This is a genomic window from Komagataeibacter xylinus (assembly GCF_004302915.1).
Classification (GTDB): domain Bacteria; phylum Pseudomonadota; class Alphaproteobacteria; order Acetobacterales; family Acetobacteraceae; genus Komagataeibacter; species Komagataeibacter xylinus_C.
The window spans coordinates 1-53,658 of record NZ_QQBI01000022.1; the positions used below are offsets into that span (position 1 = coordinate 1).

Consider the following 53,658-nt stretch of genomic DNA (forward strand, 5'->3'; position numbering starts at 1 on the left):
TCAATGGCTGATCACCATATCCGTGCTGGGGAATTTTCCGACAGCACATGTGGGGAATTTTGAAACAGCATTTACAATAGCCTTACCTTTCCTCTCTCACGCGGCGCAAACCGCTGGAACGTGCCGATACCCATCAGATGATGGGCCGGGCGTTAATCTTTTTTAAAGCCGCGCCGGATACAATACATACGCTATTTTCTGCACTGTCTGCGTTCAAATAAGGCAGGCGTGCATAAAACTTTCCCACTGCGACAGGCAGAGGAAAATTAGGAAAATATTCATGCATTTTGAATGCACGAATAAAAAATGGCCTTGTCCTAAAGCGGTATTCCAGAACCTTCTTTATGACCTGACCGCCGCCAGAACAACCCCGCAAGCCCCGTGACCCCAACCAGGAAAAGGGGCACCAGACGGCCATAATGGCCAAAAAACGTGCCGGGCAGCGCATCGGGCAGCGCATGGACCAGCACGCCCTGCCGGTCCCATCCCAGCCGGGCCAGTTCGTGGCCACGCCCGTCAAAAATGGCTGAAATGCCGGTATTGGCGGCACGCGCCACCGGCAGGCCCTCCTCCACCGCGCGGATGCGCACGGCGGCAAGGTGCTGGCGCGGGCCGGCGCTGTTGCCATACCAGGCATCATTCGTGCTGTTGAGCAGCCAGGCGGGGCGATCATGCGGGTCGACCACCTGGCCCGAGAAAATCACCTCGTAGCAGATCAGCGGCCCCACCGAGGCAACACCCGGCAGGTGCCAGGTCTGCACGCCGGGGCCGGGGGTCAGCCCATCCCCCGGCACGACATGAAAGGGCAGGAACGCGGGCTGGTATTCGCCAAACGGCACCAGATGCGCCTTGTCATAGGGCGGGGCGGGCTCTCCATCAGGCAGCAGGGCCACCATGCTGTTGCGCCAGTGCTTGTCCTCCAGCCAGCGCAGCGTGCCGATCACGCCCGCTGCCGCTCCCTGCCCCGCCCGCATGATCATGGGGCGTGCGATGTCATCTTCCAGCAGCAGGCCGGGAAAGGCCGATTCCGGCCACGCGAACACGACCGGCCGGCCATCCGCCTCGCGCAATCCTGCCTGCACGCCCGCATGCGTAAGATCCAGATAGCGACGGAACACCGCCACATCGGAGTCGCGTGATATTTTCTCGGTCTCGGGCACATTGCCCTGCACCAGCACCACCTCGGGGTTGTGGCCATAGGTGTCATGGATACTGGCCATCCGCAGCGCACCACACGCCACCCATATGGCCAGCACGCCTGCGCAGGCCAGGCGCCCCGTGCGGCCATAAAGCGGCGCGAGCGAGAGCAGGCAGGTCAGCAGTGTCAGCCCATCCACCCCGATCCACGCGGCGGGCTGGAGCATGACATCGCCCGCAAGCCCCGGAAACGCCCACACGCTGCCAGGCGGATTCCACGGAAAACCGCTGAACACGTAAACCCGCGCCATGTCGGTCAGCGTCCATAGCGCCGCCAGAACCACCAGCCGCCCGGTGCCGCGCGGCACAAGACGGCTCAGGGCAGCCGAAAGCGCGCTGAGGGGAGCCAGGATCACCGCGCAGCCCGGCGAGGCCAGCGGCACCAGCCACCAGAAATCATCCGCCCGGAGCAGGATGGCGTACATGAGCCAGTACAGGCCCACGGTGTACAGCCCCATGGCGAACATGAAGCCACGCCGTGCGGCTTCTTTCCAGCCAGCCGCCTGATCAATGGCCAGCGCCAGCAGGCAGAAGGCCACCGGCAGCACCACGACCGCATGCACGGGCGGAAAGCCCAGCGCGTACAAGCCGCCCGCCAGCACCATGACAAGGTCCGCGCGCCAGCCATGCTGGCGCGACAGCCTCATATACAGATCACGAAGGAATCTCATGCAGCGCCACGACCCGCGCCGTGGGGGAGGACGCGCCTAGTCCAGCGCGTCACGCAGGCGGCGCTCGTAGTGGCGGTAATACTTGTCAGCCAGCAGCTCGCTCTTGACGAGCACGGCGACATCAATGGTGTTGAACTGCTCATCAATCACCGCGCCATCGCCCACATAGCCCCCAAGCCGCAGGTAACCCTTGATCAGGGGCGGCAGGCGCGCGAGCGAGCGGCGGTGGTCGAGCGTCTGCGGGTCGGAGCGCAGCATTTCCACCCGGCGCTCCGGCACGGCGCTGATCCGCAGCGCGGGCGGGGCAAGGTGGTTGTGATACAGGTAGGTCAGTTCATCGGACAGCGCATCGGGGTTGGTGCCCGGCAGGCTCGCGCAGCCGAACAGCACGTCAATGCGGTGCAGGAAGATGTAGGAGGCAATGCCGCGCCACAGCAGCTGCATGGCCGCGCGACCGCGATAGTTCTGGTCCACGCAAGACCGGCCCACCTCAAGCAACCGGCCGGGAAACTCGGTCAGTCGCGAGATGTCATATTCACCCGAAGTATAGAATTTGCCCAGCTTCTTCGCCGCATCCCCCTGCATGAGCCGGTAGGTGCCCACAACGCCCTTCGCACCCGATGAGATGGCATGGTCGATCACCAGAAGGTGATCGGCATATTCATCGAATTCATCCACGTCGCGCTTGAGCCGCGCGGTGCGGGAATCGGGGCGGGCGCCCATTTCCTCATAGAAGACACGGTAGCGCAGCGCCTGGGCGGCATCGCGCTCTTCATCCGTCGCAGCGATCCTGACGCCAAGGTTCCCCCCCCGCAATTCGGGGAAACCGTTGCGCTCAAGATCCAGGGTGGAAAGGGACTGTATGGTTTTCTCGATACTCAAGGCCGTGACCCGCCCTTCTGCTCCGTTTGCACCGTGTGGTCCGTGTTTTCTTGTGCCACGTCGGGCAGCCTGCGCGCAAACAGTTCCAGCCGATGGGACACCAGCTCGAACCCCAGGGAAGCCGTGATCTGGCGCAGCAGTTCGGCATGGGCGGCATGGGTGAACTCAACGACCTGCCCGCTTTCCACGTCGATCAGGTGGTAGTGGTCGCCTTCCTCCGTGGCCTCGTAACGCGCGCGGCCGCCGCCAAAGTCACGGCGTTCGAGAATGCCGTTTTCTTCCAGCAGGCGAACGGTACGGTAGACCGTGGCAACCGATATGCGCCCGTCAAGTGCCGAGGCACGACGGTAGAGTTCCTCCACATCCGGATGGTCATGGGCCTCGGACAGCACGCGCGCAATGACACGGCGCTGGCCTGTCATCTTCAGGCCGCGCTCCATGCACATGCGCTCGATGCGCGTCTGTAGTCCATTACGATCTGTTGCCATGTCTATGGACGTAGCCGATCATGCCGATACCTGTCCATATGACCACCCGGCATGGGTCAGTCCTCGCGTTGTTTCGTGCCAAGCCCGATCTTGCGGGCCAGGGTTGAGCGGTGGCTGGCGTAGCTCGGCGCCACCATGGGGTAGTCATGCGGCAGGCCCCAGCGCTCGCGATATTCATCGGGTGTCATGTTATAGGCGGTCTTGAGGTGACGCTTGAGCATCTTGAGCTTCTTCCCGTCCTCAAGGCAGACGATGTAGTCAGGGAAGACGGACTTCTTGAGCGGCACCGCGGGCACCGGCTTCTCGGGCACGGGTTCGGCGCGCCCGAGGGAGGCAACAGCCTCATAGACCTGATGAATCAGATCGGGGAGGCTCTCCGCGTCGATTTCATTTCGCGAGACATATGCCGAAACGATTTCGGCAGCGAGTTCGCGCACTTCAACTTCTGCCGCTGCATCAGCCATTAATCTGATCCTGTCACTCTGGAATAATGATGCATCTTATATAAATAATTCCAGAAGGATCGCAACCGGCCATAGCAGAGGTTTTATGGTAATATGTCTGATATAGAGATGGTGAAACTGGATATCACCCATGAAGTGTGCCCCATGACTTTCGTGCACACGCGTCTGGCCCTTGACAGACTTCCAGCCGGGGAAAAACTGCTTGTCCGCCTGCGCGGCGCAGGCCCGCTGGACAATGTTTCGCGCAGCCTGAAGCTGCTTGGTCATGTCGTGGAAGAAATACAGACAGAAACAGATGGCATAACCCACCGGCTGACCGTGCTCAAATCTCCCGCTTCATGACACACGCATCAGTGCCATCGGGGTAGTACCGCCGCCGCACCCCCACCACCGCAAATCCCGCCGCGTGGTAAAGCCCCAGCGCGGCCACGTTATCATCCGCCACCTCAAGGAACAGGTGTACTGCCCCTTCCCGCGCGGCCTCATCCAGACAGCGCGCCAGCAGGGCGCGGCCAATGCCCTGCCCCTGCCAGGCGGGGTCCACGGCAAAGGTCAGGATCTCGGCTTCATCAAGCAGGGCGCGGGCCATGATGAAACCGGCAGCGGGGGGAATACCCTCACCCTGCGCAAACAGCACGAACACGCCGGGCATGGCCAGCAGGGCCGCCATGGCCTGCGCGTCCCACCGGTGCACGGGGGGGAAGGCCACCGCATGGATGCGGGCCAGCAGCGCGGCCTGCCCTGCGGGCACGGCATCGTCCGTCATGGCGTAACGGGGGCCGGGCGCAGGCCGGCGGCGGGCAGTTTGGCTTCCGGCGCATCGACATAAAGCGGCTGGGCCGCACGCGGGAGCAGGTCACCCCGCAGGCGCAGCAGGGCGGCGGCGGCAATGGCCTGCGGGTCGGGTGGCGCATCGGGCAGCAGGTGCAGACCGTCGCGCCCGCCCGCAGCCTCCATAACCGCCTGCGCGCCATTGCCGGCCAGCAGCAGGGGTCCCGGCGGCAGGTCAGGTGCCGTGAGCATGCAGGCGCGCACAGGCGCCAATGCCGATGGCGTACCCAGCGTTTCAATAAATACACGGCCCCGGCGGGCCATGGTGCAATGGAGTGCTACAGCCCCCAGCGGGGCAGCCGCCGCGCGCAGGGCCGGGGCCATGACCTCGCCCCCGGTCACGCCCACCACCGTGCAGCCCGAACCCGCGGCCAGCCCGTGCGCGAATGCCAGCGAGGCCCGCAGCCCGGTGAACGATCCCGGTCCCACCACCACGCCCGCAAGGTCAGGCATGGCATGGCCCCAGCCACACTGCGCGAACAGTTCGGTGGCCAGCAGCGGGAACTGCTCGGCAGCACCACGCCCGGTGGCGATACGGGTGGCGAGAATTGCGGGCCTGCCCGCTGCATCGGGTGCCAGGCAGGCAATCAGGGCCTGTGCCTGCGCCCCGGTCGCGGCACCATCCATGACCACAATGCGCATGGGGTCAGACAATCACGCAGGCATCATCAAAGCCCAGGCGCGGCGCGCGCGGCGTGGGCGGCGGCCCGTCGGTATAGCCCAGGCAGAGCAGGAAATTGGCCTGCCAGCCCTGATTGGCCAGAAAGGCGTCCTCCACCATCGCGGCATCGAAGCCCGAAAGCGGCAGCGCCGACAGGCCCAGCGCACGGGCGGCCATGATCATGTACCCACCTTCCAGCGTGCCGTTGCGCTGGGCGGTTTCCTCGGCCAGACCCACATCGGCGGCGAACCACTGGCGCACATGGGCCTGCGGGTTCAGCGTGTCCATGCGCTCGAAAAACAGCGGGTCATGCGCCACGATCACCGTAACCGGCGCGGTCATCATGCGCTGCACATTGCCTGCCGAAAGGGCGGGGCGCAGGCGCTCGCGCGCGCCCTCCGTGGTCAGGAACACGAAGCGGGCGGGGCAGCTGTTGCCCGATGTCGGCCCAAGGCGCACCAGATCATAAAGCTGGCGCAGCGTATCGGTGCCGACGGGCCGGTCATTCCACGCCACCGGCGTGCGTGCGTTACGGAACAGAAGGTCAAGCCCAGCGTCATCAAGCGCCATGAAACATTCCCAAGCTTATGCGCAAGACCTGCCGATCAGGCCTCTACCTGCTCCACCGATACCACTTCCGGCACGTAATGGCGCAGCATGTTCTCGACCCCGTGCTTGAGGGTGGCGCGTGACGACGGGCAGCCCGAGCACGCACCCTGCATGGTCAGGCGCACCACGCCATCGCGGTAGCCACGGAACACGATGTCACCGCCATCGCCCGCCACGGCGGGGCGCACGCGGGTGTCGAGCAGTTCCTTGATCTGCTGCACGATCTCCTCATCTCCCGGCGCGATCAGGTCTTCAACCACCACGGCTTCGCTTTCCACCACGGGCTGGTCGGTGGAGAGGTAATCGGCCAGCACCGCGAGCACCTGCGGGCGCAGGGCCTCCCACTCGGTGGCATCGGCGCGGGTCACGGCCACGAAATCATTGCCAAAGAAGACGCGGGCCACGCCATCAAGGTCAAACAGCAGTTCGGCCAGGCGCGAGCGGCCCGCCACGGAATCGGGGCTGATGAAGTCGGCCGTCGCCCCGCTGGCCATGATCTCGCGCCCCGGCAGGAACTTCAGGGTGGCGGGATTGGGTGTGTCTTCCGTTTCGATGAACATTGCTCGGTCTTCCAGACATGACGGGAAAGGGGGGACAGGCAAAAGTACTTCCCGGGTCCTGTTATATGATCGACCCGCCCGCAAATCCAACCCCACGCACACGCACGGCGTGCATTTACGCCCCGTGGCCTATCACGGCATGCGCGGCAGGACAATTTCCGCGCATAACCCGCCCCCCAGCCGGTTGAACAGCCTGAACCGCCCGCCGCCACGCGCCACCTCGCGGCTGACGATGGCCAGCCCCAGCCCCAGCCCGCCCGTGCTGCGCGAGCGCGAGCCCTCAACGCGGTAGAATGGCGTGGTGACCCGGTCGAGCTCGGCCTCGGGCAGGCCGGGGCCATTATCCTCCACGCGGATGCACAGGGCATCCTCCATCAGCGTCAGGCTGACATGGGCATTGCCGCCATAGTTCACGGCATTGTCAATCAGGTTGCCCACCACGCGCTTGAGCGCCAGCGGCCGGACCATGGCCTGCGCCTGGTCGGGGCCATCATAGGTCACGTCGCGGCCCTGATCGGCCTCGTCATCCACGCGCGTGGCCAGAATGGAGGCCACGTTGACCGAACGCGCGGGCTCGGGGTCCTTCTCGCCCGACAGGTAGGCCAGCACGCCGGTGATCATGGCCTCCATCTCGGTCACGTCGGCCTCGATCTCCTTCTGCGCGTTCGTATCCTCCAGAAAGCCCGCACGCAGGCGCAGGCGGGCCAGCGGCGTGCGCAGGTCGTGCGATACGGCGGCAAGGGCCTCGGTGCGGTCGGCGATCAGGCGGTTGATGCGCTCCTGCATGGCGTTGATGGCGCGGGCAAGGTAGCGCACCTCACGCGGGCCCTTGTCGGCCAGTGGCACCCACCGGCCCGAGCCCACCGTATCGGCCACATCGGCCAGCGCGCGCAGCGGCATGCTCAGCGCGCGCACCAGCATGCCGGCCGCCCCGATGACCGCGCCTGCAAGGATGGCCGCCGAGACAAGCCCGCGGCGCATATGGTGCGGCTCAAGGATATCGGGGGCAAGGAAGCCCATGTAGCTGCCATCGGGCAGGCGCAGCGTGCCCCGCACATCCGCCGTGCCCATGATGGTGCCCGACAGGTTGAGCGCATCGCCCTGCAGCACCGGCAATGTGCCCGCCAGACGGTCATGCAGCTTGCGCAGCGAGGGTGGCTCGACCTTGAGCGCGCCCTGCTGGCCCTGGTTGCGCCAGTCTACCGTCAGGTCGCTGGTGGAGAGCATGGCGGCAAGCACCATGCGCTGCGAGGTTGGCGTTGCCGCCAGCACGCGTGCATCGATCACCAGCCGCTCGCCCACCTGTTCAAGCTGGGCGTCGTCTATGGTGTATGTCTCGGCTTCCTCATAGAAAACGGAACTGCCCACGAACACGAGCGCCACCGCAACCAGCAGCACGAACATGACACGCCCGACCAGCCCGCGCGGCCACAGCGTGATGCGCCGTGCAACCGCCTGCGGCACCCGCGCGGCCTGTGCGTTCCCCTGCCCCGCCACGGCGCGCGCTCAGACCCGCTCCACTTCGGCGGTGAAGATGTAGCCCATGCCGCGCACGGTGCGGATCAGCCCATCCGAATCCGGCCCCAGCTTGCGCCGCAGGCGGCTGACCAGCACATCCACGCTGCGGTCGGACACATCGCCCAGCCGCGTGCGCGACAGTTCCAGCAGCCGGTCACGCCCGATCACGCGCTGCGGGTTGTCAAGGAAGCTGGTGAGCAGGTCATGCTCCGCCCCTGAAATCTCGACCGCCATGCCTGAGGGGTCGGTCAGTTCGCGCCGCCGCAGGTCGAGCATCCACCCGCCAAAGCGCACGGTTTCCTTGCGCTGCCGCCCGGCACTGGGCGTGGTCACGCCGCCGCCGCGCCTGCGTAGCACCGCGCGCACGCGGGCAAGCAGTTCCTTCTGGCCAAAGGGCTTGGGCACGTAGTCATCCGCGCCGAGTTCGAGGCCCTGCACGCGGTCGAGTTCCTCGCCACGGGCGGAGACGATGATGACCGGCACTTCGGTCAGCGGCGCCTCGCCCGGCACGCAGGGGTCGGCATGCGCGCGCAGGCTGCGGCACAGGTCCAGCCCGTTGGTGCCCGGCAGCATCACGTCAAGGATGATGAGGTCGGCGGCCTGCGCCTTGAGCGCATCCCACATTTCAGGCCCATCCTGCACGCCGCGCACGCGGTAGCCATCGCCCTGCAGGGCGCGGACGATCAGGGTGCGCATACCGGGATCATCTTCCACCACGAGGATGCGGGCGGGCAGATCGGCTGTGGCGGGTATCTGTGTCATTCTCTTGGCCATGTTCCGGTTCAGGGGCAGGCATGATGCCCTTCATGCAACAGCACCCAGCATAACCAACGCGCGGCATGCGGATAAGGCCACCGATCATATCATAAAATGTCTGCCACACACGCAAACGGGGCGCCGGATGATCCGGCGCCCCGTCTGGCAAACAACCTGTAAAGGTCAAAAGTTTTTGGGTGTCGCCCTTTTTGAAAAAAGCTTCACCAGAAACTTCTGTCTTTATCAGTGCGCGGCAGGCGCCGCGTTCAGCTTGAGCACCCAGAACTGCGCGATGTCACGCGCGCCATTGGTGCCTTCCACGCTGTTGAACGTGGCGATGGCGGCATCCTTCTTGCCTGCCGCCGCCTGCGCCAGGCCATAATGCAGGCGACCGATATTGATGTCCGTCGGTCCCTTGGCCAGGCCCTGCTGCATCAGCGCCAGCCCCTTGTCGGCCTGGCCATTCAGCACGTAGTTGTAGCCTGCCGTGAGCATGGCGTTGCCAGTTGCCGCCTGCGAGGCCGCCGTATCGAGGTTGGCCTTGGTGCTCTCGGCATTCTGGGCCACCATCGCCTTCAGCTTTTCGCTGCGCGGCGCCGAGGCGTCATGCCCCACCACGCCGCTGGCATAGCCCTGGTTGATGATGTCGAGCGCAAGCTGGGGCAGGCCCGCCTGCATGGCCAGCTCGGTAATGTCCATGTATTCGGCCGAGGTCTTGACCAGCCCGGACTCAAGGCGCACGCGGTCGATGTCAAGCCGCAGGCCCGGTGCCATGTTGGGGTTGCTCAGCACGGAATGCACCACCTGCGCCCAGTAATCGGGCTTGGGGTAGTAGGTGGCGAGCATGACGTAGGTCTTGGTCAGCGCCGCGTTGTCCTTGAGCTGCGCCTGGCAGGCGGCGAGCAGCTGGAGCTGGTTCTCGGTCGGCTTGCCGCCTGCCTTGATCGTGGCATCGATCTGGCCCTGCTGCACGCGGGCGGCGTTGGCGAAGTCATGCTGCAGGTAATAGGCCTGGATCAGGATGGTCAGCATCTGCGGGTTCTTGCCACCCGCCTTGATGTATTTCTCGCTCACCGCAACGGCGGTGGGGTAATCCTTGGCGGTGAAGGCCATGCTGCCTTCGGCCAGCGCCATCTGTTCCTTGGTGGCGGCAGGCGTGCGCGGGGATGCGATCAGCTTGTCATAGGCCGCGATGGCGGCAGGCACGTTGCCCGACTGGGCAGCCACGGCGGCGCGCATCTGGGCAATGGTGTAGGATTCGTAGTCGGACTTGCCGCTTACGGCGTCCGCTTCGTCCACATCGGCCATGGCCTGGGGGTATTTCTTGGCGGCAAGGTCGGTCTGGGCCTTCTGCAGCGCCGTGCCCACCTTCTGGCCAAGCTGGTCAGCCGCATGCGCGCCGTGCATGGGCAGGACGCCCGCCACCGGCAGCGCCATCATGACCCCGGCCAGCAGGCGGCCACGCAGCCGGAACAGCGATTTGGATGTGATGTTTTTCAACTGTGATGTCCTTCCATGAACGGGTCATGGCCCGAATGATCGGCCAGGGCATCACGATGGACCCGTGCGGCCCATCATTCAATCCGCCCCCGACCGCTGGCGCGGCGGCTCCATCGGGCCGCCGCGTCGTGACGTTGAAATCAGGTTACGTGCGGATGGCAGGCTTATTCCGCCGGATCGTGCGTTTCATGGCGGTAACCGCCAATCAGGATGGACTGCACGTCGGCAGCGAAGTTGCGCACCTCGTCCAGCGCGCCCTTGTTGCGGCGAACCAGCATGTTGTAGCCCAGCACCGCAGGCACGGCGGTGCCCAGGCCAATGGCGGTCATGATCAGCGATTCACCCACCGGGCCGGCAACCTTGTCGATCGAGGCCTGGCCTGCGATGCCGATGGCGGTCAGGGCGTGATAGATGCCCCACACGGTGCCGAACAGACCCACGAACGGCGAGGTGGACCCCACCGTGCCGAGGAAGGCAAGGCCACCCTGCAGGCGGTTCTGGATGAAGTCCACCGAGCGCTGGATGGACATGGTGGTCCAGGAATACAGGTCGATCGTCTCCTGCATCGTGCCTTCATGGTGCTCGGCGGCGGTAATGCCGGTATCGGCAATGTAGCGGAAGGGCGATGCGGTATCGAGCAGGGCCGCCCCTTCCTTGATGTCGTGCGCGGGCCAGAACTTGGCCTTCACTTCCTTGGCGGCCTTCATCATGCGGGCCTGCTCGAGGAATTTGGTGATCATGATGTACCATGTCCCGACAGACATCACGACCATGATGATCAGCACGGTGCGGGCAATGAAGTCACCATTGGACCACAGCGCGCCCAGCCCGTAGGGATTGTCGGCCGCGGCGGCGGGCGTGGCGTAGGCCAGTGCCGAAAAGGCGGTCAGCAGCGCGGCCGCCATGACTGGTTTACGATGCTGTCGGGTCATTTACCTCAAATCCTCTGACGAATAGGGCCATGCTTCTGGCCCGCAACACATTTCATGACTGTTATCTGACCAGTCCGGACGCTGAAAATCAATCCACCTGTATCGTTTTCAGAACAATTCCGGCTGGCGGACCCTGTTATCACGCCCGATGACCGGGGCGGGAATGGCCGGAACCACCGGCATGACCATGACCGGGCGCACCGGCGGCGGCGCGGGGGGCACGGGCGGCGGCGGCTCGGGAATGATCCGGATCGCAAGCGGCGGCAGGGGGCGGTAAGGCTCGGGAAACATGGGCTTGGCCTTGGGCCGCAGCCCGTAGGCCAGCGCCGATACGACAACGACATGGACCAGCACGATCACCCCCGCCACGCGCAGGTACGGCGTGCGCCGTCGCTGCCTGGCGGCATAATCCTTTCCCATGACTTCGTCAGACCACATGCCGCTCCTGTCCAGCCCCCCCTGCGCGGCATCCCGCGCGGGCGCCTGCTGTTCAAATTGCCCTGAGCGGAATTGGGCGTGCTCAGGGGCGCTGTGTCAAGCATCATATAACACAGATTCGAAACAATTTTCTCTTGGCAGAACAATGGCCCAGCACACACGGCATGAAAAAAACCCCGTGGCCTGGGCCACGGGGTTGGCTGCCTGCACGCCCCGGTTGCGGCGTTACTGCGCCTGGGCGCTGGCTTCCGAGCGGGTGGCCCCCACGCGGGCAGCAAGGGCGGCGGCCATGAAGTCATCGATATCGCCATCCAGAATCGCGTCCGGGTTGGTTTTCTCGACGTTGGTGCGCAGGTCCTTGACCAGCTGGTAGGGGGCCAGCACGTAGGAGCGGATCTGGTGCCCCCAGCCGATATCGGTCTTGCTGGCCTCGGTCTGGGCGGCGGCGGCCTCGCGGCGCTGGAGTTCCTGCTCGTACATCCGCGCCTTGAGCATGGTCATGGCGGTGGCGCGGTTGCGGTGCTGGGAGCGGTCGGTCTGGCACGCCACAACGATGCCGGTGGGGATGTGCGTGATGCGGATGGCCGATTCCGTCTTGTTGACGTGCTGGCCACCAGCACCCGAGGCGCGGAAGGTATCGACACGCAGGTCAGCCTCGTTGATCTCGATCTCGATCGAGTCATCGACCACCGGATACACCCATACGGAGGCAAACGAGGTCTGCCGCCGGGCCGCCGCATCGAACGGCGAGATGCGCACCAGCCGGTGCACGCCCGCCTCGGTCTTGAGCCAGCCATAGGCGTTGGGGCCGGTTACCTGGATGGTGGCTGACTTGATGCCCGCCTGCTCGCCCTCCGAGCTTTCCATCATGGTCACCTTGTAGCCATGCTGCTCGGCCCAGCGGGTGTACATGCGCAGCAGCATCTCGGCCCAGTCCTGCGCCTCGGTGCCGCCCGCGCCCGCATTGACCTCGAGGTAGCAGTCATTGCTGTCCGCCTCACCAGAGAGCAGGCTCTCGGTCTCGCGGCGCTTGGCTTCCTCGGCCAGGGCGCGCAGGGTGGCCAGCGCCTCGGCCACCACGGCCTCGTCGCCTTCCATCTCGGCCAGTTCGACAAGTTCGATCGTATCGTGCACATCGGCTTCAAGCCGCTGCACGCCCTCGATCTGGCTGGCCAGCATGGTGCGCTCGCGCATGAGCTTCTGCGCTGCGTCCGAATCGTTCCACAGGTCGGGATCTTCGGCCCGGTTGTTCAGTTCCGCGAGGCGGTCGATTGCGACATCCCAGTCAAAGATGCCTCCTCAGCAGCGCCACCGACTGCTTGATCTGGTCGTTCAGGGCCTCTGTCTCGGCAGACATGGGCTTGCTCCTTGGTCAACGGTCAACAGTGCGGACGTGCGCCATGTCACGCCCGGCCATGAACGGCGTCAATACAGCCCGCCCATGCCAATGTCACCCCCGGAAGGCGGGGCGGGGGCAGGCACGGCCGCATGCCCGGCCGATGTCGTGCCATCAGGCTGGGCGGTGGGGCTGGCGGGCATCGTGGCCATGTCGTTCTCGGAATCGGGCATGTTCTCGGCCCCCGTATCCGCTGCCGTCAGCGCCATGCCCGAGCCTGCGCCCAGATCCACGCTCTCACCGGGCACCTGGCCGGGCTTGAACGCATCGATTGCGACTCCCATGCCGGTATCGTAGCGTGCGAGCTGCACGCCATCAGGCACGCGGAAGTCAAGGCGCGGGCGGGTGGCGAGCGCCACCTTCATCACCTGATTCCAGATCGGGCCCGCGATCACGCCGCCGGTCTCGTTCTTGCCCAGCGACTGCGGCGTGTCGAACCCGATCCACACCACCGTGACCAGATCGGGCGAGAAGCCCGCGAACCACGCATCATTGAAGTCCTGGCTGGTGCCGGTCTTGCCCGCGATGGGCCGGTCGATGCCCGCACCCGCGCGCACGCCCGTGCCCCGGCGCACCACGTCCTGCATCATGGCCACGATCTGGGCAGCACTGGTGGCGGAGACGACCTGCGGGCGGGTATCAGCCACCTGCGGACCGGTGGCCGGCGCGCCGCCGGGCTGCCACGCAACGCCCTCGGGCCGCCACACCACGTTGCCGTTGCGGTCCTTGATGTCATCGATCAGGGAAGGCGTGACCAGCCTGCCGCCATTGGCGATGGTGGCGTAGGCACCTGCCTCCTTCATCACGGTGGTCTCGACCGCGCCAAGCGCCGCAGGCAGCACCAGCGGCATGGAATGCACGAGGCCAAGATTCTGCGCGAGGCTGGCCACCGGCTTCATGCCGATCTGGGCGGCAAGCCGGATGGTGACGAGGTTGCGCGATTCGCGCAGCGCGTCATGCAGGGTGGTGGGCCCCCAGAAATCCTTCTCGTAGTTGTTGGGGTGCCACTCGCCATAGCTTACGGGGGAGTCATCGAATTTCTGCGAAGGCGAGATCCCCTGCTCCATCGCCGCCAGATAGACGAACGGCTTGAACGACGACCCCGGCTGGCGTGCCGCCTGGATGGCGCGGTTGAACTGCGATTCGCGGAACGACCAGCCCCCCACCATGGCCAGCACGCGCCCGGTGCGCACATCGATGGTGGCAAGAGCGCCCTCCACGCGCGGCACCTGGCGGATGGCCACGCCGCCGCCATCGGCCTGGGGCTCGACCAGCACCACGTCGCCGGTCTGCACGCCCTTGCCAGTGCGCATCCACGCCATGTCACGCGCCAGCATCACACCGGTATGGGGCATGACGGGATCGCGCCCCTCGAGCCAGCCCACCCGGCCCGTGGCGGCCGACAGCACCACGGCCACCCGCCACTGCTCCAGCATGGCGGCGGGTGCCGTGACATGCGCCAGCGCATTGGCCCAGTCGCCCGCCACGTCAGCAGCCCCGACATGCGCGAATGCGCCCCGCCAGCCGCCATGGGCGCGGTCATAGCGCAGCAGCCCCTCGCGCAATGCGCCGGTGGCGACCTGCTGCAGGTGCGAATCCAGCGAGGTATGGACCGAAAGCCCGCCCTCCATGGTGGTGCCGATGCCGTAGCGCTCGATCAGTTCGCGGCGCACCTCCTCGGCAAACCATTCCGAGCCGGGCACGGGGCCGGGACGGGTGAAGTTGGCGGGCACGAGGGGCTCAAGCTGGGCTGCACGCGCCTCCTCGGGCGTGATCACCCTGAGGTCGGCCATGCGGTCGAGCACCCAGTTGCGCCGGTTGGTCGCCGCCTGCACGTAGCGGTGCGGGTTGTAGTTGGTGGGTGACTTGGGCAGCGCGCCAAGGAAGGCGGCCTCGGCATTGTCAAGCTGGTCGAGCGGCTTGTTGAAATAGGTCTGGGCGGCGGCGCCGATGCCGTACGCGCCCTCGCCCAGATAGATCTCGTTGAGGTAGATCTCGAGGATCTGCTCCTTGCTCAGCGTCTGCTCCAGCCGCATGGCCAGCAGCGCTTCCTTGATCTTGCGGTCGATGGAAACGGCATTCGACCCCAGCAGCATGATGCGCGCGACCTGCTGCGTGATGGTCGAGGCCCCGATGGGGCGGTGCTTGGTGCCATGCATCATCATGTCGGTCACGCCAGCGCGCAGGATGGCGAGCGGGTCCACGCCGCCATGGCTGAAGAATTTCTGGTCCTCGGCGGCGAGGAAGGCGCTGCGCACGCGCTCGGGTATGGCGCTGTAGGGCACGAAGATGCGCCGCTCGGCGGCAAGCTCGGCCATGACCTGGTCATCACCGGAATACAGGCGGCTCATGACGGGGGGCTGGTAGGTGCGCAGGCCATCGACGGTGGGCAGGCCCTCGCTCAGGCGCTCGTATTCGTACCAGCCAACGATGCCTGCGCCGCCGCTGCCCAGCAGCAGCACCGCCAGCGTGGTGCCCGCCAGCCAGCGCACCATGCGGTAGCGCGGGCGGCGCGGGCCACCCCCACCGGGGCGGGAGGGTCCATCCATCCGGCCATCGCGGCCTGATCCGTCAGCAAGCGTCATCCGGTGTCCAATAAGGAGAGAAAGGGGCCATCATATGTCGTAAGGCCCCTGTCTAGCATTGTCCCGCGCTGCCGTCGCCCCCGATCCGCCCCGGCTCGCTCAGCCCGCGTTACGGCGGGCCCATTCGGCCCGGCCATCATTGTCAAGCTGGCGAAATTCCTCATCGCTGAGTTCAATCGCGGCGGCGGCCGCGTTATCGGCCACATGCTCGGGGCTGGACGTGCCGGGAATGGGCAGCATGACCGGCGCGCGGCGCAAAAGCCACGCCAGCGCGATCTGGCCGGGCTGCACGCCCTTCTCCCCCGCAAGGCGCGTGAGCACGGTATCGCCCTTGGTCAGCCCGCCCGCCGCAAGCGGCGCCCACGGGATGAAGCCGATATTCTCGCGCGTGCAGTAGTCCAGCACATCCTCCGAATAGCGGTTGACGAGGTTGAAGCGGTTCTGCACCGTCGCGACCGGGAAATACAGCCGCGCGCGCTCGATCATCTCCACCGTCACTTCCGACAGGCCCACATGGCGGATCAGCCCCTGCGCACGCATGGCGGCAATGGCCTCGAACTGCTGCTCGGGCGTGCAGTCGGCGCCCACGCGGTGCAGCTGCCACAGGTCGATGCGCTTAATACCCAGCCTGCGCAGGCTCATCAGCACGCACTGGCGCAGGTAATCGGGGTTGCCGACGGGCTTCCATATATCCGGCCCGTGGCGCGTATGGCCGCCCTTGGTGGCAATGAGCATGCCCTCATAGGGGTGCAGCGCCTCGCGGATGAGGTTTTCGCTCACCTCCGGGCCATAGGCATCGGCGGTATCAACAAGATTGATGCCCAGCTCGGGCAGGCGTTTGAGCGTGGCGAGCGCTTTCGCCCGGTCGGCAGGCTCGCCCCATATGCCCGGGCCCGTAATGCGCATGGCCCCGAAGCCGAGCCTTGTCACCTCGATATCGCCCCCGATCATGAAGGACCCGGACTGGCGTGCATCAGGCGTGAACATGGCTTTCTCCCTGCTTGATGGGCACGCCCGCGCCAGTATGGCGGGCGTGCGGTTGCTGCCTGCCCACCATAAGGGCGCGTGGCGGGCACGGTTGCATGAAGATGCGGCAGTTCAGCCCAGCAGGCGGCCGATCACGCGTGCGGTGTAGTCCACGACCGGGATGATACGGCCATAATTGATGCGGGTAGGGCCGATCACGCCAATCGCGCCCACGATGCGGTTGGTGTCGGTGCGCGCGGGTGCGACCACCACCGACATGCCCGCCATGCCGAACAGCCCGCTTTCCGCCCCGATGAAGATGCGCACCCCCTCCGACTCACGCGCAAGGTCGAGCAGGCGCAGCATGGTCTCCTGCGTTTCCAGCCGCTCGAACAGCATCTGGATGGTGGTCAGGCGCTCGATCTCGGTCACATCGGCCAGAAGCCGGCCCTGCCCGCGGATGAACAGCGTGCCGCCGCGCTCCTCGGCATCGCTCCATGTAGCAAGGCCGCTGGCCACAACGCCTGCCGTCAGGTGGTCGAGTTCGTTGCGGTTGGCGGTCATGTCGGTGCTGACCGTCTCGCGCAGGCGGTCGAGCGTCTGGCCCGACAGGTGGGCATTGAGGTAATTGCCCGCCTCCACCAGCGCCGAGGGCGGCAGGCCGGGGGGCGTCTCGATCACGCGGTTTTCCACCTGCCCATCCGCGCTGACCAGAATGACCAGCGCGCGCCCCGGGCCAAGGGCCACGAATTCGATGTGCTTGATGGTGGAGGAATCGCTCTTGGGCGCCATGACCAGCCCCGCCGCCGAGGACAGGCCCGAGAGCATGGACGACGCCTGCGCCAGCATGTCCTCAAGCGAGCGGCCCTTGACATCGAGCGTGCCCGCGATGCTTTCGCGCTCCTCCTCGCTCAGGCTGCCAAACTGCAGCAGGCCATCGACAAACAGCCGCACGCCCTTCTCGGTGGGCAGGCGGCCGGCCGAGGCATGGGGCGAGAACAGCAGCCCCGCATCGGTCAGGTCCGCCATCACGTTGCGAATCGTGGCGGGCGAGAGCGAGAGCGGCAGACGCTGCGATAGGGTGCGCGAGCCCATCGGCTCGCCCGTTTCCACATACTGTTCCACGATCTCGCGCAGGATCGCGGCGGAACGCGCATCAAGCCCGGACAGCAGGGCCGGCTGCGATACCGGTGATCGGGTTTCCATCGCCATGCCTCCTTTGCACGCAGTCATCCGCAAGCCCCCATCATAGCAGATCCCGCACGCCCGTGCCCACGCGGGACTGGAAATAGAAGCGGATTGCGCGCTATGCCGCCCCCTCACCTTGCGGAGTTGCCCCATGCGCCCATCCGGCCGCGCCCCCGACGCGCTGCGTCCCGTCTTCATCCAGACCGGCTTTGCCCGCCATGCGGAAGGTTCCGCCCTGATCCGCATGGGTGGCACCGAGGTGCTGTGCGCCGCCAGCATCGAGCCGCGCGTGCCCTCCTTCCTGCGTGGCAAGGGGCAGGGCTGGGTCACGGCGGAATACGGCATGCTGCCGCGCGCCACCCATAACCGCGGCCCGCGCGAGGCCGCGCGCGGCAAGCAGAGCGGCCGCACGCTCGAAATACAGCGCCTGATCGCCCGCGCGCTGCGCGCCGTGGTGGACCTCAAGGCGCTTGGCGAGATCTCGATCACGGTAGATTGCGATGTGCTCAACGCTGATGGCGGCACGCGGTGCGCGGCCATTACCGGCGCATGGGTCGCGCTGCGCCTGGCGCTGGAAAAGCTGGTGCGTGAGGGCACGCTGCCTGCCGTGCCGCTCAAGGGGCAGGTCGCGGCCATATCCTGCGGACTGACCGCGGCGGGCGCCGTGCTTGACCTTGACTACGATGAAGACAGCAATGCCAGCGCGGACGCCAACTTCGTGCTGACCGCTGATGGCGGCATTGTGGAAATTCAGGGCACGGCGGAAAAGGATCCCTTTACCGAGGCGCAGTTCAACACGCTCATGCGGCTGGCCCGAACGGGCACCGCCGAACTGTTCCATATCCAGACCGTAACCGTGAACGAGGCGCTCGCATCATGACCACCCCTCACCTCAAGCGTGGCGACACGCTGGTGCTTGCCACGCATAACAGGGGCAAGATTGCCGAATTCGCAGCCCTGCTGGGCGGCTACGGCATCCGCGTCGTGTCCGCGGGCGACCTGTCGCTGCCCGAACCGGACGAGACGGCGGACAGCTTTGCTGGCAATGCCGCCATCAAGGCCCTGGCTGCGGCCAGGGCAGCCAACCTGCCCGCACTGGCCGATGATTCCGGCTTCTGTGTCGCGGCCCTTGGTGGCGCGCCCGGCATGTTCTCGGCCCGCTGGGCTGGCCCCGCCAAGGACTACTCCGACGCCATGCGCCGCATCCATGAGCAGATGGGCGACAACCCCGACCGGAGCGCATGGTTCATTTCCGTGCTGTGCCTGGCCTGGCCCGATGGCCGCACCGAAACCTTCGAGGGCCGGATTGATGGCCACGTCATCTGGCCGCCACATGGCACCAACGGCCATGGCTACGACCCGCTTTTCGCCCCCGGCACCGGCACGCGCAGCTTTGCCGACATGACGGACGCCGAAAAGAACGCCATCAGCCACCGTGGCCTGGCCTTCGCGCTGTTTAGCGAAGCCTGCCTACCGAAGGCAGCGGAATAAAAGTTTTTGGGTGCCGCCTTTTTTCAAAAAGGCGGCGTTCTTTTCAAAGCTTTTTGAAAAAAGCTTCACCAAAAACGTCTTTATTGAAAAAGGCCGGTCCCATGCGGGCACCGGCCTTTTTTCGTGATCCGATCAGGCTCAGCGCCCGGTCATGATCCGCTCGAGAAGCTGCGCCACGGTGGGCACAAAGCCGTTGGCATAGAACGGGTCGGTGGCAAACCGCCACGCGTTGGTGCCGCCAAACATGAGGTTGTGGTCAATCACCTCGGCCTGGTCCGGCCCGTGGGCGTGCGCCGCATCCTGAAGGGTTTTCTGGATGCAGTAGGAACGCGGGTCCGCCTTGTGCCCGTTGGAATAGGCAGGCGGCTTCTGCGACCAGTTGGAAAAGCGGCACTCCGACAGGCAGCCCATGCAGGCGCCCTGGTCGGTCAGGATTTCACGCGCGCGTTCGGGCGAGACGAACACCAGCGTGTTGTCCGGCGTGCGCATGGCCTCGGTGTGGCCTTCTTCCATCCACAGATGGGCGCGCTGCCCATCGGCGGGGGTGACGAACACCTGCCGCCCGCGCGCGCCAATGGCGAGCGCCATGGTGTGCTCGCCCAGTGCCTCGGGCGAAAACGGGATCTGCCGCTCCGAGCGCCCGCGCAGCTCGCGCAGGAAGCTGTTATTGACGGCGGAGGAATAGAAACCCGTGGGCGAGAAGCGGTTGAGGAACACATCCCCCTTCTTCAGCGTCAGCAGGCGGTCTTTCCATGCCTGCGGAATCGGGCTTTCCTGTGTAAGCAGCGGGCGGGTGCCGAACTGGAACACGATCGGCCCGAGTTCGGGGTTGTCGATCCAGTCCTGCCATTCCTCCAGCCACCACACGCCACCGGCCATGATGATGGGGGTATCATTCAGCCCGAAAGCGCGCATCTGCTGGCGCAGCGCCAGCACGCGGGGGAACGGGTCTTCCGGCGCCAGCGGGTTCTCGGTATTGGACAGGCCATTATGACCGCCCGCCCGCCAGGGGTCTTCATACACCACCGCGCCGAGCAGTTCGGCGGTCTTGTGATACGACCGCCGCCACAGGGCGTTGAACGCGCGGGCGGATGAGACGATGGGGTAGTAATGAATGCCGAATTTCGCCGCGATGTCCGACAGGCGGTACGGCATGCCCGCGCCGCAGGTCAGGCCCTGGATCAGGCCCGGCGCCCCTTCGAGCACGCCATTGATGACCCGTTCCGCCCCGCCCATTTCCCACAGGATATTGGCGTGGATACGGCCCCTGCCACCGGCAATCTCGTGCGCGATGCGGGCCTGGGCGATGCCGCCGCGAATGGCGTAGTCAACAAGTTCCTCATGGCGCTCGCGCCGGGTCTTGCCGTGATAGACCTGCGGCACGATGTTGCCGTCCGCATCATAGGAATCGGCGTTCACGATCGAGACCGTGCCCGCCCCCCCGGCTGCCGCCCAGTGCCCGGCGGAAATGCCGGTCGAGATCGAGACGCCCTTCCCCCCCTCGACCAGGGGCAGAATATCCGTCCCGCCCATACGGATCGCATTGATCGGCTTCATCACCATTCCATCGTCATGTGTCTACCCGGCCACAAGGGCGCCCTGCAGGCGCGCCTTGATGGCCGGGGTGTCTATAGGCCGGAACCGCGCGCTTAGCGTGCGGCGGGAGCACGGCCGGGCTTGGCGCCCACGGTCTCGGTGATGTCGGCGCCGGTTTCCTGATCAACCACGCGCATGGACAGCTTCACCTTGCCGCGGTCATCAAAGCCCAGAACCTTCACCTTCACCTCGTCGCCCTGCTTGACCACGTCCGTCGTCTTGGAAACGCGGCCCTGTCCCAGCTCGGAGATGTGCACCAGGCCATCACGCGGGCCGAGGAAGTTGACGAACGCCCCGAAATCGGCGGTCTTGACCACCTTGCCGTTGTAGATGTGGCCCACTTCAGGTTCAGCCACGATGCCACGGATCCGCTCGATGGCCTTGGCGGCCTGATCATCGGAGGAGGCGGCGATCATGATCGTGCCGTCATCGTTGATATCGATCTTCGCACCCGAATATTCAACGATCTCACGAATGACTTTACCGCCCTGGCCGATCACATCACGGATCTTTTCCTTCGGCACGGAGATCGTGGTGATCTTCGGCGCGGAGGAGGAGACATCCGTGCGGCCTTCGGTCAGCGCCTTGGCCATCTCGCCCAGGATGTGCATGCGGCCATTGCGCGCCTGGCCCAGCGCGATCTTCATGATCTCGGGGGTGATGGACGTGATCTTGATGTCCATCTGCAGCGCAGTCACACCCTGCTCGGTGCCCGCGACCTTGAAGTCCATGTCGCCAAGGTGGTCTTCATCGCCAAGGATGTCGGACAGAACCGCGAAGTCCTCGTCTTCCTTGATCAGGCCCATGGCAATGCCAGCCACGGGGCGCTTGAGCGGCACGCCCGCATCCATCAGCGCCAGCGATGTGCCGCACACCGTCGCCATGGAGGACGAACCGTTGCTTTCCGTGATCTCGGACACAACACGCATGGTGTACGGGAAGGTGTCCTTGCCCGGCAGCAGCGGGTGGATGGCGCGCCATGCCAGCTTGCCATGACCGATTTCACGGCGGCCCGGCGAGCCCATGCGCCCGCACTCACCCACCGAGAACGGGGGGAAGTTGTAGTGCAGCATGAAGTTGTTGCGGTACTCGCCTTCCAGCGCGTCCACGATCTGCTCATCCTGGCCGGTGCCGAGGGTGGCGACAACCAGCGCCTGCGTCTCGCCACGGGTGAACAGGGCGGAGCCATGCGCGCGCGGCAGGATGCCAACCTCGGACACGATCGGGCGGATCGTCTCGAGGTCACGGCCATCGATGCGGTAGCCGGTATCGAGCACCTCGGTGCGCACCACATCGGCCTCGAGGTCCTTGATCATCGGCTTGGCGGCGTCGGCCTCGGCCTCGCCGATCTTGGCGAGGATCGCCTCACGGGCGGCGGCGACCTTCTTGTAGCGCACCTGCTTGGCGCGTTCCTTGTAGGCCTCGGCGATCAGGGCGCGACCGGCCTTGTCCACCTTCTTGCGCAGCTTGATTTCCTCTGCCGTCGGCTCGGCCAGGTCCCACGGGGCCTTGGCGGCATCTTCGGCGAGGTCGATGATCAGGTCGATCACCGGCTGGAAGGCTTCGTGGCCGAACGTCACGGCGCCGAGCATCACGTCCTCGGACAGCTCGACCGCCTCGGACTCGACCATCAGCACGCCTTCGGCAGTGCCGGCCACGACCAGGTCAAGCGCGCTGTCCTTGAGCTGCGAGATGGTCGGGTTCAGCACGTATTTGCCATCGGAATAGCCGACGCGGGCCGCGCCCACCGGACCGAAGAACGGAATGCCCGACAGCGTCAGCGCCGCCGAGCAGCCGATCAGCGCCACGACGGCGGGGTCGTTTTCCATGTCGTGGCTGAGCACGGTGGCCACGACCTGAACTTCATTGCGGAAGTTCTCGGGGAAGAGCGGGCGCAGCGGGCGGTCGATCAGGCGCGAGTTCAGCACCTCGGCCTCGCTCGGGCGGCCTTCACGCTTGAAGAAGCCACCGGGGATCTTGCCAGCCGCGTAGGCCTTTTCCTGATAGTTGACCGTAAGCGGGAAGAAGTCTTGCCCCGGCTTGACGCTTTTGGCGCCAACGGCCGTGCACAGCACCACCGTGTCGCCATAGGTTACGACCACCGCGCCATCGGCCTGACGGGCGACCTTGCCCGTTTCCAGCACCAGCGGGCGACCGCCCCATTCCATTTCCTTGCGAAAATAATTGAACATCCAGACAAACCCTGTCCGTTGACTGCCGCAATGCAGGCGGGCCGGACATTGGAACGTATGATGGCAGCGCCTCGGACGGCATGGAGCGATGGCGGCACATACCGCCAGAACACCATGTGGCCTGAAACGCTGCGATCCGGTCCGGACATCTCCGCCGTGGCGTCGGCAGCGTGTTGGCGGCGCCCGTCAGGGGCGCCTGAAAAAATGCGGCCCTGCGGGGCATGGCCATGCCTGTGCACGCGCCATGCCCGCATGGGCCACGCGGGAGGCGGGCATTATGCCCGCCCTCCCGCGCGGTCGCAAATCAGCGACGCAGGCCGAGGCGCTTGATCAGCGTTTCGTAACGGGCCACGTCCTTGCGCTTGACATAGTCAAGCAGGCGGCGGCGGCGGCCAACCAGCATCAGCAGGCCACGGCGGGAATGGAAATCCTTCGCGTGGGTCTTGAGGTGGTCGGTCAGGTTCACGATCCGCTCGGTCAGCAGGGCGACCTGCACTTCCGGCGAGCCGGTATCGGTGGCGGCGTTGCGGTATTCACCAATAAGCGCCGTGCGGCGTTCGGCAGTAATCGACATCATTCTCTCCATTGATCATTCGGTTCACAGCATGCGCACTGATCGCAGCACGCCGCCCTCGGGGCGGCACAGCCCGACCACGCGCGCCCCATCCATCGCACGCACGACCCCGCTGCGGGGGTCGGTGTGCGCGGGCATCCGGCCTGCCAGCCGGTCCAGGTCGATCACCTGGCCAAATGACAGGGCATCCGCTTCCTCACGGGTCAGGGCCAGCGCCGGGATGTCGGCCAGCGCGGTCGCGACCGGAAGCAGCAGATCCGGTGGGGCAGGCGCGTTGTCGGCGCTCGCGACAATTTTGTCCAGCGGAATCGCATGGGATTCATCAAATGGCCCCACGTTCAGCCGCCGCAGCGCCGCCACATGCCCCACCGTGCCGCAGGCCAGCGCAATGTCACGCGCGAGGGCGCGCATGTACACCCCCTTGCCCGATTCCACTTCGAACACTGCCGTATCGGCATCAGGCCGGGCAATCAGCTCGAAGCGGTCGATGCGCGCGGGCCGTGGCGCGAGTTCGGGGGCATTGCCCGCGCGCGCCATGTCATAAGAGCGCTGGCCGCCCACCTTGAGTGCGGAGAACACCGGGGGCACCTGCATGATCTCGCCGCGGAAGGCGGCAAGGGCGGCCTCGAACGCGGCATTGTCGGGCCGCACGTCCGATGTGGCGATGACCGCACCCTCGGCATCATCACTATCGCGCGCCTCGCCGATGCGCAGGGTGAAGTGGTAGCGCTTGGTGCCATCCATGATGTAGGGCACCGTCTTGGTGGCCTTGCCGAAGGCTATGGGCAGCAGGCCGGTGGCCAGCGGGTCGAGCGTGCCGCCATGCCCGGCCTTGGCCGCATCGAACAGGTAGCGCGCGCGGCCAACCACCTGCGTGGAGGTCATGCCCAGGGGCTTGTCGATGATCAGCCAGCCGTCAAGCGGGCGGCCACGTCTGCGTCGCATTGCACGGCACCTTGCAGGGAATGGGAGTGCCGTGCGTTTAGACGAGGCACGCATGCACTTCAATGCCCCATTGAGCCACGGGGGCTGGCCGCCTGCGCCACACATGTTAAAAGGTTAGGGCGGGCACATGCCTGCCATCCCCCCAGCCTGCTTGGCCAACGGGGCATGGAGTGCCATCTTGCAGCAAACGGATGCATGGATAACCGTGTGCCACAGTATTTTCATTCCGCGTCTAGGGAGTCCTGAACACCATGGCTGAACGGCAGACCACGGTCGGTGCATTTGTGTTGGGTGGAGCCCTGCTTGGTGTGACGGCCATAGCGCTGTTCGGACAGTTTCATCCCTTTTCGCCCACCAACCGCGCCGTGGTCGTTTTTGACAGCCCCATCAACGGGCTGGGCGTGGGCGCGCCGGTCACGTTCGATGGCGTGCAGGTGGGCCATGTGGACCACATCGCCGTTCAGTTCGACCCCCAGACCCATCAGGCCTATATTCCGGTCACGGTGGAACTCGAGGCCAATGGCGCGCGCATGGCAGGCTCGCACGGTCGCGCGCTCGATGCCAACGAACTGCCAAAGCTGATTGAAAACGGGCTGCGCGCGGAGCTGCACATGCAGAGCTTCGTGACCGGGCAGGAAGAGATCGACCTGACCTTCGACCCCGGCATCCCCGCCCACCTGCATCCCGGCCTGAGCCCGCTGATCGAGATCCCGACCCGCGAATCGGAAATGCAGAAGCTGACCGATGCCCTGACGGCCCTGCCGCTCAAGAACATCGCCAACAATGCCGACGCCATGCTGGTGAGCATCCGCACCCTGGCCGACAAGCTGGACAAGGACCTGCCGCCGCTGGTGGATAGCGTGCGCGACACATCCGACCATACGCGCGTGACCGTTGACACCGCGACCGATACCATCCGCGACCTCGACAAGCGCCTGGACACCACGCTGGCCTCCATCGACCATCTGGCCGATACCGGCACCGCCCAGCTTGATGCGCGTGGCGGCGAACTGCACACGCTGCTGGTCAACTCCAACGATACGGTAACCGAGGCCCGCGGCGCTCTGGCCGGGCTGCATGACATTACCGCCCCGAGTTCGGCTGACCGCTCCAATATCGATTCGTCACTGCGTGACCTTGCCGCCGCCGCCGCCGCCCTGCGCGGGTTCGCGACCGACGTGGAGCGCAACCCCCAGCTCCTGCTCATGGGACGGCGCAACTGACCGGGCATTCAACCCGCCAGCAATGTGAAAAAGGCCGGTCAGGGTATTGCCCCAACCGGCCTTTTCCATGAACTGACTTTTCAGGAATAAATATTTCTGGATGCCGTCTTTTTTTAAAAAGGCGGCATTTTTTGAAGCTTTCCTTACGCGCTTCACCAAGAACTTTTATTCTGTTCCCTCATCACCCTCAAGGTCGCGCTGCACTTCAGGCTGGCGCAGCATGGTATCGACTTCCATGGCGTAATCGAGCGCCGTATCGGGCTGGAAGTGCAGGTCCGGCACGCCGCGCAGCCTGAGCGCATGCGACAGGCGGGTGCGCAGGAACGGCGTCACGCGCTTGAGCGCGGGCAGCAGTTCCGCCACATCGCTCCGACCCAGGCGGGCTACGAAAACCGTGGCATGCTTGAGATCGGGCGAGATACGCACTTCGGTGACCGTAATGCGCACATCAGCCAGATCCGGGTCACGGAATTCGGTGCGGGCAAATATCTCCGCCAGCACGCGACGGACTTCTTCCGCCACGCGCAGCTGGCGCTGCGAGGGACCAGACGCGGAATGGCCGGCAAGTTTCCCTGCCGGCCCGCTCTCGCTCATCCCTTTTCTGGATGAATTACGGCTCATGCCGGGACGAGTTCCATTTCATAACACTCGACCACGTCACCTTCGCGCAGGTCATTATACCCGGCAAAGGACAGGCCGCATTCGTAACCGCGCGCCACTTCCTTCACGTCATCCTTGAAGCGCTTGAGCTGGCTCAGATCGCCTTCATGGATCACGACGTTGTCACGCAGCAGGCGCACGCCACAGCCACGCTTGACCACGCCTTCGGTCACGTAGCAACCGGCAACCTTGCCAACCTTGGTAATTTCGAAAACCTTGCGGATCTCGGCATAACCCAGGAACTTCTCGCGATGCTTGGGCGCGATCTTGCCACGCACCAGCTGCTCCACGTCATCCGCCACCTGGTAGATGATCGAGTAGTAGCGGATGTCAACGCCTTCGCGCTGGGCAAGCTCACGGGCCTGTGCGGTCGCGCGGACATTGAACGCGATGATGATCGCGCCCGATGCCTTGGCAAGCTGCACATCGCTTTCCGTAATCTGGCCCACGGTCGCGTTGAGCACGCGGATCTTGACTTCCTCATGCTCAAGCTTCTGCACGGTGGCTTCAAGTGCCTCCGCCGAACCCTGCACATCGGCCTTGATCAGAACCGCGACTTCCTTCTGCGCGCCTGCCTGGATGCGGGCGAGCATCTGGTCGAGCGTGCCGCGTGCGGCAGTCTGGCCAGCGGCCATGCGCTCCTTGATCACGCGCTGGCGGAACTCGGAAATTTCGCGGGCGCGATTCTCGTTTTCCACCACCACGAACGGCTCGCCTGCGCCCGGAACCCCGGTAATGCCCAGGATTTCCACCGGCATGGACGGACCCGCCTCGCCAAGCTGGCGGTTGCGGTCGTCGATCATGGCGCGCACGCGGCCCCATTCGGCCCCGGCCACCACGATGTCGGTGCGGCGCAGCGTGCCCTTCTGGACCAGCACGGTCGCAACCGGGCCACGCCCACGGTCAAGGCGGCTTTCAATCACCGAGCCCTCGGCCACCCGGTCGGGATTGGCCTTGAGGTCTAGGATTTCGGCCTGCAGCAGGATCGCTTCCTCAAGCTTGTCGAGACCCGTGCGCTTGAGCGCCGAAACCTCGACATCCTGCGTATCGCCACCCATGCTTTCCACCACGATCTCATGGTTCAGCAGTTCCTGGCGCACGCGGTCGGGGTTCGCACCCGGCTTGTCGCACTTGTTGATGGCCACGATGATCGGGGCATCAGCCGCCTTGGCGTGCTTGATGGCTTCGATCGTCTGCGGCATCACGCCATCATCGGCCGCCACAACCAGAATGACCACGTCGGTCACCGAGGCGCCACGGGCACGCATGGCGGTAAACGCCTCATGGCCCGGCGTATCGATGAAGGTGATCCTGGCACCCGAGGCCAGCGTGACCTGATACGCGCCGATATGCTGCGTAATACCACCGGCTTCGCCATTGGCGACATCGGTCGTGCGCAGCGCATCAAGCAGCGAGGTCTTGCCGTGATCGACATGACCCATCACGGTCACGACCGGCGGACGGGGCATGAGGTCTTCTTCGCTGTCCTCGATGCCCTCGATGCCGATCTCGACATCGCTGTCGGAAACACGGCGCACGCGATGGCCGAATTCCTGCACGATCAGTTCCGCCGTGTCCGCGTCGAGCGACTGGGTCACGGTGGCCATCACGCCCATCTTCATCAGCGCCTTGATGACCTCGCCCTGGCGGGCGGCCATGCGGTTGGCGAGTTCCTGCACCGTAATGCTCTCGGGCAGGACAACGTCGCGCACCACGCGCACCTGGTCGGAGCGCAGGCGCTCAAGCTCGGCCTGACGGCGCTCACGCTCACGCTGGCGGCGGACCGAGGCGAGCGAGCGGGTCTTGTCGTCATCCCCTTCGATCGCGGCCTGCACGTCAATGCGGCCTGCGCGACGGCTGTCGTTGTTCTTCTTGGCGCCGCCCGAGGGTCGGCGGTTCGGCACGGCATTGCCGGGGCGACGGCTGGGGCGACGTTCTTCCTCACCGCCATCCGCACGGCCCGTGCGCAGGCGCAGCGTCTCGCCAGCACCGCCTGCGGGGCGTGCCGTAGTAGCCGCACCACCACCAGCGGGCCGCGACGGCCGCAGCGGCTGGGCGGGCATGATCGCGCGCTCGGCCAGCGGGCGCAGGCGCTGCATGGGCGGCGCCAGCGTCACTTCACCCGGAATAGGCACGGACGAGACAACCGGACCTGCCGGATCTGTCGAGTCGGGTGCTGCGGGAGCCGGTGCGCTGCTGGCTTCCTGCTTGCGGGCTTCCTCGACCGCGGCTGCGGCATCTGCCTTGGCGCGTGCCTCTTCTTCGGCACGGCGGGCATTTTCCTCTTCAGCGCGGCGGGCTTCCTCCGCGGCGGAGAGGATCGTGATCTTCTCCTGCTCGCGGGCCTCTTTCTCACGCTGGATGGCGGCGCGACGCTGCTCGTCGAGCACGCGCTGGCGTGTCGCCAGTTCCGCTGCCGTCAGCGCGCGACCGCCCCGACCACCGGCGCGACCGCCAGCCGGCCCCGATCCGTTACCTGCGGCCCCGGCCCCGCGCTTCTTGCGCACCTCGACCTGAACCACCTTTGAACGACCATGGCTGAAGCTCTGTCGCACGGAACCGGCATCCACCGTCCGTCCGACCTCCCTGCGGCCCGCCGGCCGCAGAGACAAGCGTCCCTTACCCTGATCCTGATCGTTGCCTTCGCTCATGTACCCGCCTGTTCACACCGTCCGGCGGAACGATCCGCCGAATTCGGGCCAGTCCTGCCGGACAGACCCGCAAAACGTTCACTCTCGATACGGAAACGGCGCGCCAGTTCACCATGCAGAATCGCTGCATGAACAACATGGTCGCGGCCAAATGCCGCACCCAGACCCGATGCCGTAGGAACAGCCACAACCGGCAGTTCCCGTGCACCAGACAAAACTCTCTTCCTCTCGTCGGGGCTGCCATCGGCGGCCTGTATGACCAGACCGGCACGACCGCCCACAACCCACTCACGCACCTTGGCGAAACCACAGACAATCTGCCCGGCCCGCCGTGCCAGCCCCGCGACATCCATCATGCGCCGCAGCAGCCCATCTCGCACAAGATGGGTCAGGTCAGGGGGAATAACAACCCTTCCCCTCGCCGCGCGGGCAAATACGCCGCGTGTGCGTGCTGTTTCTAGCACATCCGCGCGTGCGCTCAACCAAATTCCCCGTCCGGGCAGCCGTGCGGCCAGATCAGGGATCACGACTCCATCGGGGGAAATGACAAACCGGATCATTTCCTCCTTGGGGAGCCGGAGCCGGGTCACGGCGCAACGGCGCAGCGGCCCGCGCTCTTCAGGCTCCATGCCGTCCGGCCCCTGCACGTTCAGGTCGGTTTGCTCAGACGTCGGACGTCTCCTCTTGCGCGGGCTTCGCCTCATCATCATCGAACCAGTGGGCGCGCGCCGCCATGATGATCTCGTTGGCCGCGTCCTCGTCAATGGCATCGCTGCCCAAGATCTCGACGAGTTCGTCACCGGCCAGATCGGCCAGGTCATCCAGCGTCTTCACGCCCTTTTCACCCAGCGTCACCAGCATCTGGTTGGTGAACACGCCCAGCACGGCGATATCATCGCTCACGCCCAGCGTGCGGCGCTTGGTGTCGAGTTCCTCTTCCTGGCCGGCCAGATAGCCTTCGGCGCGGCGGACCAGCTCGCTGGCCACGTCCTCGTCAAAGCCTTCGATGTTGGCCAGTTCCTCGGGGTCGGCAAAAGCCAGTTCCTCGATGGAATGGAAGCCTTCGGTCACCAGCAGGCCCGCGATCACGTCATCCACGTCCAGCGCTTCAACAAACAGGTTGCTGCGGCGGCGGAATTCTTCCTGGCGGCGCTCCGATTCCTCGGCCTCGGTCAGGATATCGATGTCCCAGCGCGTAAGCTGGCTGGCAAGGCGCACGTTCTGGCCGCGGCGGCCAATGGCTAGGCTGAGCTGGTCATCGGGCACGACAACCTCGACGCGACCCGCTTCCTCATCCATCACCACCTTGCTGACTTCAGCCGGGGCAAGCGCGTTGACCACGAAGGTCGCGGCCTGCGGGCTCCAGGGAATGATATCGATCTTCTCGCCCTGGAGTTCCTTGACCACTTCCTGCACGCGGCGGCCACGCACGCCCACGCAGGCACCGACCGGATCGATCGAGGCATCACGCGAGATGACCGCCATCTTGGCACGTGAGCCGGGGTCACGCGCCACGGCCTTGATCTCGATGATGCCATCATAGATCTCGGGCACTTCCTGCGCGAACAGCTTGGCGAGGAACGCCGGATGCGTGCGCGAAAGGAAGATCTGCGGGCCACGCGGCTCGTCGCGCACGTCATAGATATAGGCGCGCACGCGGTCGGAGTTGCGGAAGCTTTCACGCGGGATCAGCTCGTCACGGCGCAGCAGGGCCTCGGCATCGCCGATCTCGACGAGCAGGTTGCCATATTCCGTGCGCTTGACGGTGCCGTTGACGATCTCGCCCACGCGGTCCTTGAAGTCATTGAACTGGCGGCGGCGCTCATACTCACGCACGCGCTGGACAATGACCTGCTTGGCCGTCTGCGCCGCGATGCGCCCGAAATCGATGGGCGGCAGCGGGTCGATCAGGTATTCGCCAAGCTGGATCTCGGGCTTGAACTTGCGCGCGATATAGAGCGGGATCTGGGTTTCCTCGTTCTCCACCGCCTCGACCGCCTCGGTCCAGCGCGACAGGCGCACATCGCCGGTGCGGCGGTCGATGGTGGCGCGGATATCCTTTTCATGACCGTATTTCGCGCGGCCGGCCTTCTGGATGGCCTGCTCCATCGCTTCGAGCACTTCCTCGCGGTCAATCGACTTTTCCCGCGCTACGGCATCGGCCACCAGCAGCAGTTCGGGACGGGCAACGGACGTATCCATCAGTGTCTCCACAACATCGTTCAATTGGCCTTGCGGGCCGACTTGCGACCCGACTTAACACCGGGCTTGCGGTCTTCAGCCGGGGAAGGATCTTCCTCCAGGCCAGTCTCCTCGGGGCTTGCGGCCGGCTTCATCATCCGGGCGCTCGCCGCGATCAGTTCATCGGTCAGGACAAGGCGCGCCTTGCGCATCTCGGCAAAAGGCAGCGCAACCTCGCTCCCGTCATCAAGCCGCATCAGGCCATGGCCCTCGCGCGCGCCGAGCACGATCCCGGCAAAGCGCTTGCGGCCTTCAACGGGCATGTTCATCTCGGCGCGGGCGAGGTGGCCGGCAAACCGCTCCCAGTCCTTCGCACGGGTCAGGGGGCGGTCGATGCCGGGGGATGAGACCTCCAGCGTCCATGCGCCGGGCAGCGGGTCTTCCACGTCCAGTATCGCGCCAACCGCATGGCTGATCTGCTCGCAGTCCTCAATGAGCAGGAGCGTGCCATCAGCGCGGTCCGCCATGATCTGCACGGTAGGGGACTCGCGGCCCAGCACCGCCACGCGCACGAGGTCGAACCCCATGTCGGCCAGCGCGGGGGCGACCATTGCGGCGATGCGGGCATCAAGGCCCGACAGGAAAGGCAGATCAGCGTCCAATGCAAAAAAGGCAGCCCTGCGGCCACCCCCCAAAGAAAAAACCATAGATGAAGGAATAACCGGCAACATAGGTCACGCCATGCCTGACCGCAAGGACTATATGGGCACGCGGGGGTTACATTTCCTCTCTCTTAACGTCTTGCCATTCTCCCCGCCTCGCCCGCATTATGTACGCATGATGCCCACGCCCTCCCCGCCGGAACCGACACGGGAACGCAGCGAACGCCCATCCAGCCGCAAGCTGGTCGTGGTGGGGCTGATCGCGGCCGTCGTGGCAGGCGGGGGTTTGGGCGCAGGCGGGTTCCTGACCCCGCAGGAGGGCGGCAGCGGCAGCCAGACGCCCCCCGTCGCAGCCGAGGCTGGCGGCGGCCGGGGCGGTGGCGGCAATCACCTGACACTCAACGCGCCGGTGCAGGGCAAGCCCGACATGATGGGCGAAATGCCCATGATCTCGCCCGAGCGCGCGGCGGACATGCTGCGCCAGACCAGCTTTACGTTGCAGCAGCAGGCCGAGATCATGGCGGCGTTGCGGCGGCGCGAAATCATACTCGCCGACATGCCGATGTATGACATGACAGGCAGCGGAGCAGTCGTGAACGTGGAATCCCTTGGTCTCGTGCAGACCGTGCATCTCGGGCCGCAGCCCCGCAGCGTGATCCTGCCCATCCGCATTGCAGGCGATGTGTCGATCACGCCGGCGGGCGACCCCGGCCCGATGGGCGTGCATGCCGGGGCGGTGTTCGTGCCGGGGCCCACGCCGCTGCCGGTGCTGATGCGCGGGGCCCATCTTGTCATCGGGGTTGTGGTGCAATGAAGCCGCTCTATCCGATCCTGATGGAACGGGTCGTGCCGATCGCCATGGTCATTTTCCTGGTACTCGGCAGTTTTCAGGCCGCGATGGCGTTGCATCTTTCGCTCGCCAGCATACGGCATTTCATGGAATGGTGCGCACCGGCCTATCCGGTCATAGCGGCGGCGAGCGCCCTGCTGGCGCTGAGCGGGCTGTGGTTCGAGAACCGGGCCGAGAAACTCGCCCGCAAGGGAATCCGACGCAGACGGGGATGGATGATGGACGTACTGGCCAGGCTGACAAATCGTAGCGCACTTGAAGAAATGCTGGCGCGCGAACAGAAAGAAACCGTGATCGATGCCGAGGAACTCGCAGCCAGCCTGCGCGCGCGCGTGATCGGGCAGGACCAGGTATGCGAGGACGTGGCAACCCAGCTGCGCCGCCGCCTGGCGCTGCAGGTGCGCGGCAAGCCGGTAGGGATCTTCCTGCTGGCAGGGCCGCCGGGCACGGGCAAGACATATCTTGCCAAGCAGCTCGCCCGCCAGCTCGATCGCCCGCTGCTCAACTTCGACATGACGCAGATGAGCTCGCCGCATGCCGCAACGCAGCTGTTCGGCTCACCCAAGGGGTATGTCGGCTCGGACACCTACGGCAAGCTGACCGGCGGCCTGAAGGAAAAGCCCGATGCGGTGGTGCTGCTCGATGAAATCGAGAAGGCGCATCCCGATGTGTTCAAGAAATTCCTCACCGCATGGAATGACGGGCACGTAACCGAGGCCTCGACGGGGCAGCAGATCTCGACCGTGCGCTGCATCTTCATCCTGACCTCGAACATCGCCACCGATGCGCTGTCCGAGATCGCGGACCGGCTGGCCGATGAACCCGACAAGATGCGCGCCGAGTCGGTCGAGGCGCTGCGCCAGGCAGGCTTTGCGCCCGAAGTGCTGAACCGCCTGGACCGCATCTTCGTGTTCCGCCCGCTCGAAGGACTGGATATCGCCCGCGTTTCCGCGCTGGAAATCGAGTCGATGATCGACAGCTATGGCCTCAAGGTCGAGACCGGGGGCATCGATCCCGCCCTGCTGTTCGAGGTCATGCGCCGCCAGGACCGCATGGGCCCTGCCGCCAGCGCGCGCGACCTGGCCCGCTCGATCGAGGACATGATCAGCGACTCGCTCATCACCGCCCGCCAGCAGGGCGCCAAGCTGGTGCGCGTGGTGCAGAACGAAGATGGCATCGTGGCCGAAATCGCGGACAAGAGCGACGCGCAGCAGGCCCGGATCAGTTCCTGACCCATGGCCGCGCTGTTCCGCCCTGCCCCCGTGGCCTCCCGCATGGCGAAAGGCATGGCCTGCTGAATGTCCGCTTTTTCGCGCCTCTGGTATCGTGCGCCGCTATGGCGGCTGTGCCTGTATCTCATTTTGCCCTTCGTGGTGCTGACGTTCGTCTTCCCGCCAGCCTATCTTACGCGCAGGCTGCCCCGGCTGGCGCAGATCGCCACGGCCATCCATAACCGCCTGGGCATGCAGGACGCACCGGCCGATGGCGACCAGGCCGGTGGCGGCGGCCCGGGCGATGGGGTCGTGACCATGATGCCCATGACCGACCGCCTGACCAAGGCCATTCCGTTTGCCGGGCGCATCCTGCCGCTGCCCGCAGGCGTATGGCACCCGATCATCAACGTGATCGAAGGCCCGCATGGCGAATTGCTGGAAAATGTCCTGGTGCGGGTGCAGGGCCATGTCGTGACCGGCCTGATCGTGGCCAAGGGCACGACACAGCCGGTACCGGACGTGGCCAGCCCGCCGATGGACATAGAATGCCATGACGACCGCAACTACATGTCGCATGTCGGGGCCAGTCACCCGCCCATGACGGAATGCTGGTTCACGCGTCTGGTTGATCCGGCCTCGATCAACCACATGAACGTCATTGCCGGGCGACTGCAGCAGGAAGGCTTCGTGCTGCCGCCGGTCATGCTCAGGGCGAACTGGGTCAACAGCACGCCCGCCACCGATGACAACATGAATGCGGAGACGGTGACGATCTATCTCAACCCCGTCAATGTCAACGACACCAAGATCCTGCGCTCGCCTGATTTCTGGACCAAGGACGCGCTGGCGCAGCAACCGGCCGCGGACACCTTCGTCAAGCACATGAATACATGGATGGCAGGCTGGGCGCCGGTGCTGCATGATGGCTTCAACAGCGACATGCTGGCCTCGAGCGACGAGCAGCGCGCCCGGCTTTCGGTTGACCCTGCAGCCCCCCGCCCCGGCGAGGGCAACCCGCTGGACTGAACGGGGCCTGAAACCCGGAACGTTCTTGGGTGCCCCCTTTTTGCAAAAAGGCGGCGTTCCTCTGAAGCTTTTTGAAAAAAGCTTCACCAAAGACTTTTGTTGTTTTTTATCAATATTCTACTTTTAGCCCTGACGCAGCACGTCCGATATCTCGATCAGGAAATCAAGCACCGTGCGCGTGCGCAGCGGCAGCGTGCGCGGGCCGGTGTGCACGGCATAGAAGGGCAGTTCGGGAATGGTCCATTCCGGCAGCAGGTGCACCAGGCGACCTGCCGCGATGTCCTCTTCTACCTGAAATGTCGGCAGCATGCCAATGCCAAGCCCCGCCCGCACGGCCTGCAGCACGGCCTCGCTGCTATTGGCGCGGAAGGGCCCGTTTGCCGCCACCGTGGTCTCGCTCTCGCCCTTGCGGGTGAACTGCCAGTCATGCCGCGTGCCGCCATAGCTGTAGGCAATGCAGGGGTGATTGAGCAGGTCGCGCGGATGGGCGGGCGTGCCACGGCGGGCAAGGTAATCGCTTGAGGCGATCACGCAGCGATGCACCGAACCCAGGCGGCGGGCAATCAGTGACCCCTCGGCAATGGAGCCGATGCGGATGGCAAGGTCGAGTCCCTCTTCCACCAGGTCGCCAAACCCGTCGCGCATGACCAGTTCGACCGACAGGTCGGGATGTTCCTCCAGCAGGCTGCTCAGCCGGCTGGTCAGGTACAGCCCGAACGCCGTGGTCACGCCCAGCCGCACCAGCCCCGACACCGAGGCCCGCCTGCGGCCCAGCGCGGTTTCCGCCGTTTCAAGAATTTCCAGCACTTCATAGGCGTGCGGCAGGAGGCTGCGCCCGTCTTCCGTCATCATCAGGCTGCGGGTGGTGCGGGCAAACAGGGTTGCGCCGTAATGAGCCTCAAGCAGGGCAATATGGCGGGAAATGGTCGGCTGGCTTGCGCCAGTCTCCCTTGATACGGCGGAGAACGATCCCGTCGCAGCCACACGGACAAAGCTGTGCAGGGCGGAAAGCAGATCCATGGGGCCTATTACATCCGGTATGTTATTACACAATTACGGCTTTAAACGGCATCGTATTTATACACAATATAGAGAAAAAACACCGCCGATATGTGTGTGACGCAGAGGTAACTTATACTACCCACGCATAGATGAGCGGCCATAAAAAAACGGCGGCCCGCATGCTACGGGCCGCCGTCTTCATCGCTCCATCCCGGCGCAGGCCAGGACGGTGCCGCCTGTTATCAGGCCGCCTTTGTCATGCCACGCAGCACGGTCTGGAGAATGCCGCCATTGCGGAAATACTCCACCTCATCCAGCGTATCGACACGGCACAGCAGGGGCACGTCCTGCTTGGAGCCATCGGCACGGGTGATGGTCATGGTCATGGTCATGCGGGGCGTGATCTTGTCCAGGCCACGGATCTCGAAGGTCTCGTCGCCCTTCAGGCCCAGCGTCTTGCGCGTCGTGCCTTCCTCGAACAGCAGCGGCAGCACGCCCATGCCCACCAGGTTGGAGCGGTGGATACGCTCGAAGCTCTCGGCCACGACCGCACGCACGCCCAGCAGCAGGGTGCCCTTGGCCGCCCAGTCGCGCGAGGAGCCCATGCCGTATTCCTTGCCGCCGATCACGACCAGGGGTACGCCCTCCTTCTTGTATTCCATCGCCACATCGTAGATGGAGCCTTCCTTGCCATCGGGGAAGTGCTTGGAAACACCCCCTTCGGTGCCGGGCAGCATCTCGTTCTTGATGCGGATGTTGGCGAACGTGCCACGCACCATCACGCGGTCATTGCCACGACGCGAGCCGTAGGAGTTGAAGTCCTTCTTCGCCACGCCGTGCTCTTCAAGGTACTTGCCCGCGGGCGAGCTTTCCTTGATCGCGCCGGCAGGCGAGATGTGATCGGTGGTGATGTTGTCACCCAGCAGCGCGAGCAGGCGCGCGCCGATGATGTCGCCACGCGACTTGGGCTCGGGCGTGATGTCCTGGAAATACGGCGGGTCCTGCACGTAGGTGGAGGACGCATCCCACTTGTAGGTCTCGGAACCGGTGGCAACCTTCAGCGCCTGCCATTCCTTCGTGCCCTGGCTTACGTGCTTGTAGCGGTTGATGAACTCCTCGCGCGTGATGGCGGTGCCCATGAGGGCCGCGATCTCGTGGTTGGTGGGCCAGATGTCCTTGAGGTACACCGGCTTGCCGTCCTTGGAGGTGCCCAGCGGCGCGGTGGTGATGTCCTCGCGCATCGTGCCCAGCAGCGAGTAGGCGACCACCAGCGGCGGGCTGGCCAGGTAGTTGGCACGCACGTTGGGCGAGATACGCCCCTCGAAGTTACGGTTGCCCGACAGCACCGAAACCGCCACCAGCTTGTTGCCTTCGATCGCATCGACGATGTGATCTTCCAGCGGGCCGGAGTTGCCGATACAGGTCGTGCAGCCATAGCCCACGGTGTTGAAGCCCATCGCGTCCAGCTCGTCCTGCAGGCCTGCGCGGTTGAGGTAATCCGTCACCACCTGCGAGCCCGGCGCGAGCGAGGTCTTGACCCACGGCTTGGGCTTCAGGCCCAGCGCGCGGGCTTTCTTCGCCACCAGTCCTGCCGCGATCAGCACGGCGGGGTTGGAGGTGTTGGTGCACGAGGTGATGGCCGCGATCACCACGTCGCCGTGGCCGATCTCGTAATTGGTGCCAGCCACCTTGGCCTTCTTGTCCTTGTCGGCCGCGGGCACGCCCAGGCTGCCGGTCAGCTCGGTCTCGAAGGCCTTGTCGGCACCCTTGAGCACCACACGGTCCTGCGGGCGCTTGGGGCCTGCAATCGAGGGTACGATGGTCTCGAGGTTGAGTTCCAGCGTGTCGGTAAACACGGGGTGGGCGGATTCGGCGTGGCGGAACATGCCCTGCGCCTTGAGGTATTCCGCCGTCAGCTTGATGCGGTGCTCTTCACGGCCGGTCTGGCGCAGGTAGTCCAGCGTCAGGTCATCAACGGGGAAGAAGCCGCAGGTCGCGCCATATTCCGGCGCCATGTTGGCGATGGTCGCGCGGTCGGCTACCGGCAGGTGGTCAAGGGCGGGGCCGAAGAACTCGACGAACTTGCCCACCACGCCCTTCTTGCGCAGCATCTGGGTCACCGTCAGCACCAGGTCGGTGGCGGTGGCGCCCTCGGGCAGCTTGCCGGTCATCTTGAAGCCGATCACATCGGGGATCAGCATGGCGATGGGCTGGCCCAGCATGGCCGCTTCCGCCTCGATGCCGCCAACGCCCCAGCCCAGCACGCCCATGCCATTGACCATGGTGGTGTGGCTGTCGGTGCCGAACAGGGTGTCGGGGTAGGCATAGTCCTTGCCGCCGACATTGGCCGTCCACACCGCCTGGGCGATGTATTCGAGGTTCACCTGATGGCAGATGCCCGTGCCCGGCGGCACGACCGAGAAGTTCTCGAACGCTTCCTGGCCCCAGCGCAGGAAGGCGTAGCGCTCGCCGTTGCGCTCGAACTCGATGGTCACGTTGTCCTGCAGCGCGTCGGGCGTGCCGGCCACGTCCACCATGACCGAGTGGTCGATCACGAGGTTGACGGGAACCAGCGGGTTCACCTTCTGCGGGTCGCCCTTGAGCTTGAGAATGCCATCGCGCATCGCGGCAAGGTCAACCACGGCGGGAACGCCGGTGAAATCCTGCATGAGGATGCGTGCGGGCTTGAAGGGCACTTCCTTCGTGCTGCGCCCTTCCTTCAGCCATTCGGCGATGGCCTTGGCATCTTCCACGGAATAGGAATGCCCGTCCTCGAACCGCAGCACGTTCTCCAGCAGCACTTTCAGGCTGACTGGCAGGCGGCTGACGGAACCGATGGTCTTTTCCGCTTCCGGGATTGAGAAATAATGGTAGGTCTTGCCGTCCACGTTCAGTGTGCGGCCCGTTTTCAGTGAGTCGTGCCCAACCGTCTTCATTGGCTTTGTTTCCTCCGAGGCATCAGCAACGGATCGTCCCGTGTGATCGTGTATCCTCCGCTGCCCTTTTTGTGGCGCGGGGTTTGTGACCTTGTCGGGGACAACCTGCTTGATCTCCCAACGGTGGTAGAACATACCCGGACGCGGTTGCGACACAAGCTGGAGCCGGTAACAAGAAACCGGGAGCAGGCATTTTTTTGTCCCACTCCCATCCTTTGCCCATTGCCCGGAGGATTTCCGTCATTCCTGCCTTTACTCCCCCCGGCCGCCCGCTGCTGGAAGTGGAAAATATCTCGGTTTTCCGCGGTGAACGGCTGGTTCTGGACCGTGTCGGCTTTACGCTTGAAGCTGGTGACGCCCTGCTCCTGACCGGCCCGAACGGGGCTGGCAAGTCCACCTTGCTGCGCGTGCTGGCGGGATTGCACAAACCGGAAGGCGGCCATGTGCTGTGGTCTGGCGTGGATGCGCTGGCCGATCGCAGCCAGCATGCGGGGCGGGTGGCCTATCTGGGCCACCAGGATGCGCTCAAGCTGGGGCTGACATTGCGCGAGAACCTGACGCTGGCCGCGCGCGCAAGCGGCGGAAATCCTGACCTGTGCATGGAATCACTCAACATTTCCGGCCTGGCCGACCTGCCCGCGCGCATGCTCTCGGCGGGGCAGAAACGCCGCGCGGCGCTGGCGCGCGTGCTGCTGGCGCAGGCCCCGCTCTGGCTGCTCGATGAGCCGAGCCTGGGGCTGGATATCAATACCATGGGGCTGCTGGGCACCCTGTTCGCCGCCCACCGGCAGGCTGGCGGAATTGTGATTGCAACCACCCATGTTCCCCTGCCCCTGCCCGATGCCCGCACGCATGCGCTGCCGGGGCTGAACGAATCCGACATCCCCCAGCCGCTGGAGGATTTCCCCGAGGACGACCTGCTGTGACACTCCGGATTCCCGCCCTCATCACCGCCATCCTCGAACGCGACCTGCGGCTCGCACTGCGCCACGGGGCCGACACGCTGGGAGCGGTGCTGTTCTTCATCCTTGCGGGCGCGCTGTTCCCGCTCGCCCTTGGCCCCTCGCCCGAACTGCTGCGGCGCATGGCGCCGGGCATCGTGTGGGTGTGCGCGCTGCTTGCGGCCCTCCTGCCGCTTGACCGGCTGTTCGGCTCGGAGCTGGAAGATGGCTCGCTGGACCAGTTGCTCATGACCGGCCTGCCGCCCTCGCTCATCGCGCTGGCCAAGATGATGGCTCACTGGCTGACCACCGGCCTGCCGCTGCTGCTGGCAGCAGGGCCGCTGGCCATCATGCTCGGCATGCCCACCACCTCCATGGTGGTACTGCTGACCGGGCTACTGCTGGGCACGCTCATCCTCTCGCTCATTGGCGGCATGGCGGCATCGGTCGTGCTGGGCGCGCGGCGCGGCGGCGTGCTGCTGCCGCTGCTGGTGCTGCCGCTGACCACACCCGCGCTGATCTTTGGCGCGGCAGCGCTTGATGCGGCGCAGACCGGCCTGTCATGGGGGCCGGACCTTGAACTGCTGGGCGCGTTCCTTGCCGCGGCCCTGCCGCTCTGCCCGCTGGCAGCAGGCGCCGGGCTGCGGGCGGCGGTGGAATAAGGCGGCTACTTCCCGCCCGCGGGCGCTGCTGCAATTGCGGGGCCTGCGGGGTCGACATCAAAGGGCACATTGCCTTCCGCAGGCGTGCCGCCGGGCGCGCGCATGCGCCAGTGCAGCACGTAATGCCCCGGCGTGAGCGCCACGGTGGTGGCCAGGCCCTGCTGTTCATCATCACTGGGAGAGGCCGCAAGCAGTTGCGGCACACCGCTTGGGCCCAGCAGGAGCAGGCGCGCGCGGAACGGGTCGATCACGCTGTTATAGCCCAGCTTGATCGCCACATTGCCCGCAGGCACATGCTGCCCTGCCGCTGGCGTGGCGTGAACCAGCACGGGGGCGGCAGACGCCCGCACCGCCACGACACACCCGAGGAAGGACAGGCCCAGCAAACGCAGCGTTGAAACACGGGACACGGGCAAGGAACACCTCCGGCAAGGATGGAACTGCCCTGTGTATCCCCCCGATACACGCAGGGCGGCAAGACTTTCGTCCCGCCGCCCTGTTTTATTCAGACGTGTCCAGACCGTGCAGGACGCGATCAGATATAGTGTTCCTGGATCGGCTTGAGGCCATTGAACCCGGTCGAGCAGTAGGTCGAGACATATGCCCCGGTGGACAGCAGTTCGATCCGGTCGCCCGATTCCAGCCCCAGCGGCAGGGCGTAGGGGGTTTTTTCATACATGATGTCCGCCCCGTCGCAGGTCGGGCCTGCAATGGCGACCGGGCCTGTTGCCGTGCCATCATGCGGGGTGCGGATGCCGTAGCGGATGGCCTCGCCCTCGGTCTCGGCCAGGCCGCCGAACCGCCCGATGTCAAGATAGACCCAGCGCACGCCGTCATCCATGCCACGGCGGCTGACCAGCACCACTTCCGATGACACGACACCCGCATCACCCACCATGAAGCGACCCGGCTCGATGATCATTTCCGGCAGGTCATTGCCGAAATGCTCGGTCATGGCGTGGCTGATGGCCACGGCAAAGCGGTCGATGCCCGGCACGTCGTCACGGTAGCGGATGGGGAACCCGCCACCAAGGTTGACCATGCGCAGGTCAAGCCCCGCGGCCTTGAGGTCGGTGAACAGCATGCCCACGCGGGCGATCGCCGCCTCGTACGCGCCGGTCTCGGTCTGCTGGCTGCCCACGTGGAAGGACAGGCCATAGGGGTCAAGTCCGAGGTCACGCGCGCGCAGCATCAGGTCGCGTGCATTGTCCAGCGTGGTGCCAAACTTGCGCGACAGCGGCCAGTCAGCGCCCTCGTTCTCCACGATCAGGCGGCAGTAGACGCGCGAACCCGGTGCGTGGCGGGCCAGCTTCTCGAGTTCTTCCGCGCAGTCAAAGGCGAACATGTCCACGCCTGCGGCAAATGCACGGGCGATGTTCGAGGCCTTCTTGACCGTGTTGCCAAACGAGACATCGGCCGGCCGCGCGCCTGCTTCGAGGCACATGGAAATCTCTTCCCACGAGGCGGCATCGAACGACGAGCCAAGACCCACCAGGCGGGTCAGGATCTCACGGGCGGGATTGGCCTTTACGGCGTAGTAGATCCGGGCCAGCGGCAGCGCCTCGCGCAGGGCGCGGTAGCGTTCTTCCACCCGGTCGACATCAACGATAAGGCATGGCGTGGCAGGAGCCTGCTCAGCCAGATAACGAGCGATTTTGGGAGTCATCGCACCCAAATCCCTTCTGTACTGCCGCCCGGATGAACACAATTCTGGAATTGCACAAACGGACAGATGTTGCGAAACGGTCTAACGGACCAGCGACCAATAAGGACCCCCACCATGTGGTGGCCCGATTGCCAGAACGCTTGACGTCGTTGCGTAACCTCAGAGGGCCAGTGGCACGTGCGTTGTTGCGTAGGGAGCGCATATGCGCACAATACGCGCCCGACGCAATAGAAAAATCCTCACGGTCCGCAATTTTTCCTTTAGGATCACACGATCGTGGCACAATGCACACAGGCCGCGCCACTCCGCGCCCGGCGTGCCACCGCACAACAGGACAAGAAGCCCGCCTTGATTGGTTCCTCATCTACTGAAATCGATATGACGGACATACCCCCGCCTGCGCCCCACCTGCCGCATTTTTCCATGCAGCAGGTGAGGAAAGTGCTGCGGCAGGTCGCCCGCAACATCGTATCTGACCAGATCACGCTGGCTGCGGCAGGCTGTGCGTTCTACGCCACGCTCTCGCTTTTCCCGGCCATGAGCACGCTCATCTCGCTCTATGGCCTCCTGTTCGACCCGCAGACGGTGGAGCCCCAGCTCGTGGTGCTGCGCAACGTGCTGCCGCCTTCGGCCTATGACATGATCGGCGCGCGCATCCACCTGCTGGTAGCCGAATCGCATTCATCGCTTACACTCAACCTGATCATCTCCACCACCATCGCCACATGGTCGGCCTCGGCCGCCACGCGCTCGCTCATCCTGGCGATGAACGTGGCCTACAACACGCCCGAAACCCGCAGCTTCCTGCGCTTCCAGGCCATGGGCATGGCGCTGACCTTCTGCTCGATCTGCGGCGGCATCCTCACGCTGGCGCTGATGGTGGGCCTGCCGTTCCTGCTCGACTACCTGCCACAGAAGCTTGAACTCGCCCCCCCGCCCGGCTCGGTCGAGCTGCTGGTGCGCATGGGCGGGCCCATGCTCATGCTTCTGTTCGTGCTGTCGCTGTGCTCGGCGCTGTACCGCTTTGGCCCCAACCGGCCCCATACCTACTGGCGGTGCATCCTGCCCGGCTCGATCGGGGCCACGCTGCTGTGGCTGCTCTCCTCGGCGGGGTTCTCGTATTATGTCAGCCATATCGCGGGCTACAGCGCCACCTATGGGCCGCTGGGCGCGTTCATCGCCATCATGATGTGGTTTTATGTCTCGGCCTATGTGGTGCTGCTCGGCGCGGAACTGAATGCGGGACTCGAGATCGAGATGAAGCTGCGCTGCTCGCCCAACAAGACAATGGAAGGCTGGACCAAGCACCAGCGCCTCTGAACATGCGCAGGCGCCCGCATGCGTGATACTTCTTTATTAAGGAAGCGTTCCTAGCGTGTGGCGCTGGCTACTTCCTCATCCGCCTCGCGCGCGGGTTCTATTTCAACGGTCGAGACGCCACGGCCCATGATGCCCAGCTGCCGCGCGGCCTCGGGTGACAGGTCGATGATGCGGTGCCCACGATACGGCCCCCTGTCATTGACCCTGACCACGACCGAGCGCCCGGTGCTGACGGCATGCACCCTGACCCGCGTGCCCAGCGGCAGCTGGGTGTGGGCGGCGGTCAGCGCATCGGGGTCGAACTGCTCGCCCGAGGCGGTGGCATGTCCGTTCTGCCTGCCCGTGCCATACCAGCTTGCCAGGCCGTGCTGGTTCCAGTTGGCAGGCACATGCGCCATGGCGGGCGGGCGCCTTACGCTGGCACGCGCGCCGTGCCGCGTGGTAGTGGCCGCATGCCGTGCCGCCGCCTGCGCCGCGCCGGGCAGGCCCGATATTGCCAGCATCAGGCATGCCACCGCCACAGAAGCCCCGAGACGCGCCGCATTACCGCCCCGCGCCCCGCCTGCTGGCCTATGATCGGTTTTTCCTGTCATGACGCCACCATAGCATAATTGGACCCGCAAGGCATAATTCAGCCTGCAGGCCGGGCGCAGGGGCGCTGCAAGGAGGGCCTGACGCATGATCGGACTTGGAACCGGGCGGCGGGCGTGCTAGGCGCGTGCATCATGGAGCGCCCTCTCATTGCCGTGCTGAACGGCCCAAACCTGAACATGCTCGGACTGCGACAGCCCGAGGTCTATGGCCATGCCACGCTTGATGACGTGGAGCAGGTCTGTGTCCAGGCCGCCGAACGGCTCGATGTCGCCATCGACTTCCGCCAGACCAATGGCGAGGGGGAACTCGTTTCATGGATACAGGAATGCCGGGGCCGCGCACGCGGCATCATCATCAACCCGGCGGCCTATTCCCACACCTCGGTTGCCATACTCGACGCGCTGCTGGCCGTTGATCTGCCGGTGATCGAGGTGCACATCTCCAACATTCACCGCCGTGAAGCCTTCCGTCATCACTCCTACGTCTCCCAGGCCGCCATTGGCGTCATATGCGGGCTGGGCGTACGGGGGTATGCCCTGGCGCTTCAGGCCATGACAGACATGATTCTGGACGAGGACGATCAATGAGCCGACTGCTCGTGGATGCGGATGCCATACGGGCATTGGCTGAAATTCTCACCGATACCGGCCTGACCGAAATCGAGATCGCGGAAAAGGACAACCGCATTCGCGTGGTGCGCGCCGCCGCCCCCGTGGCGCATGCCGTGCCCGCCCCGGCCCCCGTGGCCGCGGCACCGGTTGCGCCCACGCCCGTGGCCCCGCCCGCCGCCAACCCGGCCGACCTGTCCAAGCACCCCGGCGCGGTCACCAGCCCGATGGTGGGCGTGGCCTACCTGGCGCCCGATCCGTCCTCCCCCGCTTTCGTGACCGAAGGCCAGCAGGTGGCCGCCGGCCAGACGCTGCTGCTGATCGAGGCCATGAAGACCTTCAACCAGATCAAGGCCCCGCGCGCAGGCACGGTCAGCCGGATCCTGGTGCAGTCCGGCGACCCGGTCGAGTTTGGCGAAGCGCTGGTCATCATAGAGTAATGTTTTCCAAGATCCTCATTGCCAATCGTGGCGAGATCGCCCTGCGCATCCTGCGGGCCTGCCGCGAACTGGGCATCCGGACCGTTGCCGTGCACTCCACGGCCGATACGGATGCCATGTATGTCCGCCTTGCGGATGAAGCCGTGTGCATCGGGCCGCCCGCCAGCCGCGATTCGTACCTCAATGTCGCGGCCATCCTCTCGGCGGCCACCATCACCGGGGCGGACGCCATCCATCCCGGCTATGGATTCCTGTCGGAAAACGCCGATTTTGCCGAGACGGTCGAGGCCCACGGCCTGACCTTCATCGGGCCGACGGCGGAACATATCCGCATGATGGGCGACAAGATCACCGCCAAGACCACCATGATGGCGCTGGGCGTGCCGCTGGTGCCCGGCTCGGATGGCGCGCTGGAGAGCCTGGAGCAGGCGCGCGAGGTTGCGGCGAAAGTCGGCTACCCCGTGCTGATCAAGGCTGCCGCCGGTGGCGGCGGGCGCGGCATGAAGGTCGCCCCCACCGAGGCCGACCTTGAGGAGGCATGGAGCGTGGCCCGCACCGAGGCCCGCGCTGCCTTTGGCAATGACGAGGTCTACCTCGAAAAATACCTCGACAAGCCGCGCCATATCGAACTCCAGATCATGGCCGACACGCATGGCAACGTGGTGCATTATGGCGAGCGTGACTGCTCGCTGCAACGCCGCCACCAGAAGCTGCTGGAAGAGGCGGGCTCCCCCGCCCTGACAGCCACGCAGCGTGACGAGATCGGCGCGATTGCCACCTCCGCCCTGACCAAGCTCGGCTACCGCAACGCGGGCACGCTGGAGTTCCTGTACCAGGACGGGCAGTTCTGCTTCATCGAGATGAACACCCGCCTGCAGGTGGAGCATCCGGTGACGGAAATGGTGTGCGACGTGGACCTCGTGCGCGAGCAGATCCGCATCGCGGCGGGCGAGCCGCTTGGTTACAGCCAGTCGGACATCCATTTCTCCGGCCATGCGATCGAATGCCGCATCAACGCCGAGGACCCGCAGACCTTCATGCCCACGCCGGGCACGATCACGGTCTACCACCCGCCGGGTGGCCTGGGCGTGCGAATCGATAGCGCGCTGTATGCGGGCTACCGCGTGCCGCCTTATTACGACAGCATGATCGCCAAGCTGATCGTGCGCGCGCCGACCCGGCTTGAGGCGATCGAGCGCATGCGCCGCGCGCTCGATGAATTCGTGATCGAAGGGGTCAAGACGGTCATCCCGCTGCACCGCAAGATCCTCGAAGACCCCCAGTTCCGCAAGGGTGACTACACCATTCACTGGCTGGAAAACTTCGTGGCCCGCCAGCAGCAGGGCTGATCACGCATTACATCAAGACAGAAAGCGGCTCCTGCCATACAGCAGGGGCCGCTTTTTTTTATGGCTGAAAACGTAAGAAGGAAGTTTTTGGTGAAGCTTTTCCCAAGAAACGTCAGATAACGTCCCTCATGCATGACGGCATCGAAATCATACCGCGCGTCACGCCATGACCGGATCAAGGTAAGGGCTGGAAGCATCAAAGAATTTCTGGTTGTGGTCCAGTTCGAACGAAATCACGTACAGGCACCCCAGCGCGCTGTCTATTTCCAGCCGCACGCCCAGATTATCGGTCTGCCCCGCAAGCTGCTGCAGATGCACGATGGCGAATTTGGCCGAGCGCGCCGTGCGCCCGTAATGCCCGCCATAACGGCCACTGAACTGCGCCATGCGGCCCATCATCTCGCCCACCACGCGCTGCGCCTCGGGCGGCAGGAGGTGCCGCTCAAGGATGGCGCGCAGGCGGATGACGTTCAGCCCGATGGTCATGGCTGACAGGATGCCCTGCAGGTAGGCGTCGATAATGGTGTCGGGCGTGTTTTCCGCATTGGTCAGCAGGCGCACGAAGCGGTCCACGTTGTGCTCGACCACATACAGCGTGGTGGGCAGCGTGCGCGCGCGCGCCACGTAGCGCAGCCCACGCAGGATGCCGGTGCGCATCTGCCAGCGCATGTCGTTCGTATCGAACGGCAGCACCAGCCTGAACGCCCACATCGCATACCACAGCCCGACCACCAGCGGCATGGCGGTGTTGAAGAACGCCACCTCGTCCAGCCGGCTCTGGTTGCCCGGCCCGAGCAGGATGGGCAGGAACAGGTTGTACGACACGGCGCCAAGGATCAGCGCCGGATAGGCAAAGGCCAGCCCGCCCGCCAGCATGGGCAGGAACAGGCACACCGCCATGATTTCATACGTGGTGGGCTCGGCCAGCCGCCACAGCACCAGTATGCCCCCCACGATCGAGGCGATAATGGCGCCGCCTAGGAAAGCGCGGGTGGCAAGGGCAGGTTTTTCCAGCGTGGAGAACAGGCTGCACACGATGGAGACGAACATGATGAAGGTCAGCCCCGCCGACCAGGCGGTCGTGATCCAGATCACCCCCGCCCCGAAGATCGTGACAGACGCGCGCAGGCTGTTGGTAAAGGCCTGCTGCCAGTCGCGGAAGGTCTTGAGCCGGTAGTGAAAATGGTCATGCGCCAGCGGGTTGCGGCTGGCGTCGAACTGGATCAGCGCCTGTTCCAGTTCATCAAGGATCTGGCCCAGCGCGTAATTGAGCATGCGCTGCTGCGAGAGCATCTGCACCAGTTGCGGGTCGACCGGCAGGCTGCCGGGGCTGCCCATTTCCTGGTCGAGGGAATCGGCCACGCTCTGCCGGCACGCCGCCTGCAGTTCCGCCAGCCGGGCCAGCACGGGGTGGATGTCGTCACTGGCCTCAAGCTCGCCCGCCATGTCCTTGAGGAAGGCCTGCACCTTGCTCGATGTCGCATTGAAGGCAGCATCGGGCTGGCCCACCGGCCCCTGCATGAGGGCGGCAAGGTCGAGCCCGCGCGAGAGCAGCATGGCCACACGCGCAAGGGCCGCGCGGGCATGATCTCCTTCATGGCCGCGATGAGCCCCCATCTCGACCTCGGCAAACTCGATCTGGTCGCTCAGCGTGGTGATGTTGGAGAACACGCCCCGCGCCTGCTTGAGCACCTGCGTATTGCCCGACAGCAGGGAGGCCAATGTCTGGGCCGCGCCGTTGATGGCGGTCATGAAATTGTCGGCCAGCCGGTCTTCCGCGCGCTTGGCCAGCTTGAACTGGAACAGCGAGGAGACCGTACTCTCGAGCACGATGCCCAGCACGATATAGGTCGCGCGCGACATGGCGGTCATGAAGATGTTCTGCGGGTCGGCAATGCCATCAAGCGAGATGATGGCGTAGGTGAACCCGCTCGCCCGCATGCCGTGAATGCGGTAGTTGGTCATGGTGGCGGGGCCGGGCAGCAACGTGCCGATAAAGCAGAACGTGCCGATGCCGATGGCCAGCAGCAGGATGAACATGAGCGGCGCCTGTGGAAACGCCGCCACCAGCAGCACGGCGCAGATCGTGCCCACCACCATGCCGAACAGATGCCACCGCGCCTTGGCAACACTCTTGCCGCGCGTGCCCTGCGCCACCATCCACACCGTGAGCGCCGCCCATTGCGGGCTGCCAAGCTCCCACCACAGCGCAATACCCAGCGCGATGAGCGAGGTGATGGTGGTGCGCAGCGCATAGCCGAAGGTGAAGATGCCCGGCGCGTACAGCCACCGCAGATGGTCCTGGCGCAGGGTCATGCCCGGCGGCCACAGCCGCCGGAAAAATGCCCGTATCTGATCCTGAAAACGGGTCAGGGAAAGCTCAAGACCTTTCATCCCGGCGCGTGGCTCCCCCTGTCCAGATACGATGCCTGCATATCGTACACCATACCGGTTGTACGAACAGGCTCACAGCCGAATGGCCGCATGGAAGAAAGCGTATGCCGCATGCCACCAGCGCCCGGACGGCAGGTTATTCGTCGTAAGAGACGAGCGTCTTGACCGGCACATCCAGCCGGTCGCGGCCACCAAGGCCGGTCAGTTCGATCAGGGTGGCAGCCCCCACCACATTGGCACCCACCTTGTGCAGCAGGGCCACCGAGGCCACCAGCGTGCCGCCGGTCGCCAGCAGGTCATCCATCACCACCACGCGCTGGCCGGGCAGGATCGCATCGGCCTGGATGTGCAGCGAATCGGAGCCGTATTCCAGATCATAGCTGTAGGATACCGTCTCGCCCGGCAGCTTGCCCGGCTTGCGCAGCATGACCAGCCCACAGCCCAGGCGGCTGGCAAGGGGCGCTGCCGTCAGGAACCCGCGCGATTCGATGGCGGCCAGCACATCAGGCGCCCACGGTGCAACGGCGGCGGCAAGGCGGCCCATGGCGATCTGCCAGGCATCGGCGTTCCGCATCAGCGTCGAGATATCGTAGAACAGGATACCGGGCTTGGGAAAATCCGGGATATGGCGAATATACTGTTTCAGGTCGATCTGGGCGGTCGTCATGATCGGTGCACGGTCCCCGTTGCATGGTCATACAAATCCGGGACATACGCGCCCCGTTCACGAAAAACTGTCGCCCACTGGACGGCCCCCCGCTGTAGCCGCCACGCGCCAGCCCGACAACCCCATCCGCACCCCTTGCGCATGCTTTGGCATCCATCACGCGCCAGGGCGGGAGGAAGAAGATTTTATTCCTCAGCCGCCCCGGCTGGGAGGGACGTGGGCACGCGGGCGGGGCGCAGCAGCACCATCACCATCATGATCGCGGCCCCCATCAGCATCACGCCCGCCATGGGCAGCGGCGAGTTGGCGGGCAGCATGCCCACGAACGCACCGGCCACGGCGCCGAGCACATATTGCAGCGTGCCGACAAAAGCCGAGGCACTGCCCGCAAAACGCGGGTGGTCGGCCAGCGCGCCCACCGTGGCATTGGGCCCGATGATGCCGGTCGTGCCCAGCGAGACCATCATGGCCAGGATCAGCAGGCCCATCATCCACAGTGGCGGGTGACCGCCATGCTGCATGGCAAACGCAATGACAACGGCCATCACCGTCATGGAAATGGTGCCTGCCACTGCAACACCGACCGAGACGCCGAGGATGCGGGCGGCATCAATGCGCCCCACCAGCACGCCGTTAAGCTGCGAGGCCCCGATCATGCACACCGCGAACACGCCAAACATCATGCCGAAATGCGCCGGCGTAAGCCCGAACTGGTGGATGAACACCGAAGGCGCTGCCGACAGGTAGGTAAAGGACATGAAGCACGCGAAACCCGCGATCATGGCATGGGTGATGAACCCCCGGTCACGCGCCAGCATGACATAGCGGCTGAACAGGGTTACCGGCGAGAACTCGCTGCGGTTGGCGGGCTGCAGGGTCTCGGGCAGGACGCGCCAGATCAGCCCGATGCAGATCACGCCATAGACCGCTGCCGCCCAGAAGATCGACCGCCACGACGCGATCGACAGCACCAGCCCGCCCAGCGTGGGCGCCAGAATGGGCACGACCCCCATCACCAGCACCAGCCGCGACATCAGCCGCGCGGATTCATTGCCATGCGACATGTCGCGCACGCAGGCACTCGGAATGATCAGGCTGGCCGAAGCCCCGAGCGAGGCCACGAAACGGAAGAACGAAAAGGTGGGAATGTCACGCGCCATGGCGCACCCGACCGAGGCCAGCGTATAGACCAGCGTGCCCAGCAGCATGGGCCTGCGGCGGCCGAATCGGTCCGATAGCGGGCCCATGGTGATCTGGCCGATGGCCAGCCCCACGAACCATACCGCCAGCGTCATCTGCGCCGAGCCCGCACGGCCATGCAGCGTGGCTTCAAGCTCGGGGAAGGCGGGCAGGTAGATATCGGTCGAGACCGGGCCGACCGCAGTCAGGAACCCCAGCAGGATTGCGATCCAGCCCATGGGGCGGCCGGTCGTTTCAGGCACGGGGGTTTCTGCCGGACGGCCCGCCGTTACGGATGAGCCCATGAGGCGCTCCAATATTAAAGGACTGTGGGGACTAGTAGACCAGCGTGGTCCATTTTTTCACCCTCTAATTACAGCATCACTGCAATTCATTCCCGCCATGGCGGCAAGCCGCGCATGCGGCGCATGAGCCACAGCCCCACCAGCGCGGAAAGGCCAAACAGCCCGATGGCAACCCCGATGCGCGCGCCCCCGCCAAGCCGCATGCCCGTGCCCACCAGCACGAACACCACGGTCTGCGGCAGGCTGCCCAGCAGGGTAGCCAGCACGAACGGTACGACCCTGACCCCCAGCATGCCCGCGGCCAGGTTGAGCAGCAGTGCCGAACCCACCGGCATGAGCCGCAGCGCCAGCACCGAGGCGAAGGGGGCCACGCGTACGCAACCTTCCACCCGCGCCAGGGTTGCACCAAGGCGGGCGGGCATGCGCACGCGCCCCGCCCACCGGCCCCAGCCATAGCCCCACAGGCACCCGGCCACCGTGGCCAGCGTGGCCAACGCGCATCCGGCCCCGATTCCGTAGGCGGCGCCCGCGGCAAAGCACACCGCCTGCCGGGGCAGGCCCAGCCCACAAAATACGCTGCCCAGCAGCACGAACACGGCCACGCCGCCCGCGCCCGCCTGCAGGCCATGCCCCGCCGCCAGCATGCCGCGCACGCCCGGCAGGCGGCCCAGCACCACCGTCAACGCGACAAAGGCCGCCAGCAGAAGCAGGGGCCGGGCCATCACGCGCAGGCTGCCCTGTACTCCGGGCGCGGGCGGTGCGGCGTGCGGTGCGGTCATGCGTGCGTCCCGGTCATGGAAGAATATATGTTCCTCCGCGCCTAGCATCGCCTTGCGGCTGACTGCAAGGCCAGTCTAAATCCGGTTATGTCCGCATATCCTTCCACTGGCTCCCTGATGGGCCGCACGCCCCCTTCCGCGCAGGATCTGCGCAACAGGCAGCGTATCTCCACATGGCTGTTCGCCATCTGCTTCATGCTCGTGGGCATGATCGCCCTTGGCGGCTACACGCGCCTGACCGGCTCGGGCCTGTCGATCATGGACTGGCGGCCCATTACCGGCATGATCCCGCCGCTGAGCCATGCGGAGTGGGAGCGGCAGTTCGAACTGTACAAGACCATCCCGCAATACAAGATCCTGCATGATGGCTTCGGGCTTGCGGGCTTCCAGCAGATCTTCTGGGCGGAGTGGACGCACCGCTTCTGGGGGCGGCTGATGGGCTTCGTGCTGCTGGTACCGCTGGTGTGGTTTTCCATCACCGGGGCGCTGAGCCGGGGGCTGGCGCTGCGGCTGGTGCTGTTTTTCGTGCTGGGCGGGCTGCAGGGCGCCATCGGGTGGTTCATGGTGGCATCGGGCTTCAACCCGGACAGCACGGCGGTCGCCCCCGTGCGCCTGGTACTGCACCTGTGCTGCGCCTTCGCGCTTTACATCGCCATCTTGTGGACGGCGCTGTCCGTGCGCACGCCACGCCCCGCCTTCATTCCCGCAATCCCGGAAGTGCGGCGCGTGCACGCGCTGGTCTGGGCCATCTGCCTGCTGGTGGGCATAACCGTGATCGCGGGCGGCTTTACGGCAGGTACGCATGCGGGCTTCGCCTACAATACCTTCCCCCTCATGGATGGACACCTGATCCCGCAGGGTTATGCGAAGCTGCATCCCTTCTGGCTGAACTGGTTCCAGAACATTCCCGCCATCCAGTTCGACCACCGGCTGCTGGCCACCACCACGGTGGTGCTGATTGGCGTGACAATCGTGCTGGGGCTGCGCACGCCGCAACTGGGCAAGGACGTGCATGCGGCCCTGACCATGCTGGGCTGGCTGGTGCTGGTGCAATACGCGCTGGGTGTGACCACGCTGCTGCTGGTCGTGCCGGTATGGGCGGGCACGGTGCACCAGACCTGTGCCGCCATCGTGCTGACGGCGGCCATCATCACGCTGCACCGGCTGCGTGGGGTTGGCCGACCCTGAGCGTATTGGAATACGCGATGGATCAAACGAACGCCGCCGTTTGAAAAATAAGGCGGCACCGGAAACTTTTAATTTAGAGACTGTTTGAAAAGTTAGCCCAGCAAACATCCAGAAATCATAAGGAAGTTCTTGGTGAAGCTTTTTTCAAAAAGCTTCGAAGAACACCGCCTTTTTGAAAAATAAGGCGGCACCCAAAAACTTTTGTCATTTTTTTATCAATGAATTGTTTTCAAACAGTCTCTTAGCTCCTGTCTGTTTCGATAATGGTTTGCTGGCCATGCACACCTGATCCGGCGCTGAGGCGGGTTTATGCTACGGAGTGTTACGGCGCTGCACCCCACGCTTGCGCATCGGCCCAAACCGGGCAGAAATGCCATTCATGAATAAAGAGGCGCGCACCCGTCTCCCTGCGCCCACAAGGGCATCCGGCGCGGCAATCCCAGCGTTATGCAATGCGGCGTCAGGAGAGCGGCCGCGCCGCGTCTTTTCCCGCTCGGTGATTTTCTGCGATAAACCCCATCAAGACATGCAGGAATGGAACATGCACAAGCTGAAACAGGCACTGACAGGCGTGACGCTGGCACTGATCGCATGCGGCTCACTGAGCCTGCCCGCCCATGCTGCCCCCCACGGCGGCGGCGGCTTTGGTGGCGGCGGCCCGCGCGGTGGCGGTGGGGGCTGGCATGGTGGCGGCGGTGGTGGCGGCTGGCATGGCGGCGGG

At 65.1% G+C, this 53,658-nt stretch carries 49 protein-coding genes and 1 pseudogene; 15 read left to right on the top strand and 35 right to left on the bottom strand.

The window, feature by feature from the left end; all coding sequences use genetic code 11:
• Positions 1–317: 317 nt before the first annotated feature.
• Genes lnt through DV027_RS11935 form a run of 4 tightly spaced genes read right to left on the bottom strand, consistent with a single transcriptional unit; the run spans position 318 to position 3,702 of the window.
• Positions 318–1,868 carry an apolipoprotein N-acyltransferase gene (lnt, locus tag DV027_RS11920; protein WP_130732128.1) on the bottom strand — a complete coding sequence of 517 codons (1,551 nt, stop codon included), beginning with the start codon at positions 1,866–1,868 and terminating at the stop codon, positions 318–320.
• A 36-nt stretch (positions 1,869–1,904) separates the two neighbouring features.
• Positions 1,905–2,750, bottom strand: coding sequence for a GNAT family N-acetyltransferase (locus DV027_RS11925; protein WP_130732130.1), 846 nt, complete (start codon positions 2,748–2,750; stop codon positions 1,905–1,907).
• Entirely contained in the window at positions 2,747–3,238 is a 492-nt protein-coding gene (locus DV027_RS11930) for a Fur family transcriptional regulator (RefSeq protein WP_130732132.1), read from the bottom strand. Before DV027_RS11930 ends, DV027_RS11925 begins: the two co-directional genes overlap by 4 nt.
• A 56-nt stretch (positions 3,239–3,294) precedes the next feature.
• Entirely contained in the window at positions 3,295–3,702 is a 408-nt protein-coding gene (locus DV027_RS11935; protein ID WP_130732133.1) for a Ros/MucR family transcriptional regulator, read from the bottom strand.
• Positions 3,703–3,795: 93 nt separating this feature from the next.
• On the opposite strand from DV027_RS11935, the gene DV027_RS11940 reads away from it, so the two are divergent.
• Positions 3,796–4,044 carry a sulfurtransferase TusA family protein gene (locus tag DV027_RS11940; protein WP_061274383.1) on the top strand — a complete coding sequence of 83 codons (249 nt, stop codon included), beginning with the start codon at positions 3,796–3,798 and terminating at the stop codon, positions 4,042–4,044.
• Here the strand turns inward: DV027_RS11940 and rimI are convergent.
• The 13 genes from rimI to hrcA all read right to left on the bottom strand — a co-directional run bounded on the left by rimI (position 4,025) and on the right by hrcA (position 17,666).
• A complete protein-coding gene (gene rimI, locus DV027_RS11945) occupies positions 4,025–4,468 on the bottom strand; it encodes a ribosomal protein S18-alanine N-acetyltransferase (protein WP_130732134.1) in 444 nt (147 codons plus the stop codon). The genes DV027_RS11940 and rimI overlap by 20 nt on opposite strands.
• Entirely contained in the window at positions 4,465–5,175 is a 711-nt protein-coding gene (gene tsaB / locus DV027_RS11950) for a tRNA (adenosine(37)-N6)-threonylcarbamoyltransferase complex dimerization subunit type 1 TsaB (RefSeq protein WP_130732181.1), read from the bottom strand. The genes rimI and tsaB overlap by 4 nt, the downstream gene beginning before the upstream one ends.
• Before the next feature lie 4 nt (positions 5,176–5,179).
• On the bottom strand, positions 5,180–5,764 hold the full coding sequence (locus DV027_RS11955) for a malonic semialdehyde reductase (protein WP_130732135.1): 585 nt from the start codon (positions 5,762–5,764) through the stop codon (positions 5,180–5,182).
• Between the two features lie 35 nt (positions 5,765–5,799).
• Positions 5,800–6,363: a NifU family protein gene (locus tag DV027_RS11960; protein ID WP_130732136.1), complete on the bottom strand. Its 564-nt coding sequence runs from the start codon at positions 6,361–6,363 to the stop codon at positions 5,800–5,802.
• A gap of 132 nt (positions 6,364–6,495) precedes the next feature.
• Positions 6,496–7,767: an ATP-binding protein gene (locus tag DV027_RS11965; protein ID WP_242621885.1), complete on the bottom strand. Its 1,272-nt coding sequence runs from the start codon at positions 7,765–7,767 to the stop codon at positions 6,496–6,498.
• A gap of 102 nt (positions 7,768–7,869) precedes the next feature.
• The gene (locus tag DV027_RS11970; protein WP_130732138.1) at positions 7,870–8,643 is read right to left on the bottom strand and encodes a response regulator transcription factor; all 774 of its coding nucleotides are present in this window, start codon (positions 8,641–8,643) and stop codon (positions 7,870–7,872) included.
• A 237-nt stretch (positions 8,644–8,880) separates the two neighbouring features.
• Positions 8,881–10,104 carry a hypothetical protein gene (locus DV027_RS11975; protein ID WP_408884469.1) on the bottom strand — a complete coding sequence of 408 codons (1,224 nt, stop codon included), beginning with the start codon at positions 10,102–10,104 and terminating at the stop codon, positions 8,881–8,883.
• Positions 10,105–10,301: 197 nt separating this feature from the next.
• Complete coding sequence (locus DV027_RS11980; protein WP_061274394.1) at positions 10,302–11,069, bottom strand: MotA/TolQ/ExbB proton channel family protein; 768 nt, start codon at positions 11,067–11,069, stop codon at positions 10,302–10,304.
• 108 nt (positions 11,070–11,177) lie between these two features.
• Positions 11,178–11,507 (bottom strand): hypothetical protein, encoded by a 330-nt coding sequence (locus DV027_RS11985; RefSeq protein WP_242621882.1) that lies wholly within the window; start codon positions 11,505–11,507, stop codon positions 11,178–11,180.
• Between the two features lie 225 nt (positions 11,508–11,732).
• A protein-coding gene (gene prfB / locus DV027_RS11990) for a peptide chain release factor 2 (protein ID WP_130732139.1) occupies positions 11,733–12,864 on the bottom strand; the annotation gives its coding sequence in 2 pieces (ribosomal slippage) (positions 11,733–12,794 and positions 12,796–12,864; 1,131 coding nt in all).
• Between the two features lie 68 nt (positions 12,865–12,932).
• Positions 12,933–15,488, bottom strand: a complete 2,556-nt coding sequence (locus DV027_RS11995; protein ID WP_130732140.1) for a penicillin-binding protein 1A — start codon at positions 15,486–15,488, stop codon at positions 12,933–12,935.
• Positions 15,489–15,587: 99 nt separating this feature from the next.
• Positions 15,588–16,475, bottom strand: coding sequence for an aldo/keto reductase (locus DV027_RS12000; RefSeq protein ID WP_130732141.1), 888 nt, complete (start codon positions 16,473–16,475; stop codon positions 15,588–15,590).
• Between the two features lie 111 nt (positions 16,476–16,586).
• Positions 16,587–17,666: a heat-inducible transcriptional repressor HrcA gene (hrcA, locus tag DV027_RS12005; RefSeq protein WP_061274403.1), complete on the bottom strand. Its 1,080-nt coding sequence runs from the start codon at positions 17,664–17,666 to the stop codon at positions 16,587–16,589.
• A gap of 127 nt (positions 17,667–17,793) precedes the next feature.
• On the opposite strand from hrcA, the gene rph reads away from it, so the two are divergent.
• Both rph and rdgB read left to right on the top strand, forming a co-directional pair.
• Entirely contained in the window at positions 17,794–18,522 is a 729-nt protein-coding gene (gene rph / locus DV027_RS12010; protein ID WP_130732142.1) for a ribonuclease PH, read from the top strand.
• Positions 18,519–19,133, top strand: a complete 615-nt coding sequence (gene rdgB / locus DV027_RS12015; protein ID WP_165399184.1) for an RdgB/HAM1 family non-canonical purine NTP pyrophosphatase — start codon at positions 18,519–18,521, stop codon at positions 19,131–19,133. Before rph ends, rdgB begins: the two co-directional genes overlap by 4 nt.
• A gap of 138 nt (positions 19,134–19,271) precedes the next feature.
• Here rdgB and DV027_RS12020 read toward each other — a convergent pair whose 3' ends face one another.
• From DV027_RS12020 to truB, 4 genes are all read right to left on the bottom strand, one after another.
• The gene (locus DV027_RS12020; protein WP_130732144.1) at positions 19,272–20,690 is read right to left on the bottom strand and encodes an NAD(P)H-dependent flavin oxidoreductase; all 1,419 of its coding nucleotides are present in this window, start codon (positions 20,688–20,690) and stop codon (positions 19,272–19,274) included.
• A gap of 92 nt (positions 20,691–20,782) precedes the next feature.
• Positions 20,783–22,921, bottom strand: coding sequence for a polyribonucleotide nucleotidyltransferase (gene pnp, locus DV027_RS12025; protein ID WP_130732145.1), 2,139 nt, complete (start codon positions 22,919–22,921; stop codon positions 20,783–20,785).
• A 304-nt stretch (positions 22,922–23,225) separates the two neighbouring features.
• A complete protein-coding gene (gene rpsO / locus DV027_RS12030) occupies positions 23,226–23,495 on the bottom strand; it encodes a 30S ribosomal protein S15 (protein WP_061274462.1) in 270 nt (89 codons plus the stop codon).
• A gap of 24 nt (positions 23,496–23,519) precedes the next feature.
• The gene (truB, locus tag DV027_RS12035) at positions 23,520–24,440 is read right to left on the bottom strand and encodes a tRNA pseudouridine(55) synthase TruB (protein WP_130732146.1); all 921 of its coding nucleotides are present in this window, start codon (positions 24,438–24,440) and stop codon (positions 23,520–23,522) included.
• A gap of 251 nt (positions 24,441–24,691) precedes the next feature.
• Here truB and DV027_RS12040 point away from each other — a divergent pair, with 251 nt between their 5' ends.
• On the top strand, positions 24,692–25,663 hold the full coding sequence (locus DV027_RS12040; RefSeq protein WP_130732148.1) for an MlaD family protein: 972 nt from the start codon (positions 24,692–24,694) through the stop codon (positions 25,661–25,663).
• Between the two features lie 165 nt (positions 25,664–25,828).
• Here DV027_RS12040 and rbfA read toward each other — a convergent pair whose 3' ends face one another.
• From rbfA to rimP, 5 genes are read right to left on the bottom strand one after another with little or no spacing between them, the layout of a single operon-like run.
• Entirely contained in the window at positions 25,829–26,284 is a 456-nt protein-coding gene (rbfA, locus tag DV027_RS12045; protein ID WP_408884468.1) for a 30S ribosome-binding factor RbfA, read from the bottom strand.
• Positions 26,281–28,974: a translation initiation factor IF-2 gene (gene infB / locus DV027_RS12050; RefSeq protein ID WP_130732150.1), complete on the bottom strand. Its 2,694-nt coding sequence runs from the start codon at positions 28,972–28,974 to the stop codon at positions 26,281–26,283. Before infB ends, rbfA begins: the two co-directional genes overlap by 4 nt.
• Positions 28,971–29,603: an RNA-binding protein gene (locus DV027_RS12055; RefSeq protein ID WP_130732152.1), complete on the bottom strand. Its 633-nt coding sequence runs from the start codon at positions 29,601–29,603 to the stop codon at positions 28,971–28,973. The genes infB and DV027_RS12055 overlap by 4 nt, the downstream gene beginning before the upstream one ends.
• Positions 29,604–29,637: 34 nt before the next feature.
• On the bottom strand, positions 29,638–31,176 hold the full coding sequence (gene nusA, locus DV027_RS12060; RefSeq protein WP_130732154.1) for a transcription termination factor NusA: 1,539 nt from the start codon (positions 31,174–31,176) through the stop codon (positions 29,638–29,640).
• Between the two features lie 20 nt (positions 31,177–31,196).
• Complete coding sequence (rimP, locus tag DV027_RS12065) at positions 31,197–31,862, bottom strand: ribosome maturation factor RimP (RefSeq protein WP_165399185.1); 666 nt, start codon at positions 31,860–31,862, stop codon at positions 31,197–31,199.
• Between the two features lie 130 nt (positions 31,863–31,992).
• Here rimP and DV027_RS12070 point away from each other — a divergent pair, with 130 nt between their 5' ends.
• From DV027_RS12070 to DV027_RS12080, 3 genes are all read left to right on the top strand, one after another.
• A complete protein-coding gene (locus DV027_RS12070) occupies positions 31,993–32,631 on the top strand; it encodes a hypothetical protein (RefSeq protein WP_130732157.1) in 639 nt (212 codons plus the stop codon).
• Positions 32,628–33,899 (top strand): AAA family ATPase, encoded by a 1,272-nt coding sequence (locus tag DV027_RS12075; protein WP_130732159.1) that lies wholly within the window; start codon positions 32,628–32,630, stop codon positions 33,897–33,899. Before DV027_RS12070 ends, DV027_RS12075 begins: the two co-directional genes overlap by 4 nt.
• A gap of 66 nt (positions 33,900–33,965) precedes the next feature.
• Positions 33,966–34,907, top strand: coding sequence for a hypothetical protein (locus DV027_RS12080; RefSeq protein ID WP_130732161.1), 942 nt, complete (start codon positions 33,966–33,968; stop codon positions 34,905–34,907).
• Between the two features lie 123 nt (positions 34,908–35,030).
• On the opposite strand, the gene DV027_RS12085 is transcribed toward DV027_RS12080, so the two are convergent.
• Together DV027_RS12085 and acnA are read right to left on the bottom strand one after the other, a co-directional pair.
• On the bottom strand, positions 35,031–35,927 hold the full coding sequence (locus DV027_RS12085) for a LysR family transcriptional regulator (RefSeq protein ID WP_110569639.1): 897 nt from the start codon (positions 35,925–35,927) through the stop codon (positions 35,031–35,033).
• A gap of 224 nt (positions 35,928–36,151) precedes the next feature.
• Positions 36,152–38,845, bottom strand: a complete 2,694-nt coding sequence (gene acnA / locus DV027_RS12090) for an aconitate hydratase AcnA (RefSeq protein ID WP_130732163.1) — start codon at positions 38,843–38,845, stop codon at positions 36,152–36,154.
• A gap of 281 nt (positions 38,846–39,126) precedes the next feature.
• Between acnA and ccmA the strand changes: the two genes are divergently transcribed.
• Both ccmA and ccmB read left to right on the top strand, forming a co-directional pair.
• Positions 39,127–39,771, top strand: coding sequence for a heme ABC exporter ATP-binding protein CcmA (gene ccmA / locus DV027_RS12095; RefSeq protein WP_174520941.1), 645 nt, complete (start codon positions 39,127–39,129; stop codon positions 39,769–39,771).
• Complete coding sequence (gene ccmB, locus DV027_RS12100; RefSeq protein ID WP_110569641.1) at positions 39,768–40,448, top strand: heme exporter protein CcmB; 681 nt, start codon at positions 39,768–39,770, stop codon at positions 40,446–40,448. The genes ccmA and ccmB overlap by 4 nt, the downstream gene beginning before the upstream one ends.
• 5 nt (positions 40,449–40,453) lie before the next feature.
• On the opposite strand, the gene DV027_RS12105 is transcribed toward ccmB, so the two are convergent.
• Positions 40,454–40,858, bottom strand: a complete 405-nt coding sequence (locus tag DV027_RS12105; protein ID WP_242621884.1) for a copper resistance CopC family protein — start codon at positions 40,856–40,858, stop codon at positions 40,454–40,456.
• Positions 40,859–40,983: 125 nt separating this feature from the next.
• A complete protein-coding gene (locus DV027_RS12110) occupies positions 40,984–42,114 on the bottom strand; it encodes a type III PLP-dependent enzyme (protein WP_078525700.1) in 1,131 nt (376 codons plus the stop codon).
• A 378-nt stretch (positions 42,115–42,492) separates the two neighbouring features.
• On the opposite strand from DV027_RS12110, the gene DV027_RS12115 reads away from it, so the two are divergent.
• Complete coding sequence (locus DV027_RS12115; protein ID WP_130732167.1) at positions 42,493–43,434, top strand: YihY/virulence factor BrkB family protein; 942 nt, start codon at positions 42,493–42,495, stop codon at positions 43,432–43,434.
• 50 nt (positions 43,435–43,484) lie between these two features.
• On the opposite strand, the gene DV027_RS12120 is transcribed toward DV027_RS12115, so the two are convergent.
• Complete coding sequence (locus tag DV027_RS12120) at positions 43,485–44,027, bottom strand: septal ring lytic transglycosylase RlpA family protein (protein ID WP_130732169.1); 543 nt, start codon at positions 44,025–44,027, stop codon at positions 43,485–43,487.
• 132 nt (positions 44,028–44,159) lie between these two features.
• On the opposite strand from DV027_RS12120, the gene aroQ reads away from it, so the two are divergent.
• Genes aroQ through accC form a run of 3 tightly spaced genes read left to right on the top strand, consistent with a single transcriptional unit; the run spans position 44,160 to position 46,425 of the window.
• Positions 44,160–44,615 carry a type II 3-dehydroquinate dehydratase gene (gene aroQ / locus DV027_RS12125; RefSeq protein WP_061274471.1) on the top strand — a complete coding sequence of 152 codons (456 nt, stop codon included), beginning with the start codon at positions 44,160–44,162 and terminating at the stop codon, positions 44,613–44,615.
• The gene (accB, locus tag DV027_RS12130; protein ID WP_130732171.1) at positions 44,612–45,076 is read left to right on the top strand and encodes an acetyl-CoA carboxylase biotin carboxyl carrier protein; all 465 of its coding nucleotides are present in this window, start codon (positions 44,612–44,614) and stop codon (positions 45,074–45,076) included. The genes aroQ and accB overlap by 4 nt, the downstream gene beginning before the upstream one ends.
• Positions 45,076–46,425, top strand: a complete 1,350-nt coding sequence (accC, locus tag DV027_RS12135; protein ID WP_130732173.1) for an acetyl-CoA carboxylase biotin carboxylase subunit — start codon at positions 45,076–45,078, stop codon at positions 46,423–46,425. Before accB ends, accC begins: the two co-directional genes overlap by 1 nt.
• Positions 46,426–46,584: 159 nt before the next feature.
• Here accC and DV027_RS12140 read toward each other — a convergent pair whose 3' ends face one another.
• From DV027_RS12140 to DV027_RS12155, 4 genes are all read right to left on the bottom strand, one after another.
• Positions 46,585–48,819 (bottom strand): FUSC family protein, encoded by a 2,235-nt coding sequence (locus DV027_RS12140; protein WP_130732174.1) that lies wholly within the window; start codon positions 48,817–48,819, stop codon positions 46,585–46,587.
• 136 nt (positions 48,820–48,955) lie between these two features.
• On the bottom strand, positions 48,956–49,486 hold the full coding sequence (locus tag DV027_RS12145) for an adenine phosphoribosyltransferase (RefSeq protein ID WP_129551551.1): 531 nt from the start codon (positions 49,484–49,486) through the stop codon (positions 48,956–48,958).
• Between the two features lie 185 nt (positions 49,487–49,671).
• Positions 49,672–50,970, bottom strand: a complete 1,299-nt coding sequence (locus DV027_RS12150) for a multidrug effflux MFS transporter (protein ID WP_130732175.1) — start codon at positions 50,968–50,970, stop codon at positions 49,672–49,674.
• 86 nt (positions 50,971–51,056) lie between these two features.
• Positions 51,057–51,749, bottom strand: coding sequence for a TVP38/TMEM64 family protein (locus DV027_RS12155; RefSeq protein WP_130732177.1), 693 nt, complete (start codon positions 51,747–51,749; stop codon positions 51,057–51,059).
• Between the two features lie 117 nt (positions 51,750–51,866).
• Between DV027_RS12155 and DV027_RS12160 the strand changes: the two genes are divergently transcribed.
• Together DV027_RS12160 and DV027_RS17615 are read left to right on the top strand one after the other, a co-directional pair.
• Entirely contained in the window at positions 51,867–52,937 is a 1,071-nt protein-coding gene (locus tag DV027_RS12160; protein ID WP_165399186.1) for a COX15/CtaA family protein, read from the top strand.
• A gap of 541 nt (positions 52,938–53,478) precedes the next feature.
• A pseudogene (locus DV027_RS17615) lies at positions 53,479–53,658 on the top strand (hypothetical protein); the annotation flags it as partial.

What these genes read in the sequence shown, in the direction of transcription:
- lnt (WP_130732128.1), bottom strand. Translation starts at nt 1,868, where the DNA reads ATGAGATTCCTTCGTGATCTGTATATGAGGCTGTCGCGCCAGCATGGC.
- DV027_RS11930 (WP_130732132.1), bottom strand. Translation starts at nt 3,238, where the DNA reads ATGGCAACAGATCGTAATGGACTACAGACGCGCATCGAGCGCATGTGC.
- DV027_RS11935 (WP_130732133.1), bottom strand. Translation starts at nt 3,702, where the DNA reads ATGGCTGATGCAGCGGCAGAAGTTGAAGTGCGCGAACTCGCTGCCGAA.
- DV027_RS11940 (WP_061274383.1), top strand. Translation starts at nt 3,796, where the DNA reads ATGTCTGATATAGAGATGGTGAAACTGGATATCACCCATGAAGTGTGC.
- rimI (WP_130732134.1), bottom strand. Translation starts at nt 4,468, where the DNA reads ATGACGGACGATGCCGTGCCCGCAGGGCAGGCCGCGCTGCTGGCCCGC.
- tsaB (WP_130732181.1), bottom strand. Translation starts at nt 5,175, where the DNA reads ATGCGCATTGTGGTCATGGATGGTGCCGCGACCGGGGCGCAGGCACAG.
- DV027_RS11955 (WP_130732135.1), bottom strand. Translation starts at nt 5,764, where the DNA reads ATGGCGCTTGATGACGCTGGGCTTGACCTTCTGTTCCGTAACGCACGC.
- DV027_RS11960 (WP_130732136.1), bottom strand. Translation starts at nt 6,363, where the DNA reads ATGTTCATCGAAACGGAAGACACACCCAATCCCGCCACCCTGAAGTTC.
- DV027_RS11965 (WP_242621885.1), bottom strand. Translation starts at nt 7,767, where the DNA reads ATGTTCGTGCTGCTGGTTGCGGTGGCGCTCGTGTTCGTGGGCAGTTCC.
- DV027_RS11970 (WP_130732138.1), bottom strand. Translation starts at nt 8,643, where the DNA reads ATGACACAGATACCCGCCACAGCCGATCTGCCCGCCCGCATCCTCGTG.
- DV027_RS11980 (WP_061274394.1), bottom strand. Translation starts at nt 11,069, where the DNA reads ATGACCCGACAGCATCGTAAACCAGTCATGGCGGCCGCGCTGCTGACC.
- DV027_RS11985 (WP_242621882.1), bottom strand. Translation starts at nt 11,507, where the DNA reads ATGTGGTCTGACGAAGTCATGGGAAAGGATTATGCCGCCAGGCAGCGA.
- DV027_RS11995 (WP_130732140.1), bottom strand. Translation starts at nt 15,488, where the DNA reads ATGACGCTTGCTGACGGATCAGGCCGCGATGGCCGGATGGATGGACCC.
- DV027_RS12000 (WP_130732141.1), bottom strand. Translation starts at nt 16,475, where the DNA reads ATGTTCACGCCTGATGCACGCCAGTCCGGGTCCTTCATGATCGGGGGC.
- hrcA (WP_061274403.1), bottom strand. Translation starts at nt 17,666, where the DNA reads ATGGCGATGGAAACCCGATCACCGGTATCGCAGCCGGCCCTGCTGTCC.
- rph (WP_130732142.1), top strand. Translation starts at nt 17,794, where the DNA reads ATGCGCCCATCCGGCCGCGCCCCCGACGCGCTGCGTCCCGTCTTCATC.
- rdgB (WP_165399184.1), top strand. Translation starts at nt 18,519, where the DNA reads ATGACCACCCCTCACCTCAAGCGTGGCGACACGCTGGTGCTTGCCACG.
- DV027_RS12020 (WP_130732144.1), bottom strand. Translation starts at nt 20,690, where the DNA reads ATGAAGCCGATCAATGCGATCCGTATGGGCGGGACGGATATTCTGCCC.
- pnp (WP_130732145.1), bottom strand. Translation starts at nt 22,921, where the DNA reads ATGTTCAATTATTTTCGCAAGGAAATGGAATGGGGCGGTCGCCCGCTG.
- rpsO (WP_061274462.1), bottom strand. Translation starts at nt 23,495, where the DNA reads ATGTCGATTACTGCCGAACGCCGCACGGCGCTTATTGGTGAATACCGC.
- truB (WP_130732146.1), bottom strand. Translation starts at nt 24,440, where the DNA reads ATGCGACGCAGACGTGGCCGCCCGCTTGACGGCTGGCTGATCATCGAC.
- DV027_RS12040 (WP_130732148.1), top strand. Translation starts at nt 24,692, where the DNA reads ATGGCTGAACGGCAGACCACGGTCGGTGCATTTGTGTTGGGTGGAGCC.
- rbfA (WP_408884468.1), bottom strand. Translation starts at nt 26,284, where the DNA reads ATGAGCCGTAATTCATCCAGAAAAGGGATGAGCGAGAGCGGGCCGGCA.
- infB (WP_130732150.1), bottom strand. Translation starts at nt 28,974, where the DNA reads ATGAGCGAAGGCAACGATCAGGATCAGGGTAAGGGACGCTTGTCTCTG.
- DV027_RS12055 (WP_130732152.1), bottom strand. Translation starts at nt 29,603, where the DNA reads ATGGAGCCTGAAGAGCGCGGGCCGCTGCGCCGTTGCGCCGTGACCCGG.
- nusA (WP_130732154.1), bottom strand. Translation starts at nt 31,176, where the DNA reads ATGGATACGTCCGTTGCCCGTCCCGAACTGCTGCTGGTGGCCGATGCC.
- rimP (WP_165399185.1), bottom strand. Translation starts at nt 31,862, where the DNA reads ATGGTTTTTTCTTTGGGGGGTGGCCGCAGGGCTGCCTTTTTTGCATTG.
- DV027_RS12070 (WP_130732157.1), top strand. Translation starts at nt 31,993, where the DNA reads ATGATGCCCACGCCCTCCCCGCCGGAACCGACACGGGAACGCAGCGAA.
- DV027_RS12075 (WP_130732159.1), top strand. Translation starts at nt 32,628, where the DNA reads ATGAAGCCGCTCTATCCGATCCTGATGGAACGGGTCGTGCCGATCGCC.
- DV027_RS12080 (WP_130732161.1), top strand. Translation starts at nt 33,966, where the DNA reads ATGTCCGCTTTTTCGCGCCTCTGGTATCGTGCGCCGCTATGGCGGCTG.
- DV027_RS12085 (WP_110569639.1), bottom strand. Translation starts at nt 35,927, where the DNA reads ATGGATCTGCTTTCCGCCCTGCACAGCTTTGTCCGTGTGGCTGCGACG.
- acnA (WP_130732163.1), bottom strand. Translation starts at nt 38,845, where the DNA reads ATGAAGACGGTTGGGCACGACTCACTGAAAACGGGCCGCACACTGAAC.
- DV027_RS12110 (WP_078525700.1), bottom strand. Translation starts at nt 42,114, where the DNA reads ATGACTCCCAAAATCGCTCGTTATCTGGCTGAGCAGGCTCCTGCCACG.
- DV027_RS12115 (WP_130732167.1), top strand. Translation starts at nt 42,493, where the DNA reads ATGACGGACATACCCCCGCCTGCGCCCCACCTGCCGCATTTTTCCATG.
- DV027_RS12120 (WP_130732169.1), bottom strand. Translation starts at nt 44,027, where the DNA reads ATGACAGGAAAAACCGATCATAGGCCAGCAGGCGGGGCGCGGGGCGGT.
- aroQ (WP_061274471.1), top strand. Translation starts at nt 44,160, where the DNA reads ATGGAGCGCCCTCTCATTGCCGTGCTGAACGGCCCAAACCTGAACATG.
- accB (WP_130732171.1), top strand. Translation starts at nt 44,612, where the DNA reads ATGAGCCGACTGCTCGTGGATGCGGATGCCATACGGGCATTGGCTGAA.
- accC (WP_130732173.1), top strand. Translation starts at nt 45,076, where the DNA reads ATGTTTTCCAAGATCCTCATTGCCAATCGTGGCGAGATCGCCCTGCGC.
- DV027_RS12140 (WP_130732174.1), bottom strand. Translation starts at nt 48,819, where the DNA reads ATGAAAGGTCTTGAGCTTTCCCTGACCCGTTTTCAGGATCAGATACGG.
- DV027_RS12145 (WP_129551551.1), bottom strand. Translation starts at nt 49,486, where the DNA reads ATGACGACCGCCCAGATCGACCTGAAACAGTATATTCGCCATATCCCG.
- DV027_RS12150 (WP_130732175.1), bottom strand. Translation starts at nt 50,970, where the DNA reads ATGGGCTCATCCGTAACGGCGGGCCGTCCGGCAGAAACCCCCGTGCCT.
- DV027_RS12155 (WP_130732177.1), bottom strand. Translation starts at nt 51,749, where the DNA reads ATGACCGCACCGCACGCCGCACCGCCCGCGCCCGGAGTACAGGGCAGC.
- DV027_RS12160 (WP_165399186.1), top strand. Translation starts at nt 51,867, where the DNA reads ATGGGCCGCACGCCCCCTTCCGCGCAGGATCTGCGCAACAGGCAGCGT.